This is a genomic window from Mycoplasmopsis felis ATCC 23391 (genome assembly GCF_000701865.1).
In the GTDB taxonomy this organism is placed as follows: Bacteria; Bacillota_I; Bacilli_A; order Mycoplasmatales; family Metamycoplasmataceae; genus Mycoplasmopsis; species Mycoplasmopsis felis.
On the sequence record NZ_JNKA01000003.1, the window covers coordinates 1 to 55726 of the forward strand.

The window sequence follows — 55726 nt, forward strand, 5'->3', positions numbered from 1 at the left end:
TTCAAATTTTATAATACATTCTGATCATGGTTTTCAATATACAAATCAAGTGTATATTGATAAAGTCAAAAAATCTAATGGCACAGTTTCACTTTCTAGAATTGGGAACTCATTAGATAATCGTGAAATTGAATATTGATTTGGTATCATAAAAACTGAATTATTAAATGATTTAGATTATTCAGAAATTACTTTTGATGAATTAAATCTTAAAATAAAGGAATATGTTGATTGATATAATAAAGAAAGAATTCAATCAAATTTAGAATGAAAAACACCACAGCAAACAGCTATGATGTTATAATTTACAAAAATGTTAATTTTTTGTGTCCATGTTTAGAGATCCGAATATTTTTTCTTACCTATTTATTAATAATGATTTATTAAAAATCTAAATCATATCCTATCTCAATTTTTAATTGTTTATTTTGAGAATCGAATAATTCATTTACATTTTTATTTACAATTTCTTGAATACTATCATTTGAATCATTTGTCATTGATAATTTTTTAAATAAATTATCATAAATTTCATCTTTTATTTCAAAGAATATATCAAATTTAAATGAAGAAAAGAATTCATCAATATTTTTTATTAATGCATAATTTAAGTTTGTATTTCATATATCTGAACTATTACCATTGAATTCAATATTATCATTTCCATAACCACTTAAAAGTGAAACAAATAATGTGTTTTTCTCATCATCATATTTAACTTTATTTACTGTCATTCTAGAAATAGAAAACAAGTTTCATTGTTTTTTTTCTAAAATTTCTTTACTGTTTTTAGTGTTTATTAATTGTAGATTAAATCACCTTAAAAGATTTTCGTTTAACTTAGAATCTAAAGTTATTTTAGCAAATCTTTGCACTGAATTAGAAATTTTATTTGATAAAAAAACTGTATTTTCTTTTGTTTGATCTGTATCTAAAAAATCATTTAATTTAAATTCATCTTTATTATTATCATTTTTTCTTGAATAAAAACTTAATGGTATTAATGAATTTTGATTATTGTTATTTAATGAAAAATTTACAAAATAATCATAGTCTATATCATTGTAAATTTTTTGTTCTTCATGATACTTTTCTTGTTCTATAAACTCTTTTAATTCAATTAATTTTTGTTTATCTTCAGAATCAGTTTCATTTTCAATTAACTTAGAAATAGTTGAATAATTATCTAATACTTCAAAACTTTGGTCTTTTGGACTTTGAATTTTTATATCTTTATATAAACCTTCAGAAAAAGATCATAAATTATTTGAGTTTTGAGTTAATAAGTAATTTTCATATAAGTTTTTAGCAAAATATGCATTTGTATCAGCTAGTTTTTTAGTAAAATCTACAATCTTTTTAAATAATTCTTCATCAGTTAGTACATTATCGTTTTCTTTTGCTTCTTTTACTAAGTTATCATATTCAGATACAATATTATGCTTTAAATCATTATAATTATTTAATAATGTTTTAATTTCTGAGTTATTAGTGTTTTCAAAAAACTTGATTTTTAATTCATTTGAATTAAAAATATTCATCATTACAAATAAATTGTGTTCAGCAGTATATAGTTTCCCATTATTGTTTATTTCTTGTATTTTTTGAGATTCAAGACCTGTTAATTGAACTAAGTCTGAAAATATTTGATTTGTAAATACATTTCTAAACCTATTTAACTTTTGAACATAATCAAATGCTTTATCTTTAGCTTCATTATTTACCTTTAGAATTTCACTTCTTATATCTTCTATATTCTTTTTCAAACTATCATAGTGTTGAACAGAAATGATGTTATTATATCTTTCTAAATCTGATTCTTTGATTTTTTCTAATTCTGCTTTATTTTCGGGTTCTTCAAATCGTTTTTTTGCTGCTTCATTGATATTTTTGATTACAATATCATTAAATTTAGCAAAAATAAAATCATTAAATTCAATACCTTCAATTTCTAATAATTCCCTTTGTTTTTCCATTGTTTTTGTTTCAGAACATGCTACACTAGAAACAATAATTGAAGAAAAACCAAATAAAGTTATTAATTTCTTAATATTTTTCATTTGTTAATTATACAATAATTTATTTTGGACTTAATTATGGTAATAACTTTAAATATTTATATTATAATTAAAATAATTTAAATAGGAGTATATATGATTACATTAACAGTTTTTTTAATAATAGCTAGTATTTTACTAATTTTTGTTTCATTTTTAATGTCTCCGGATTCTAATGGTTTTTCAGGAGCATTAGTTGGTTCAAATGATTTGGATTTATTTAAAGTTTCAAAAGAAAGAGGTTTTAAAAAATTCTTAAAATATGCAATGGTTGTTTTGGGTTTTATTCTTTTAATAATCGTTGTATTAATTAGAGTTTTTGTTAAATAATATGGAAAAAGAAAAAGTATTAAATTATATTAAATCAAGTAAATCTAAATCTTTTTTAGAAATAGCTAAATATTTTAAAATTTCACCTTCTAATAATAAATCATTAACTAGTTTATTATCAGTTTTACAAAAAGAATATAAAGTATTTAAAAATTCTAAAGATGAATATTATGCTCCTGAATTAATTGATACAATCACTGGAATTTTAAATGTAAATGCAAAAGGTCAATTTGGATTCGTTGATTATAACATTGATGAAGTAAATAAAACAAAAGATAGTGTATATATAAGAAATTTTAATTTTAATACTGCTATACATAATGATGTCGTTAAAGTTTATGTTTTTAAAAATCCACATGAAGCTGATAATGAATTAAAAACAGGAGTAGTTGTAGAAGTTTTAGAAAGAACAAATCAAAATATTATTGGTTTTATTAAACAAAAAAATTCTTCAACTTATTTTGTTCCTGTTGATCAAAAAATGAAAAATGTTTCTTGATTAATTGTTTCAAATACTCTAGATGTTAAATTAAATGATTTAGTGTCAGCAAAGATTTTAAAATATGAAAGCAAAACAGTTTTAATTGAAATAGAAAAAATCATTACAAATGAAGCAGATCCAATGGTTTTTGTAAAATCATATCTAGAACAAATTAAAGCACCTGATTCATTTCCTGATTCTTTAAATGAAGAAATTATTAATATTCCTAAAAATATTGATAAAGAAGATTTAACCAATAGAATTGATCTAACAGACACAATGATAGTTACAATTGATGGTGATGATACAAAAGATTTTGATGATGCTATATATGTTAAAAAGTTAGATAATGGAAATTACTTTTTAGGTGTTTATATAGCTGATGTTTCTTATTATGTCAAAGAAAATACACAAATAGATAAAGAAGCCTTAAAAAGAGGAACTAGTATTTATTTAGTAGATAGAGTTATTCCTATGCTTCCTTTTGAATTATCAAACGGAATTTGTTCATTAAATCCTAATGAAAAAAGATTTGTTTTAGCTTGTGAGATGGAAATAGATGCAAAAGGAAACAATTTATCAGTTAATATTTTTCAAGGAATTATTGAAAGCAAATTTAGGTTAACTTATAAACAAGTAGATAGTTATTATAAAACACAAACCATACAAAACTTAGAAATCCCACATGATTTAAGTAAAATGTTAGATGACGCAAAAGAACTAAGTTTAATATTACATAAGTATAAATTAGATGAAGGATATGTTGATTTTGAAATATCTGAACCAAAAATCAAATTAAATACAGATGGTAGTGTTAAAGAAATACAAATTAATGAACGCGGTTTTTCTGAAGTATTAATTGAAGATTTTATGGTTAGAACAAATGAAACGGTTGCTAAATATTTATATGATCAAAAATTACCAGTTTTATATAGAGTTCATGAAATACCAGATGCAGAAAAGTTATTAAATCTAAAAAATACTTTAGAAACAGTAGGTATAAATTCAGACGTATTGCCTAAAAAAATTACACCTAAATCTTTTGCTGAATTTGTTGATTATGTCAAAACTCAAAGAGATGATGATTTTATGAAATTAACATTTTTAAGAACAATGCAAAAGGCTATATATTCAGATAATAATATTGAACACTTTGGTTTGGCTTCTAAATTTTATTGTCATTTTACAAGTCCTATTAGAAGATACCCTGACTTAATTATTCATAGAATAATAAGAAACTTCTTAATTAATAAAAAAACAAATGAATTAACTGAATTTAAAAACAATTTACCTACATTTGGTGATTTAAACACAAAAGCTGAACAAAAAGCAGTTCAAATAGAAAGAAATGTAAATGACTTAAAGTTTGCAGAATATTTAAAATTTCAAGTAGGTAAAACATTTAAAACACAAATTGTAAGTATTTTAAATTTTGGTTTCTTTGTAGAATTTGAATTTATGGCTTCAGGTTTGGTTCATAAAACAACACTTATTGATGGAACTTATGAGGCTAATGAAACACTTACACAATTAATCTCAGAAAAAAGAGTTTTTAAAGTTGGTGATTTTGTAGAAGTTGTAGTTTTAGGAGTAGATTTAGTTCAAGGTAAAATTGATTGTTGTTTATCAGATTTATATCCAAAACTTATGCTCAAAAAAGAAACTGAAGCAAAAAAAGGTAATCAAAATGTTTCCAAAAAATTTAGAAAACAGAAAACTAGTTAAAAATTCCTTAGGTTTTGATAGTGATTTATTTATTTACCAAGATAAAGAAATGTTTAATTACTCAGTTGATACAATTTTGTTAGGTAATTTCATTTATTTAAATTCTAAGATAAAAAGTGCACTAGAAATAGGAACTAATAATGGTGCTTTATCAATATTTGTAGCCAAAAGAAATTCAAATTTAAAAATAGATGCAATAGAAATACAAAAAAAAGGATATGAGTTAGCATTATATAATGTTCAATTAAATAATTTAGCAAATCAAATTAATTTATTTAATGATGATTTTAATTTATATTGACAAAGTTTTATAAAAAATAATTCAAAAAAATATCAAACAATTTTTTGTAATCCACCATTTTATAAATATGATGCTCATAAAATTAAAAATAATGTATCAAAAGAAAAACTAATTGCAACTCATGAAATAGAATTAACATTAGAACAACTAATTTATGGTTGTTCTAAAATAATTGAACAAAAAGGATTTTTAAGTATTGTTATTCCTGTTGAACGATCAATTGATGCATTTGAGATTATGCGAAAATATAAATTTGAACCCAAAAGAATACAGTATGTTTTTACAAGAGCAAATTCTAAACCTAAATTTGTTTTAATAGAAGGAAGATATCAAACAGGTTGAGGTTCACACTTTTTACCAAATTTATACTTACATAATAATGATGATAAATTAAATCATGATTATTTACCTGAAATTAAGAAATTATACAAACCAATTAAAATAAAATAGGAGTTTTATGAAGAAATTTTACATAACTACACCAATTTATTATGCTAGTGGTAACCTTCATATTGGACATTTATATACTACAACAATTGCATGAGCTTTTAAAAACTATAAAAAGTTAATGGGTTATGATGTTAGATTTTTAACAGGAAGTGATGAACATGGACAAAAAATAGAGCAAAAAGCAAAAGAACACAATTTAGAACCACAAGTATTTGTAGATTCTGTTGTTGATAAATTTAAACAAATGTGATTGGATTTTGATATTGATTATGATTTCTTTTCAAGAACTTCTAATCCTAAACATAAAAAACTAGTTCAAGACATATTTTCATATTTCTTAAAACAAGGTTATATATATAAAGGTAACTATGAAGGTTGATATTCTATTCAAGATGAAGAATTTTTAACCGAAACTCAAGCAGTTAAAAAAGATGGTAAACTGTACCATCCATCTTCAAATCATGAATTAACAAAAGTTTCAGAGGAAAGTTATTTCTTTAAAATGAATGATTTTTCTGATTGGTTAAAGGATTATATAAAAAACAATCACAACTTTTTATTTCCTAAGAAAATAGAAAATGAAATGTTATTTAATTTTATCAATAAAGGTTTGGAAGAATTATCTATAACAAGAACAAATATTAATTGAGGAATTAAAATAAACGAAGATACAAAACATACATTATATGTTTGATTAGATGCATTATGTAATTACATTACAATGTTAGATTTTGATATTAATAATCCAACAAGTTCAGAATTATTTAATGATTTTTGAAATGATGAAAATACCGAAGTAGTTCACATTTTAGGTAAAGAAATTTCGAGATTTCATATGATTTATTGACCTATTTTTTTAAAAGCATTAAATATAAAACAACCAACAAGGATTCAATCTCATGGTTGAATAATAACCCCAGAAGGAAAAATGTCAAAATCTAAAGGTAATATTATAGATCCCTATAACTTATTATCTAAATATCATCCTGAAATGATTAAATATTTCTTTGTTTCACAATTTCCACTAGGTGATGATTTGGTATTTGATGAAAATAGATTCATAGACGTAATTAACTCAGATTTAGTTAATAATTTTGGTAATCTTGTATCACGTGTTTTAAAAATGATTTCACAAAACTTTAAAAAATCTTTAAAATATCAAAAAAGTACAGATACCAACAATCAGGAAATTGAACTAGAAATAAAAAAATCAATGCAACTTTTTACAAACTACTTTGATGATTTTAAAGTAGATTTAGCATTTAATGTAGCTATAGAACTCGGAAATAAACTTAATAAATATATTGACATAACTAAACCTTGAACATTAACAAATGAACTCGATAAATTAGAACAAATACTAGTGAGATTATTAAATGGTATTTATGCATTTGCATGTTATTTACAAATTTTATTACCTAATAAAATTAAAGAAGTAGCACAAACATTGAAAATAAATAATTTTACTTTTTCAAAAATACAAAATTTCAATAAATTTGATGATGTTCTTCCAGAAGGTCAATATTTATTTTTTAATAGAATTAAAAAATAGGAGTAAAAATGATATATTCAAAAACAACTAAATTTATTGTTCCTAATAACGAATTAAAGGAATTTTTAGAAATATTAAAGAAAATAGTGCATAAAATAAGAATCCAAGAAACTAATTTATCATTTGAATATGGTTTAGAAAAACAAAAAAATGTTTTATTAATTGAAAGATGATCTACAAAAGAAGATTTTCATAATTTTTACAAAAAACAAGATATTATTGATGATTTTAAATCATTAGAAAATAACTGTTTAAAATTTTCTATTTTATTTGAATTAGAAATAAAGAGATAATTATAATTTTTTATATAAAAAATACAATTATTCTCATTAATATGGAATAAATATGAAAATAAACACAAAAAAAGAAGATTTTAATAGAAAAAGGCAGAAAAAATTACTAAAAAAAACAATTTAAGTAAAATATAAACAGAAATTATATATATATTATAAGTAGTAATATTTATGATTTCTGTTTATATTATTTAATATATTTAATATATAAAAGGATGAAAATATGACTAAAAAATTAAAAAAATATTTATTATCATTTGCAGGAATTTCATTAACTACCGCACTAACAGTTGCTGCATCTTGTGGTTCTGATGCTGGTAGTGAAAAACCGGTAAATAATAGAGAATTAGTATTAGATTTAAAAGATCAAGTAGATTGAAAATTATCACGTTTAACTTCAGAGACAAATTATGAAGAATTAAAAACAAGACTTGCTTCAATTAATACAAATGTTCAAGAAGCAACAGATGATGAAGTATCAAAATCAAGAGAAGCCTTAGAGGAATTGAATTCTCAAGTAGAAGAAAAATTAATAGCACTTAAAGGCGAAAATTACATTAAAAGAGTTCAAAATTCAGACCAAACAGGTGGATTTTCACAAGTACAAAAAGATTCTATTAAATTAGGTGTTTCATGATCAAATAGTAATGCTCAACACCAAGCAATTAAATCAATAGTTTATGAATACAATCAATTGATTGATAGTATTTCAAAAATGACAAATGAAGAAGAAAAACAAGCAGCATATAAAAAACATAAAATTTCTCCTTCATCTAAACCAGTGGAAGTAATACAATTTGGTAATTCATATGGTGATGCTGCAAACAGAGTTCAAAAAAGTTTAAGTTCAAAAGATCAATCAGGATTTGTTAATTTAATTATAAATTACCCACCAGTTGCTGCTATGTTAGCTCAATCAGAAATGTTGCTAAGTTTTAATTCAAAAAATAAAAATATTGAAACAGACATTAATGAATTATTTGACAAAAACTTTACAGGTGTAAATAGTCAAATTGAAGGTGTAAAAAAACCTAGCACATTTACATTACCATTGTTCAAAAGTACTAATGTTTTAGGTATTAATGGAGCTGTTTTAGGTTATTTCTTAGAAACATTAAAAGATTTAAAAGTTGAATTTGATCCAGCAGATAGTGCATATTTTGAACAATTTATAAATGCATCTAAATCAGATAGAGAAGAAGTTAAAAAAATCTGAGGAGAAAAAGTTGCACAAGCAGAAGATGTTATAGCAGAATACAAAAAAACACCTTTAACAAAATCAATATTTGAGACATACACAGAAATAATTAAATTTGCTAATACAATGCAAAAATTATTTGTTAAATCTGCAGTTGATAACCCTGATATTCATGTATTTGGTATTGATGATATTGCTGGTGTTTATGAACAAGCACTTTATGCAGCTATCGGAGCAGATGCTGGTAAAATGATACAATCAGTAAGTACCAACAACGGTAAAATTAGTGTTGATTTTACAACATTAGGTAACCAAAATGCAGAAGCACGTACAAAAACACAAGAAATGTTTAATGCATTATCTGAAGCATTTAAAGTTGGATCAGTTTATGCATTTCCTTCGGGACAATATTCATCAAGTGAACAAACAAAACACAGGATGGCATTTTCAATTGGTTCAACAGCTGGTTATGCTCACAACTTCAAGAAAAGTCCAGATGTTTTAGTTCGTTCAACTATTAATTCACTTGATACTGTCTTAAATCAAGATGGTGTATTATTCTTTAGAGATAAATTAGCAGCAAAAGGTAATAAACCAGGAGATTCTGAAGCAGTTTTAGCAAGAATAGGTGGAAGAAATAATAAATTATATAAATCTGGAACACCAACAGACCCTGCTCTTCCAAACGCAATTAAAGACACATATTATTATATGTCTAAAGATGCAGCAACAGATGAAAAAATTCAAAACTTAAAAACAGACAAAAAATCAATTATTGTTAATTTTGTTTTAACTGACCAACCAAGAACAAAAGCTCTTAAAGTTGAATTAGATAAAATAACTGATGGTTCTGTTGAAAACTTTGTTGTAGCAAATCAAAAAGGTGATGATATTTTATTCATTGTTATAAAAAATACAAGTGAAACTGATATAACAAAATTTGATGACATTGATAATTTAAGAAAAACCAATGAAACAAAATTCAAGGAATTATTAGCAAAAGCAAAATTATCAGTATTTCAAGAAACAGATCATACAATTGTTAATGAAAATGAATTATTTGCCCAAATAACACCTTCTAAATGAACAAAATCAGATCCTAAAAAAGTTTTATTCCTACAAGGTCCTTCATTAATAGGTGTAAGATCAAATAGTGAAGATGAACTTGCAACAAAAGCCTTTGTTTACTGATTATTAAATTACAAAGAAGAATTGACATACAAACAATTTGATAGACAAGGAAACATAGAAGAAGGTAAATCTTTAGGAAAAGGGGATCCAATAAGTTTTATTCAACAAAAAATGTCTTATGTATCAGGGACAAAAACATTAACATCATTACCTGATAACACATTCGGAAATAATAAATATTTATCAGTTGTATTACAAGAACTAAAAGCTTTAGTTGCTGATAATGATTATGTTGCATTTGAAGAACCAGGTGGTGTAGGATCAGATGCATTTAGAAATCAAATTAAAACAGCATGAAACCAAAAACAAAAACAATACACAGAAAAAGCAAATGAAGTTTCATTTGATAGTTTTATAGCTTTAACACAACTAGGACAAAATAAATAATAAAACAAAAATATAATTTGCTTAGGCAAATTATGTTTTTAAGATATTGAGAATTTATGAAAAAAATCAAAAAATTTTTATATTGAACAAGTAGTTTCATAGTTTCTTCTTCTGTATTATCCTTAGCTATGTCTTGTGAGAATGAAGAAGATAAAAAATATGAAATAGAATCATCAACTACATCTCCATTAAGATTTGCATCTCATGGTGATACTGAACTGAAGTTAAAGCTTAGAGAAAATTACTCATTTGAAGATACTCAAGCAATAAGTAATGAAAACAATGAAATAAAAAGAATCATTAATGAAGTTAATAAAATAATCAATAAAGAAGTTTTATCAAAAAATAAATTAGTTTATAAAACAAATAATAAATTAATTCCTTATATTGACGAAGATAAATCTATTTATAAAAAAACATTTACAGTTAAAATATATGGCAGAGATGTTATTTTTAAATTAAATTCTATTTCTTCTGGTTTAGATTTAGGTGATTATGGAAAAGAAGGTAGTGAAGAAAGTTTATACGCAAGAACTTTAAATTCAGTTGATACTTCTGTTACTTTTATTTATGATGCTTATGTAAATGATAAAAAAGTATCTAATTTAGCAGGTTTATCTGGTAAAGTTAAGGGCCAAAGCGAACTTAACACACCAATAAGTAATTTTGATATTGATTTTGGACCAGAACACTTTGTTTCTACTAATTTAAATTTTCAAGAACCTGAACTAGAACAAAAATCATTTAAAGCTTCAATTAAAAGTGCATCTGATGGTGATACATTTGAAGTTATAGCAAATGAAACTAAAAGTATAGGTGGAAAAATATCTGTTCAAAAGGGTCAATCATATCGTATCAGATTAATGGGTATAGATACACCGGAAAAAGGTATTACTAAACCTCAAGGATACGTTAAAGCAGCTCCATTTGAATATGCCTTTGCTTTAAGATCTAGTGAATTTGCAGAAAAAGTAAAAGAACAATATGGAAGTGATATTCTTGTTGCTTTTGTAGATGGTAAAGATGCTTTTGGTAGAGTTACAGCAGAAATTATGTTTGGACCAGAATATAAATATAGTTATAATTCAGAAATTTTACGTGCTGGTTTAACATTACCTTTAGCAAATGACACCTGAGAAACTGAATTTATTTTAAAAAATAAAAGTTCATTTATTTATCGTCTTTATCCAGAAATGTATAAAGCAGCAAAATATGCACAAGAAAATCAAAAAGGATTTTATAAATATTTTGATACACCAGATGAATTAACAACTTTTATATGATTATTTAAACAAAATAATAGTTATGATCCATTTTATGATAATGTTCAAGGAAAATCAAAAATAAGTAAATATGTTAAAAATTAGAAAGGAAATCAATGGTATTAATTAAAAAATTATTAAATAAACTTAAATTAGCAAATACCAAGGTTTCAGAAGAAGACATACAATTATTAGAAAAGTATAGGTCTGAATTTGAATTAAAAGAAAACGAAGTTATTCCTGCTATCGAATTAAAAAATCTAAATATTGATTTTGGTGAAACTTTAGCAGTAGACAACGTTAGTTTTAAAATACCTGAAGGAAAATTAGTTACTTTACTAGGACCATCTGGTTCTGGTAAAACAACTACATTAAATGCTATTGCAGGTTTATTAACTGTTACATCAGGAAAAATCTTATTTAAAGGTAAAGATGTTACAGATTTTACTCCACAAAGAAGAAAAATTGGTTTTGTGTTCCAAAATTATGCTTTATATCCACATTTAAGTGTTTATGCAAATATTGCTTTCCCATTAAAAAATGATTTTGATTGACAACATAAAACAATGTTGAAAAAACAAGAAGCGAAAAACGAAATTAGAATTTTATATTTAAGAGCTCTTGGGGCTTCAGAAGAAGAAATATTAAAATTAAAAAATACTTATAAAGATTGAAATATTATTTCTTCAGAAATTCAACACAAATTTAATGAAACATATGCTAAATTAGTTGAAGATTTTGAAAAAGCTCACACTGCTTATAAATTAGCTTTAGTTCATGAAACATCTGAAATTTCATTATTAACTAAAAATGTTTTAAAAACAAATACTAAATTACAAAAAGACACTAAACAAAGAATAGCAGACATTAAAGAAAAATACAATAGTGATTTAGTTAATAATTTATTACCTCAAGAATTAATGAAATCAGAAATTTTAAGTTCTGTTGAAAGTAAATACACTAAATTTGATTCAAAACTTTCTCAAGAAGAAAAAGAAATTAGAATAAAAGAATTACAAGAATTTACTGCTAATTTAGTTAATTTAGATTTTAATAATTTAGAATTAAACGATCGAGTTCAAATAGTAAAACTAGAAGAAAAAGTTCTAAAATTACTAACTAGATACAGATATATAAATAAATTAAATGAAATTAAAGAAAAATATAATCAAGAAAAAGCAACTACAAAAACTGCATACTTAAATGCTAAAGCTGAATTATCAAAAACACTAAAAACAAATCAAGAATACTTACAATTAAAAAGAGATGCAAAAACTTTACCGTTTGTAGCACAAAAAAGATTTGAAGATGAAGTTAAGTTTATTTCTGGTAAATATAATTTAGAAGCAAAATTAAAAGAAGAAAGAAAAGGACTAATTCCATCTATTTTATCAGATGAAGATAAGTTAAAAGTAAAAGAATGATTAAAATATGATATTTCTTTAAGAAAAGCTATTCACAATGAAGTTATGGAAGTTGCAAAAAGAGTTGAAATTGTTCCAATCTTACAAAAGAAACCTACTCGTTTATCAGGTGGACAACAACAAAGAGTTTCTATAGCACGTGCTATTGTTAAAAAACCAGAAATTTTATTAATGGATGAACCACTTTCAAACCTAGATGCTAAACTCCGTATCTCAACTCGTCAATGAATTAGAGAAATTCAACAATCACTTGGTATAACAACAGTTTTTGTCACACATGACCAAGAAGAAGCTATGTCTATTTCAGATATTGTTGTATGTATGTCAACAGCAAAAGTACAACAATTAGGTTCACCAATTGAACTTTATAATAAACCTAAAAATGAATTTGTTGCTCGTTTCTTAGGTATGCCTGAAATGGGTCTATTCCCTTCAGAATATAAAAATGAAACATTATATGTAGCAAATCAAAAAATTAAAGGTGTATCACTACCAAATTACAGTGATGTTCAATTACATGTAGGTGTTAGATCTGAAGATTTTAAAATTAAAACAGCAACTGATTCATATATGTTCCAAGGAAAAGTTATAGTTCAAGAAAACTTTGGAAAAGAAAGCAAATTAGTTGTTAATGTAGAAAATGTAGGAAAAATTAATTTCTTATTAGATAATTCAAGAAATTATGTAGTTGGAGATTCGATTTATTTTGATTTACCAATTCACAAATTACATATTTTCAATGCAGCTAGTCAAGAAAGAATTGAATATGAAATTCAATAATTCAAAGTTTCATTTATTTATAGCAAATCATTTAGGTTTTCTATATAATTGATCACTTACAAAACAATCTAAAAAGAAAGCTGCATTATCTCATTCTATTTTGGATAGAAAAACACCAATGTATATTCCTTTATTATTACTATTACCTGGATTTTTATTAATATTAATGTTCACTATAGTTCCTATGGGACTTAACATTTATGAATCATTCCGTGATAAAGATACTAATGAATTTACATTTGTAAATTATAGAAATGTATTTACAGACGTTCGTTTTGCAGTGGGGGTAAGAAACTCTTTTATTTATGGTTTAGTGGTTTTACCATTCGTAATGATTTTTTCATTATTGATTTCCTCTGTTATTGCAAAATTAAATCGAAAAGTTACTAAAGGATTTTGACAAACAATCTTCTTTATGCCTTATGTAACTAATGCTGTTGCTATATCTTTAGCATTCATTCAATTTTTTGGAACCAATGGTCTTTTAAATAAGATCGTTGGTGGTCAAACAGCTTGATTGAATTCAACAGATATTTATTCATTTAATGCATTAATAGCAATGTTTATTAATGGTGTATGAAGTGGATTGGCATTTAACATTTTAATTTTTACAACAGCAATGCTTGGAGTTGATAAAAATTTATATAAATCTGCTTCTATTGATGGTTGTGGTGAAATTAAACAATTCTTTAAAATTACCCTACCATCAATCAAAGGTACTATCAACTTCTTAATAACTTTAGGAATAATTGGTGGTCTTAAAGTATTCCCCTTAGCATTATTTAATAACATTCCAGAGAATGCATTTGCATCTGGTGGTGGAACATTAATGCTATATGTTTATTTAGTTACAAATAATGGTAACTTCCAGTTAGCTGGAGCAGCTGCGATTGCTTTATTTATTATCGGTGTTACATTTTCATCAATAATCAGAGGCGGTTTCTTTATGGTACAATTAACATTAAATAACTTAGGAGAAAGAAATGTTTGAGTTAAAGTTAAAGCTTCACAAAATACTAATTAATAAAAAACTTTCTCGTAGTCAAGAAAAAGTTTCCTCTCAAGTTATCGATAGCAATCCATTTTCAGTATTTCTTTCAGCTGCATCAAAATTATTAGTTTTATGCTTCTTTGGAGTAGTTATTTTGTTCCCATTCTTCTTAATGATTTCTATATCATTTATGACAGATGATGAAGCACAAGGATTATCGAATAATTTCAGAATTTTATCTGATTTTGAAAGTGGTTCAACATATTATTCAGGTGAAGGTCTAGATGTTCGTCCATGAGCAGATGTTGTACAAAACACATATGCTAGAGCTTTAACTTCGGGATATTGAAAATCAGTAGGAATTACATCTTTAAATGTTATTGTTTCAGTTATTTTAAAAGTTTTATTAACATTTTTAATGGGTTATGCCTTTTCATTAAGAAGTTGAAAAGGGAAAGGTTTTGTTTGATTTGTAGCACTTTCTCTATTAGTCTTACCTGAAGTTGCTTTATTATCAGGACAATATACTGTAGTTATTAGAACAGGATTAAGATCTAATTTATTTACTATTGTTTTAGCTATTTCATTACCATTTGTTTCAAGTATTTTCAATACTGTTATGTATAAAAATGCATTTGAAGCAATACCTGGAAGAATCAAAGAAGTTTCATTAGTAGATGGAGCAGGAGGATTTAAATATTTATTTAAAGTAGCATTCCCGATGGTAGTTCCAACTACACTTACAATAGTAATTTTAACTGCTTTAGCTTCTTGAAATTCATATTTATGACCATCGTTAATTTTAGGAAGTAGATCTGAATATGAATTAATATCAACATGATTATTTAAAGCAGGATTAAATCCAGATGATCCAGATTCAAACCAAGCAGTATTTACTAACATTAAAATGGCAGCTGCAATGGCTGTTATAGCACCATTATTTATTTTCTACTTAGTATTTAGAAAAAGAATTATGGGTGCAATCAGTAGACAAGGTTCAACAATTAAGGGGTAAAAATGAAAGGTTACAAAAGAAAAATAATTATTTGAACCTTTGTAGGTTTATTAGCTTTAATTGCAATTATTGCACTATCATTTTTAATTAGTAGTCTAGAAGAAGTTATTAATATTTATGAAAAAGTTACATTAGATACAAAAATCATTGATTCATATCAATTCACAAAAGCATATTCAATAGGAGGTTTAGCATTTTCTTGTGTGGTATTTGTTATGTCATTTATCATTGCTTATGCAGGATTTAGGTCATGAAAATACTCTGAAATGTTTAGTTAAGATGAATAGAATTAAGAAACTTAAATCAATTTTATTATTAACAAGTATATCAACTATTACTTCACTTAGTGCTGTATCATGTTTTTATAATAATGATAGAACAGTTAAATATGCTCGTGAATTTATAAAAGAAAATGGTTTTAAAGTTAAGGATCGCGTAATTACTAATAATGCAAAACTACAAAACTTTGAAAATGAACTTTACAATAGTAAATACTTATCATATACATTCGAAAACGTTGGATTAAAATATGAAAAAGATTTCCAGATTAGCAATTCACACTTTTTAACTGCTATTGGAGATTTTGTAGAACCAGTTTCAGAAAATATTTTAATTAATGAAACAAAATTAAACAACTTTAAAGAAAATTTAAACCAAATTAAATCTTCGTATACAGGTAATAATCAAACTCATTTAGATTTATTTGAAAGTAATGAACAAATTTATCAAAAATTAATAAATGACATATCATCATTAAGAGATAAAGTTTTAGAATACAAAAACTATAATCTTTCAAATAACGAATCTAAAAAAACATTTAGCATAATAGCTAAATATAAATTTAAAGAAAGTGAAAGTTCAGATTTAAATAAAATTGAACGTGAAATTCAAAGATTGATCCCTTCTATTAACAATGTTTTGTATTACAATATTACAGATTATTCTCAAGTAATTACATTACAACAAATCACAGATATAGTTAAAAACTTTGTTAAAAATACACCACTTGCTATTTATTATCAAACATATCTAGATAATCTAAATAACCCAAATTCAGCTTTCGATCCATTTAGAAAAGTTATTGAATACAATAAAGCAGATAGCTCATTTAAAATAAGTTTAATTGATTGAACTATTTCAAATAATATTGATTCAACATTATTTAATATTTCATTAGATAATTTAAATAAAGAAAATGAAAAATTATCATATCCCCAAATCGATGGTATAAAAAGTCTTAAAACTCTTTGAACAACATTTAAAACAGTTTCTCCATCTTATGCTTTATTCCCAGAAAATTCTGATAAACATTTAGAAAGTATTAGAAATGGTATAAGAGATGGTTTTGGTCCAATTTATTTAGCATTAGGTATCAATGAATCTTCTCAACAAGAAACAGATGATTTTAAAATATTTAGCAAAAAATTAAATGATAAAGAAAAAGAAGAATTTTTAAGTAAACCATATGAATTCATAGAAAATAACTTAGATATATTATTTTATATCAGTGCATACAATGATAAAAAAGTTGAATTAGATAGATCAAAACAAGATCTTGAAAAAGAACAAAGTTCTACAAGAAGACTATCTTTAAGAAGAACTATTGACAGAAATGAAAAATTAATTGCTAAATTTGAAAGTGATTTATTAAAATTAACACAATCTATTAATACAGTTAAATCAAACCAAGAAAGTCAAGCAAATAAAAATAAGGCTCAAGAATTTATCGATAAATTTAAATCTGATTCATTAGTTGCAAATGATATTGAACGTATTAAGAAACTAATTAAGGATGGTTTAGACACCAAAAAAACTTCTCAATTTGCACTTTCTGATTTATTTGCTAAATTATTATTTTTAAATAAAGTTTACCAAGCACAATCAGTAAAAGGCTTACGTGTAAATGGTAATCAAGAAGAATTAACTTATTGAGTTGAATTTTTAGACGCAAAAACAAATACTAAAAAATTATTTGATGTATATGGAATATATAAAGCATCACAATCAAATTCTAATGTATCCATAGATGATTATATTTTTGATGGTTTATCTACTAAATTTAAAAAATTAGATTCATCGAATTCAATGTTTTAATTTTTTTTAAAAATAAAGAAGGTACGCTTTCTTTATTTTTAAAATAAGTAAATTAAATAGTAAAATTTAACTATGAAATATTTCATTAAAAAGAAATTTCGTTATTGAACTGGTATTTTGTTAATCTCTAGTTCTCCTTTAGTTTTAATTAGTTGTAATACTCATTACAATACTTTTCGAAATAATTTAAAGGCATTTGAAGAATTTACTAATCAAACAAAAACAGAGAATAATCCGAGGTATGAATATTTGGCTTCTTTATTAGAATACACTAATCAAACAATGCAAAAATCTTTTAATCAAACTAATGAAGAGTTTATAGATATTTCAGAACGTAGTTGATTAAAATTTGCTGCTAATATAGAAGTTAGATTAAACTTATATAAAGAATTAAAAAAGCAATTATCTGAATTAAAAGAAGAGGAAATCAACAATCCAAATTTAGGTATCAAATCAAATAAGTTTTTATCATTATATAAATATGTTTTTGGATTCAGTGAATTCAAATTCCTTAATTATGTTGAAAGTGATACTGAATTAACTTATTTATCAGATAGAGTTTTAATGCTTAAAGGTTTATTACTTAACAAATTTTTAGAAAAAAATGGTTTTAGTAAAACTACATATCATCAATTATGGGAAAAATATGAAAAGTTCATAGAAATTAATCAAAACAATAAAATATTTGAGGAATTTCAAAGAAATAATATAACTAATCTTTATAATTCATTTGAAAATCAAATCAAACAAGCAATAAATGAAACAATAAATATAGATTTAAAAAACAAATATCAAAAAGAATTTGAAGAGTTATTGTCATTTATAGATCGAGTATTTGATTTTTATGAATTGTTTTTTGAAAAAAGTAAAAACATATATATTGCAATAGAACAAAGTTTCTTTAAAACACATATTTTTGATCCTATTTTAAATGATAAAGAACATCAAGACTTTTTAAGATTATTTTCTTATATTCATTATAATTTACAATCACTATTATTTAATTTATATAGTTTTACTTCTACTTCTAAAATTATTTATTTGTCTAATGCATTAAGTAATTTAAAAAATAAAAATTTCTTTAATTTAAATAAAATAAAAGAACTAGAAAATCAAATAAACACTTCAGAAAATTTAACTAAAACAGAACAAGAAGATATTTATAATCAAATAATAGAAATACTTCATCAACCATTTAAGGAAGAAGAACTTTTTAAAGGTAAAATCAATAAAATAAACAACTTTGTAAAAGAAAAGGAGAAATAATGCTTATAGGAAATTCACAAGTAGCAATACAAGCAATTGAAAAATATGATAATATAGTTATTTTTCACCATATCCGCCCTGATGGAGATTGTTTAGGATCTCAACATGGTTTAGTGGAATTAATTAAAACTAATTATCCAAATAAAAAAGTATATGCAGTAGGTGATGCATCAGGTAGTTTTCCATTTATGAATTATGAATTTACCGATATTTCACAAATAGATTTTAATAATTCACTTGCTATTGTAGTTGATGCTTCAAGCGGGAACAGAATTGAGTGTGCATCATTATTATATGAAAAGAAAACAACTGCAAGATTAAGAATAGATCATCATCCAAATGATGCTGATATAGATTATGAATACAATTGAATAGATGAACATTATGTAGCAGCAGCAGAAATGATAGCTCAACTGGCTTTTGATGCCAAATGAAAAGTAACTCAAAAAGCATCAAGTCACATTTATTTAGGAATTAATACAGATTCAGCTAGATTTCTATTCCCTGATACTTCTGCTAGAACATATAAATTAGTTGCTTTCTTAATGGAAAATGGCTTCCATCCACAAAACATCTTAAGAAATTTAAGTGCTAGAAGTTTGCAAGATATTAAAATTTCTGGAAAAATATTATCTGAATTCAAGCAAGATAGAAGAGTTTTATATTATGAAATTAAAGATGAATTCTTAAAAGAATTTAACCTAAATTCATTCCAGGCAGCTCAATACGTTAATGAACTAGCAAATATAGATAATAATTCTTGTTGAGCTTTATTTATTCAACTAGAAGACGGGAACATTAGAGGAAGATTAAGATCAAACGGACCATTAGTTAATAAACTAGCTAAAAAATATAACGGTGGTGGACACGATAATGCAGCAGGAATTACACTAACAAATTGAGACCAAGTTAAAACTGTTGTATCAGAATTAAATGATTTAATTGCTGAATGAGAAGGACAATAATGAAAACAGGAAATTTACAAATAATCACTGAACAATTGCTAAAATATGACAGTATAGTTATTTTTCATCATATTCGCCCAGATGGAGATTGTTTAGGTTCACAATTCGGTTTAAAAGAATTAATTAAAACTAATTTTCCAAACAAGAAAGTATATGCTATCGGTGATGCTAAAAACTCATTTGATTTCTTAGATTTTACAATGGATAAAATTCCTAATGATGAAATTTTAAAAAAATCACTTGGAGTTGTAGTAGATGCAAATCATAAAGAAAGAATTGAATGTAGAGAAGTATTAGATAAAAATCTTTTTGCACAAGTCATTCGTATCGATCATCATCCAAATGATGATGATTTAGGAGAAAACACAATTAGGTGAGTTGATAGTTCATATTCAGCTGCAGATGAAATGATAACTGAAATAGCTGTAACTAACAATTGAAAAATCACACCAACTGCAGCAAATTACTTATATTTAGGTATTAACACTGATTCAGGAAGATTTTTATTTAGTAATGTAAGAAGTAGAACATTATATCTAGCATCTAAATTATATGAAGCAGGTTTACAAGCAGATTATATTCACACTAATTTATCAATGAGTACACTTGAAGATTTAAAATTCAATTCTTGATTATTATCAACATTAAAAACACGTGATGGTGTTGCTTACATTCAAAATAGTTTAAAAGACACACAAAGATTTGGAAAAAATTCTAATTCATCAATGAGAGTAAATGCAATAAGTAATATCGAAGGATTTCCAATATGAGTGCAATTTTTAGAAGAAGAATCAGGTAAAATAAGAGTAGAATTTAGATCTAATGGTCCTATTGTTCGAAATGTGGCAGTTAAATGAAATGGTGGAGGACATGAAAGAGCTTCTGGTGCTATAATCGATAGTTTTGACTTAGTTGAAAAAGTTATTGACGATTGTGTTTTAGAAGTTCAAAGATATTGAATGGAATTATTAAAAAAATAGAGCAATTTATAATAGTTGTTCTATTTTTTTAATTTCTTAATTAGAAACTAATAAATAATTTATGTAAATACTTAAATACCTTATAAAAAATAAAAGAGTATAATTTAATTAATTATGAGTTTATTCAAGTTGAAAGCAGATTATAGTCCAAGTGGTGACCAACCACAAGCAATTGAGTATTTAGTTAATGGTATAAAAAACGGAATAACAAATCAAACACTAGTTGGAGTAACGGGTTCTGGTAAAACTTTTGCAATGGCAAATGTTATTAAGGAATTTGATAAACCTGCAATAATTTTATCTCACAATAAAACTCTTGCTGCACAACTCTATAATGAACTAAAATCATTTTTCCCTGACAATGCTGTAGAATATTATGTTTCTTATTTTGATTATTTTAGACCAGAAGCATATAAAGTTTCAGAAGATTTATATATAGAAAAAGATTCAAAAGTTAATCAACAAATAGAAATTCAAAGATTAAGCACCATCAATTCATTATTAACCAGAAAAGATGTTATTGTTGTAGCTAGTGTATCTGCTATATATGGTGCTTTAAATCCAATGTTATATAAAGAATCATTTTTTAGATTTTATAAAAGTCAAGTAATAACTAAAAAAGATTTTATTTATGAATTAATTAAAATTCATTACCAAAGAAACGATGTATCTCCTGAACCAGGTCAATTTTTAGTTAAAGGTGATTTAATCTTTATTAGACCAGCAGATGATCAAGATAAAACAATCCGAATAAGTTTTTATGATAATGAAATAGAAGAGATAGCAGTAGTTGATTCATTGACTAAAAAAGTAATAACAAAAGAAACAAACTATATTTTAGTACCAGGACAAGCATATACAACAGATATTAATTTATATGATGAAGTCGTTCAAAAAATAGAAAAAGAATTAGCAGAAAGATTACAATATTTTAATTCTAATAATAAATTATTAGAAGCACAAAAATTAGAACCTCGTATTAAACAAGATATCTATGAATTAAAAGAATTTAAAATGTGCAAGGGTATTGAAAATTATTCAATGTATTTAGATCAAAGAGATTTTGGACAAAGACCATATACCTTATTAGACTATTTTCCTGAAAATTCTTTAATGATTATAGATGAATCGCACCAAACCTTACCACAAATTAAAGGTATGCCAGAAACTGATAAAACTCGTAAAATTAATTTAATAGATAATGGTTATAGATTACCATCAGCTGCAGAAAACAGACCATTAAATTATGACGAATTTAATAATTCATTTAATTTTCAAAAAATTTATGTTTCTGCTACTCCTTCATCAGAGGAATTAGAAAAATCAAATGGGAACATTGCTCATATGTATTTAAGACCAACTGGACTAGTAGACCCTGAAATCATAATCAAACCTACATATGGACAAATAGATGATATATATGATACCATTATAAGTCTAAGGGAAACGAATGAAAAAAGTATTATAATTACTCTTACTAAAGAATCTTCAGAGAAATTAAGTGAATATTTAATTACAAAAGGAATAAAAGCAATTTACTTACACTCAGACTTTAAAACTCTAGAAAGAAATGAAATAATTAGAAAATTAAGAACAAATCAAGCAGAAGTCTTAATCGGTATTAATTTATTAAGAGAAGGAATTGATATTCCAGAAGTATCCCGGATAATGATTTTAGATGCAGATGTTACTGGTTTTTTAAGAAGTTCAACAGCTTTAATTCAAATTGTAGGAAGGTGTGCTAGAAACGCAAATGGTAAAGCAATTTTATATGCAGATAAAATTACACCAGCAATTCAAGAATGTTTAGATGACAATAAAAAGAAACGAGAATTACAATTAGCTTACAATAAGAAAAACAATATTATTCCTAAAACAATTATCAAAGAGATTCCGGAATCTAGTTATGATGAAAAAATTCAAAATGCCATTGATGCATTAATTAAAAAGAAAACTATTAATAATTCAGTTTTAAAAGAAAAAGAAAAATTAATTGAAGAACTAACTAAACAAATGAATGAAGCAGCCAAAATGCGTGATTATGAATTGGCAATATCATTTAGAGATAAAATATTAGAATTAGAAAAGGTCAATAAAAATGTATAAATATATAGATATTATAAATGATGTGGATGTCATTCAAATCCGTTCAGTAGATGTAGTTTCTATTTATCAAAATTTCTTGAAAATTTTAATTATAGAATTACAAGAAATAAAAGATTCAGAATTATTTAATGAACTAACTTGAAATAATTTTAAACGTAATTCTGGTTTTTCACTTGTTTTAAATAGATTTATTTTTTATCTTTTTTATTATTTAAAAGATAAAAAATACACAGGAAAAGACAATAAAAAAGAACAAGCATTTTTAGAAATTATTGATTTATTTAAAAAAGATAATAACTTTGATTATATAAAGAATCAAAACAAAGAATTAATTATAAATAATGCAAAAGATATCTTTAAACTAGCAAATATTGATGGTTCAACTAAAGATATAATCACACTAGTTTCGGAATTTGATATTTTAAATAATGAATCTAAACAAAAACAATTAAATAGTTTATACTTTATATTTGAAGCATTTAATGGTTGTGATATACCAGATTAATATAAGGAGTTTTTATGAAAAAAATCAAAAATATTAAAAAAATATTTCTTTTAAAATCAGCAGTCATAGGTACATTACCATTAATACCAGTTATTGCAATATCGTGTGGAGATCCAAGTAATAATAACCTTTCATTAAAAGAAATTAAAATAAGTAATGTAAATACAAATTCAGTTGTTATTAATATAGAAATTAATAATTCACAAAATCTAAAGACACTATTTTTAGAATATTCAGATAGTTCAAACAATAAAAGAATTGCTCAAACAAGTCAATCAAATAATAAATTTAACTTTAATTTAACTAATTTATTAGCCAATACTAATTATAAAATAACCAAAATTTATTTTAATTTTGATAATAAAACTCAAGAACTTAATCTTGATGATTTTGCTAATAAATTAATGTTTAAAACATTAAATAATAAAGAAGATAAACCAGAAAATCCTACCCCACCAATTAATCCTATAGAACCTATTCAGCCTAAACCTTCGCCAAATCCTATTGAACCAAAAAATCAAGAATATAAATTAACTAATATAACTAATTCAAACCCAAGTTTTAATAATTTAAATTTATTATTTGAATTTGATCATTCAAATAATACTGATAATGTTTTAGAAATCACATATAATGGAACTACAAGAACATTTAATAATTTAGTATTTAATGGTAATAATTTAAATATAGTTTTAGATAACTTAACAGCTAATACTTCATACAACATTACATCAGTTAAGTTAAATGAACAATCACTTGATTTATCAAAAATAGTAAATAAAACATTTACTACCACATCTGAACCAACAACTGCTGCAGAAGATGATTTTGCTATATCAAATGTATCTATAACTAACATAACATCAAATTCTGCTGTTTTAAATGTTAATTTTTCTAAGAACCAATTAAAAAATAATAATCAAAAAACCTTTGAATTTAGTTTTTCAAATAATAAAATATTCACAACAAGCAATTACAATCCTGGAAGCAGTTCATTAAGTATTAATTTAACAAATTTAAATTCTAATACTTTATATACATTAAATTCAATTAAATTAAATAATAATGCATTAACAAACATCCCTTCATCTTCATTTACAACTAAAGAAATAATTAATAATCTTAATGCTACAAGTGTTAATATAAATGACATTACAACCAACTCTGCAACTGCAGTTATTTCATTAAACCAAAATATATCAAATAAAACTGTTAGATTAAATTATCGTAATAATTCACTAAGTTCATCACATTTTATTAATAAAACATTTAATAATACAAATAATTTAGATTTTAATTTAAATAGTTTACAATCAAGCAATAATTATGAACTTTTAAACTTAGATATTGATGGACAAATAATTTCTTTATCAAATTATTCTAATAGAAATTTTAGAACTAATCAAAATAATGATGCTAGACCTATAACTAATTCAACTATTAATTACTCATTAATGGGAGATTTTGCAACATATGATGCTCAAGTAAGTCAATTATATACAAATAATAATTTAGCAATATCAAGCATTTCTAAAGTTAGAAACAACAATAAGAGTTATTTAGTGTTCACAGCTTCACAAATACCTCAAGAAAAATATAAGGATATAACATTTACTTATAATAATAAAAATTATAGTTTTAAATATGATGGAAATTCAAAAGATTTTTACTTTTTAGTAGATGATTCAGAAAGTTCAAACATTTCTAATATTAAATATAACAATCAAAATGTTCAATTTAACGGAACTATAAGTAATATTACATTTAGAAGTATTACTACAACAAATGCTAATGTGAATAGTGCTAGAATTAATGATAATAATTTATCAGTTTCTACAGATAGTAATGTATTTAATAATACAGACAAAGTCTTAATAACAATTAAACCTGATATTAATACATATACATCAGATCTTACTATATCAGCAGATTCTATATCAGGTAATTCTTTAACAATTAATGATATTAAATCAAAATTAAATCACAGTTTTACTAAGTATTGAGTTACTTCAATATTTAATGTAAATACCGGACAAGAATATTATGCAAGTGAAAATTTAACCTCATTTGATTTAACTGTACCTACCTTAAGCGCATCAATTTCAAATATTCAATTTGTAGCAAAAGATATTAACACAAACACATTTGAAGGTTCAATTAATTTAAAAATACAAAATGACCAAATAGGACAATTGAAAGATAAATATATTAAATTAAGTTTTCTAGATAAATCACAAAGAGATATTGCTGTACCTGATAGTGAATATGAAAAGCAAACTTACGGAACTAGAGGTAATGCTTTTGATTATATGGAAAGAAATTTAAGACCAGAAAACAATAGATATTTATATTTAACTTTTAATGAACTAAAATCATTTGAATTTAAACATTTAACAGAGGGGATGAATTGAGTTTTACATAAAGTAGAAATAGTTAATAAGCATAATTTACAAACAGTTCTAGACATACCTCTTAATAATGTTTCTAAACATGGTTTAGAGACCTTAACAACTAAGTTGGAAGTTAATAATTTAACTTTAAATTCTGGATTCCCAAATAATTTCACAAACACTAATAATCAATCTAATACTTCTAATAATAATATTACTAAACAAGAATTAGATAATAGAATAGAAAATGATGATACTAATTTAACAATTGATTGAAATTATCATAACTATAAAGAGTTAAACAAACATTATTTAAGTTCAACTCAAAAATTATTTGATTTATATAATGATTATTCAACAATGGCCTTAAAAGAAGAAGTTAAAAAATTTACTTTTAATAATAAAAGTTATAACTGAGGTGTTGTTATAGAAAACTTTGATCAGAAATTTTATGAACATAATGACAAAAACACATATAAAATCAAAAAAAGTTTAGCAAACTTTAATAATTTAACTCCTGAAAAAGATGCCATTATTAATTTTAACTTTTTTGCCAATCCACAAAATACTAATATGGATTATTGATATTTAAATCAAAACGCATATGCAGTTAGTTTTTCATTAGATTATCTTAAAAGTCAACCTAATCAAACAATCGATAATTTAGAAATTAATTTTGTTAAATTATGAGATGAAATCTATAAAGGACATAATAGCAAAATAGAAAAAAATGATTTATCAATAAATGAATTAGATATTCAAGAATTAGAAAAATTGATGAACCAAAGAATTAAAGTAAAAGTTTCTATAGAAAATAATGAACTTGTATTTGAATTAAAAGCAAGAAACGGTGTAATCAATGATCAAATTTACTTACATAATCTTTCTCAAGAAATATCAACATATATTGAAAGAGCATATAATTATTTATCAATAATGTATGTAGAAAATCAAAATGAATCAAATAAATTAACATATGAAAATAAAAATATTGATACTAATAAACTAAAAATAGATGGTTTTTTATTTGATGCTAATTCAAATTTTGTTCCTAAAAATAAATATCCATTGCTTCAAAATGAAAAATTTAATATAGAAGTATCAACTTGAAGAACAAAAAGTAATCCATTATTTAACAATGAAATTTTTAAAAAAGTAATTGACAGGTCTATAGGTATTAACTATGGAACAGGCTGAATGATTTCGAAAGTAAAACCAAACGACCCAAATGATTATAAATATTACTTTGGAACAAATCGTCATGTTCCAACTTATGGACCTATGTCTTTATCAGCACCTAAAGATCATGATTCTCCAACTGATACTTCATTGTATTTTAGTTCTTTTGGTCAATGAAATGTTCATACAAGATTTAAATGAGAAGCTTCTCAAGGTAATAAAAGAATAGATGGAACTGAAGTTTTAGCTAACCCACTTCCAAGACATGGTTCAAATGCAAAATTAAGAAGCAGTGCAGATTTACAAATAGTAGAAATAGATATTAAAGAAGTGGTTGATTATTATAATACACATAAAAATGGAAACCCAACTGATGCAAAATTTAAATCTGCTGAGCATATAGCTAATTGATTGAATTTAAAAGATATTAAAGTATCTAATAAAGGAAAGTATATTAAAAAAGATCAATTCTTTACTGCTTATACTTCTAGCTTCCCAGGCTCAACAACAGGTACTTCTAAACGTAATATTCAAATGAGACATAATTATCTTTCTTCATTTGCTTGAGATGATTTTGGTCAATATGGTTATGGTAGATCAGATCAAATTTATTTTAGAGGATCATTTTTAGATACAGATATTGAAGCATATCATCAATTCCAAGGTGGTTCATCTGGAACAGGTTTATATGATGATGAAGGTAATTTCTTATCAATTCATGCAGGAAAAGTAGGTGATGGAGGAAACGGTTCATATTTATTAAACTCACAAAGAATGAATTTTATGGGTGATTTAAATGATTATAATGATAAATCATTTGCATATATGATACAAAGAAGACATCGTCTATGACCAAAACAATATGATATGTTAAATATTTTCAATGAATTTATTAAACCTTTTGAAAAATAAGAAAAGCTAGCAAACGCTAGCTATTTTGATTTAAGGAGCATTATGTCAAAATTTTCCAAAAAGAATAAATTATTATTCCTACTAGGGATATCACCTATATCAACTGTATCCTTGATATCTTGTGTTAATTCTATTAAAGAATTTTCATACGATAATATTGAAATGGTTTTTGAAAGTGAATACAAGTTGTCTTTTTTACTAAAAAATTTCCCAAATTTTCCAGATGATAAACTAAATGTTAATCAATTTGTATTAAATGAAAATAAAACCCCTGTTAGAATAAGAAAAAATGAATTAGGAATTATTTTAGAATATGAAAATTTATTTCCAGCAACAGAATATAAATTTACTAAATTTATTTTATCTAATTTTAGATTAAACTTAAATTCAGCAAAAAATAGTTTTCTTACAAAAGGCATTAGATTTTTAAATTTCAAAATTAATGAAGTTAATTCAGATAATGCTAAATTAACATTTAATTTTGCTGTAAATTCAGAGTTTACTAACAATACTTTCTCAGTTGACTTTGGTCGAGTAAGTTATCATAGATATGGAAATGGATCAGAGGATTTAGAAATAGATGAAACTACAAGAGAATATTTTGTAAGAACCTTTGATTTTAATAAAGAGAGCAATGAAGTTATTTTAAGTAATTTATTACCTGATACTTTATATACAATACATAATATAAGATATTCAAACATAGTTGAAGGAATTAATCAAAACGAAAATTCACGTTTTTTAACACCAAAAGCACAAGAAATCAAAAAAATTGATTTTTTAAACATAACACCAAATAATGCTACAGTAGTTTTAGAAGTAGACAAAATTAATGAAAATGAATCTTATACATTAGAAATTTCAAAAAATCAAGAAGCACCTTTTAAACAAAATTATTTTAGAATACAGAATAATAAGATATATTTTGACATTAGTAATTTAACCCCAGATACTATATATTACTTAAAAAATATTTATTATAATCATATACCTTTTAACTTAAATAAAATTAGTAAAACCATTAATTTTAGAACACTGAAACAACCTAACAATCAAATAGAAGAACCAAAAAACCCACCTATAAAGAATCCCGATTCTAATATTTCATCAAATGAAACCCCAGTTCAACCGGCAGAAATAAGAATTTTAAATCAAGATATTTTTTCAAACATTTCAAGTAATTCTGTTAATTTAAATTTAGAGTTTAATCAAAATGTAAGTAATAAGATAATTATAAATTATTCAGAATCTAATAATTTACATCAAATTAATTCAGGATATACAATTTCAAACAATAGATTATTTTATAGTTTAAATAATTTAAAACCAAATACAAACTATACAATAAATTCAATATCTATAAATAACCAAAATATAGATATTAATCATTTAAATAAATCTTTTACTACTTTAAATCAAATAACTAATAATGAAACAATTAATTATGATTTAATGGATAGTTTTAGTGATTATGAAAGTTTGGTCGCTAAATTTAAACCTCAAACACAATTAAATATTAGAAATATTAAAAAAATGGATATTGGAATAAAGAAGGGTTTATTATTTGAATTCAATAATTTATCTAATGATAAATATAAAGATTTTTCATTTAATTACAATAATAAAATATATAAAACTAAATATGACGGAAATTCCCAATATTTAATAGTACAAGTTGATGATAATGAAAGTAATGACATTAGTAACATTAATTACAATAATCAAATAGTAAATTTCAATTCCTCAATTGAATCATTAGCAAAAACTAGCTCTAATAATTCAGTTATAGTTAATTCTATTTTTTCAGTAGGTAATGATCTTTTAATAAGTGTATCTGGTAATTTAAATAATAATGATAAATATCTAATTACTTTTAAACCTGATATAAATGCATATCGTAGCGATATTACATTACAAGGTATAGTTCAAAACAATCAAATCAAAATCACTAATGGTTTAGAAAAGTTTGACTATAGTTTTAATAAATATTATCTAACTGATACATTTGATTTACAGGGACATAAATATTTACAAGTAAGTCAAAATATTTCATTGGATTTAAATATTAACAATTTAAATCCAACAATTACAAAAGTACAATTTGCAAAAAAACAAGGTGTATATAATACTTTTTTAGGTTCAATTAATGTCAATTTAAATGATAATGATTTAAAACAATTAAAAGAAAAATATTTTAAATTAACCTTTGTAGACACTTTTCAAGAAAGCATTCCAAAAGATACACCTGAACAACAAAGAGTATACAACAGGTCGACAGGCTATGATTGAGAACCAAGAAGCCAAAGAGTTGAAAATAATAAATATGTTTATCTAAATTTTGATGAATTAAAGATGTTTGAATTTAAAAATTTAACTCCTGGCATTCAATGGAAATTAAGAACAATAGAAATAGTGCATAAACATAATTTAAGACCAGTTACAACTTTTGATATTAACAATATTAATTTATTAGGAAATAAAATTTTATTTGAAGATATTAATATATCAAATATAGTCTTTCAAGATGCAATAGGATCTAGTTTTACTAACCATACAAACACAGGAAGTTCAATAACTACTGTTAGTGAAATGTTTAACAAACAAAAAGATGGAAATGACTATAAATTAATAAATAAAACAGGAAATTTAGATTTTAACTACACTAATTATGTAAATTTAAATAAATTTTATTTAAAAGAATTACAGAAAAAATATCACCTTTTCCAAGAAGGTGACTATGGTTATCCTAAAACAGCAAAAGAAGATACTATAAATTATAGTTTAGGTAATGTTAATTATAATTATGGAACTATAATAGAAAATTATGCACAGAAAGAATTTCAAGAATCACTTGATAAAACTACATATATTATTAAAAAGAAATTAAATAATTTTAAAAATTTAAATGCTGATAAAGAAGCTATTATAAACTTTAATTTCTTTGCTTCTTCTAATAATATTAATTTAAGTTATTGAACGAATAACCAAAATGCATATGGAATATCATTTTCATATAACAAATTAAACAATTCTCCTAATAAAACTATTGATAATATAAAAATTGATTTTATTCAAAATTGAGAAGAATTATATAAAGCATTGTTTTTAGGTTTTGAAAACAATAAACAAGCAAGACCTACACTAACAGATCAACAATTAGAAGATTTAATAAATCAAAGAATTAAAGCAAAAGTATCTATTATAAATGATGAGCTAGTAATTGAATTAAAAGCAAGAACAGGTGTAATTAACAAAGATATTTATATACATAATTTATCTCAAACTCCTTCAACATTTATAGAAAAAGCACAAAATTACACATCAATAATGTATATTGATGACAATGAAACAGATAAGTTTTTATATGTTAATGAAGTTCAACACAAAAATAATTATTTAAGATTAGATGGTTTTTTATTTGATCGCAAAAATGAATTCAAATCTATTAATCACGAAGAACAAATCAAATTTGATGCTATGGAATGAAGAACTACAACTCATTTAAATGATGATCAAATCTTAAATGAGGTAGTAAAAAAATCATTTGGAAGCAACTATGGTACAGTTTGATTAATAGGGAAAGTTAAACCTAGTGATCCAAATGATTATGAATTTTATGTAGGAACAAATCGTCATGTTCCTTTGGGTTACAGTGAAACTACTATCTCACCTAAGGATCATCTAGATAAAAATGATGTAAGCACATATTGATTACCAAGAAATTCAATTAATTTAAAAACACAATTTGAATGAGAAGCAACAAAATCTTTTAAACTAGATGGTACACCTGTTTATGGAACTAATTCAACTAAAAGAAGTGAAGCAGATTTACAAATATTTAAGATTAACATCAAAGAATTAGTTGATTATTATAATGCTAATATAAACAGTAATAATAAAAACGATAAGTTTTATATGGCTAAACATCTTAATGAGTGAATGACTTTAAAACCAAATAAAATTTCTAAAAAAGGTAGATACATAAAAGGACAAAGTTTTGTAACCTTATATGCATCATCTTTCCCAGGACCAAGAGTATCAGGAGCTAGAAATATACAAGCTAGATTTAATTACTTTGCAGGAATTATAAATGAAGGTTCTGACGTAGATAAAGGTGTAACTGATATTTATACAGTTATGAGAACTTTTAAAGATACCCGAAGTGGAGATGCTAATCAACTTGGATCTGGGTCATCAGGAACAGGTTTTTATGATGATGAAGGAAATATATATGGTATTCATATAGGTTTAGGTGGTTTGTTTTCTGGTGGATTTATTTTAAATTCTCAACGGATGAATTTTATGGGTGAACTTAATGATTATAACGAAAATTCCTTTGCATATAAATTGCAAAGAAATAACAGATTGTGACCAAGCAAATATGAATTACCTGATATTTTTACAGAATTTGAAAAACCCTTTGAAAAAGAATAATATAAAAAGTTAATTTTAAAGTTATTTTAAATAAAAAAATTCACTTTTTATATTTTATTATTTGAATTATTAAAAAAATGTGTAACATATACATGTTAATTATAAAAAAGGATTATATATAATATGATATTAAAAAAATATTTAAAAAACATCGGGATTATAACTAGTTTAGGAATAGGTATTTCTACAATTTCTGCTTCTTGTTCAGATTATGAAACTAAACAAACAAAAGAAAGACATGACAAAGAAAAACCTAAGAAATCTGAAGACAGAAAAGAAATTCAAAATAGAATTGGAGATATAGATTTCACTGAATATGGTGTTGCTAAATTTAGTGGTAATGTAAAAACAAGAACATTATTATTTCCAGCTCAAACAGGTTCAAATAACTTAGATCACGATGGTGTTTTCCATATTAGTTTACATTTATCTCCTGTAAAAGATGCAACTGGTGATTGATATGCTTTTGCAGCTGAAGTTATTTCTTCTAATAATAACACACTGGTGAAACCAGTAGTTATTAAAAAAAGTTTGACAACAGCAAAAGAAGGTGCAGAATTTCCGTTGAGATGAGAATTTACAGACGAAAACAAGTTAGAAGACGGTAAATCATATACATTTATTTTCTGAAAAACCGATGGAAGTGAAGTTATTGTTTTTTCAAAGAGTAATATAGAAAACAACAAAGATATCTTCCCTGCTAGATTACCTCGTTAAAAAATATAAAAATACACAAGTTCAAGAACTTGTGTATTTTTATTAATAGTGTTTTGGTTTGTTAGTAAAATTAATAGGATCAAATCATTCTGGGTAGTAATAAGATAGCATTCTCATTCTTTCATAAAATGATGTATTACCTAATGGTGTAGTACCATTTCCAAAATATGATTTGGCATGCTGGTCTATAACAAACATTTGGAAAGTTTCTTCAGTTTCTTTATTGTTATCAGGGTTATGTCCACTAACTATATAACCAAGTAAGTTACCTTCATTATCAAATAATGATGTACCCGAAGAACCACCACCTAAGTCAACAGTATTTGTACTATATGAAACTGAATTAGTACTAAATGAACCAGCACGATCACCGCTTTTTTTAGGTAAGTAAAATATATCTGTTAATGGTCTAATTGAACTACCTAAAAGATATTCACGATACCTTTTAGTCGATTGATGTGCAAAGTTAGTTATTCCAGAAGGGAAAGCAGGTGAATCTTTATTATCAGATAAAATAGCAGGAAATGTTGCAATATATGCATTTAAATTAACATAATCATCTAATACAAGTGTTTGATTTGTTGCTTTAATCATTGGAAGTTTAACTCAATTATGAATATATTTAATTATACTCTTTTCTGTATCAGTTAATGTTTGCCCATTTCATCTTCAACCATCTTCGTTATTAATAGCAAAATTTTTAAAAATAAATGAAAAGTCTGCTATAGCATAAACAAGATCAGCTGTTCTATTTTTTAAGTTTCCAGTTAAAGAATTACCTTGATTATCTTTGAATTCATTATTTTCAGGGAAGAAACGTTCATTATTAAAGTTATTTATAATTTCTATGTTTATATCAAAGAAACCAAACCGAAGGTTATTAGAATCAACTATTGGATAAGTATTATTTTGATTATATTGACTTTGATTAATAATCACTGGGACTTTTATGTCAGTGTGTGCTGCTTGTCTTGTAACCCATGGATTGTTTGGATCTCTTTTATAACTTAAAATATTATTATTATCAGCTACGTGTTCATTTGAGGTTATATAAAATCTAAAATCTGTGTCATCGTTTGGTTTAACTTTACCTAACATTAATCATGTTCCGTCTCTAGATTGGAAGGCGAAACTTCTTTGTCTTAAATCTGTGATAACTTTTGATTTATTTTCTTCAAATAATCTAATAGAAGTTTTAGATTCATCTTTTAATTTACTGAATTTACCAAATAAAGGTTCATATGAATTGTTTATATGAACTCCACTTCCTTCTCTATATGAAGCTTTTTCATTTGGCCCTGCAATTAAATTATCTCCAACTGCTTTTTCAGTAAAGTCTAATTCAACATTTGGTGTTTCTTTATAAAAAACATAAAAATCATGATTTCCTAAAAAAGCAGAATTTATCAATGATAAGTTATGGTCGGGTTTAAAATCAAATATTTTAGTGTTTTGCTCATCTTTTGCAATAATTTCTAATTTTAAATCATTATTATTTAATGAAACTTTAAATCTAAACATAGTGTTTAAAATCTTATGATATAAATTACTTGTTTCAAAATCATCATAACCATGAACAACATTAAATACAGAATTGTCTATAGTTCTTGTTTCTTTAATCTTTTTATATGAAACAGGAATCATTACATATGTTTTAGCACTTTGAGAAGTAGTTGCAGAATTACTTAAAACCTTATGTGTAGGATCTAATTCAAAAATAAAATTAAATAAAACATCTTTATCATTTAGATTTTCTAAATTATTAAATTTAGATAAATCTTTTGTGATAGAAGCATTAGTTTGTGTGTCATTTAAAACAGGTTTTTTGTTACTTAATAATTCTCTTCCCACAATACTTTTTAATTTAATTTCTTGATTATTTTCATCAATTAATTTAAAGTTTTTAACTGTGTGTTTATTAAAATCTCTAGCATTTCTGTAATATAATTCGTATTTATAATTAATTCATGAATACATATTCTGAATTGAATAAGGAATGCTATTTTTACTTTCAGAACTTAAAGAAATATTTCTTAAATCGGTAGTAGTTAAATTCTTTTTATTTGTTATTAAATCACTGTTTTGTATGTTTGATGTGCTAGTATCATTGTCTAACATTTCACTATATAAATCATAGTTAAAGTATTTAACAAAATTGTATTGTTCTGAATTGTTAGTTAAATTAACATTAACATATACATCAGTAGTATATGGATCTAAAACTTTAACACCTGTTAATTTATATTTAACTCTGTCTATAAAACCTTTTAATATAAATTTGTTTAATTTATTAAAAGGAACAATAATTTTAGGATTTTTAACATAATAAGAATTATATGTTTCTTGCTTATCTTCGGGAACTTCAGCTTCAAATGTAAATTCAAATCATTTATCTTTTAGATATTCAATATTTGAACTAGTTATATCAAATTTTGAAGTTCCATATAAAATTCTTTTTTCTTCATCACCAATAACTTTAAAATCATTTAAAACAACTTCATTGAATGGTAGTGGTTTTGTGAATTTATATTTACTATCTAAATCATAAATACTTTCTTTATTATCTAATAAAGAATGAGTGATTATGTAATTTTTGATATTTGTTTGCAATTGATTTGTGTCGAATGTTCCACTTTGTCCATTTTTATTTAATGTAATAATTTTTGATCATGGTTGAAGTGGATTGACAGATTTAACTAAAACTTTTAAGTCTTGTTCTTGTGTAACAGATTTATTGAAGTTAACTGTTACTGTATTATTAGATACATTTATTGAATTGATATCAATAAGCCTTGATACACTAGAAGAATTTTTATTAGGAATTTTAGGTTCTAACAAAGTATTGTCAATTACACGATATTTTTTATTATCTTCTTCATAATAAATACCTAATGATTTAGCATATTTATTTTTTTCTACTTCTGCTTTTATTTGATGAGTAGAATTTCTAGTATTAAATTTAGCATAATCAATTGTTCCGTCTACTTTTTGGTATTTTCAATAAAAAGTAGGAAATGAATTAGAATTATCTTTTGTAAATATTTGAGGATCTAATTTTCATTTTGTGCCTAATGTATTTGCATCTAATAATTCCCAGTTTTTAAAATGCTTAAAGGTAAAGTTATTTGATTTAGTTCCTGTAACTATAGTTTCAAAATAAGTATTAAATGCTTTGTTAAAGTTGGACACTTCTTGATTATTTGATAATAACTTAGTAATTTTAATTGCATCACCCGGAGTTGTTGTTATATTTGCATTAAATTTATTTTCAGTTTTATTTAATGAAACTGTCACGGCTGTTTTAGTGTTGTTGTCTGATGTTTTTTCATATTCAAGCGTATATGTGTTATTTTGTGGGTTAGGTATTTCTAATTCAACTGTTAATCCAGTATTTTCATTATTAAAACTACCATTTACAACTCTTGGAACTTTTGTATATTGATCTAATGAATCATTTGAATAAGTAATTTTTTTATTACTTGAATTTAAATAATTTTGATAATCTGTTGTTTGAGTTAATACATAATCTTTATTTTGGATGTTAGATGGTTCATCATAATATTTATTTTTACTACTTGAAACAGGATATGCTTGAGTTCTTTGGAATTCACTAGTAGGACTTGCCGATCTTCGTTCTTCAAGGTCATTATCAGTTGTTTTAAAAGTTTTATTTCCAACTAAAGGAACATTTTTATTATTGATTGATAAACCTGAAATATTATATGTTGTATTTCTAGTTAAACCAGAAACAAAAAATAAAACATATGGTTCATTATTATACGAACTAGTAGTATATGTTTGATCATTAATAACTAATGAAAATTTTTTATTATCTTCATCTCCTAATTGATGTTGTGAAAAATTAACCTTAACATATGTTTGTGTATTTTTTGTACCTGTTGTTTCAATAGATGAAACAACAAAGGAATCTTGAGGTTCTTGCTTTGTCATGAAAGTTTTTGTAATATTAGAACTTATAGTTAAATTCTTACCATTAATAATAATGTTTTTAATTTCATAAGTTGTATTAGGATTTAAATTAACAATATTAAAAGTTTTGGTATTACTACTTGTTAATGTTGAATTATTATATGAAATAGTATTATTATTTGATTTATTAACAAGTTCTAAAATTAAATTATCCGAATTTTCAAAACTTCTATTTAAAATAACATCTACATTAACTTTCTTATGAGTTATATTTTCAAAATTTAAGTTGCTAATATTATCTTCTAATGGAGTTGGCTGATCACTGTTGGTGTTATTTCTTGTAGTATTGAAACTTTTAATTTTTAAATTAGATAAATCAACTATTTCATTGTTAATTTTTAAAGAATTTATTGTATAAGTTGTATTTTCTTGTAAATTATTTAGCTGAATTTCAACTAACTTGTCTTGAGTATTAACTCTTGGATTTGTTATTATTGATTTCTCATTATTCTTATTATTAACAAAAATAAATTCAAAATTTGTTGGACTTATATTTTGAAACTTAGAAAAAACCATTTTAACTAATGAAGAATTATGAGTTATATTAGAAACTTGAAAATTATTTATAATATAATTACTTTCTTTTTTAGGTATTGGGGTAGGGGTAGGATTTGGTTGAATAGGATTGGTTGGATTATCATTTGGTGGCAAGATACTACCATTATTATTAGTTAAAGTTGCAAATGATTTATTACCAGAAATATTTGAAAAATCTATTTCATCGGTCCCATCATAAATTTTTTCAAGCACATATGTTGAATTTTCTTGTAAATTATTTAACCTAAACAGCATTGTTTTACTTTGGTTATCATAATTAGTATGACTTATTAAGTTTGATGAATCATTTAATTTAATGTTTAAATTTGGAACTTGTTCTGTTTTAACGAATAAGAAACCAAGTTCAATTTCTGCAGAATTATGTGTAACATTTGTGATTCTAATACTATTTATTTGATATTTTTTTTCTTCATTTGTATCTGTTATACACGAAGAAACAATGCTTGAAGCTAATACCCCAGAACTGCACATCATTAAAATGCTTAATATTTTCTTTTTGGTTTGTTGTTTTATTTTCATAGTTAATCCTTTTTGTATATTTTAATTATATAAAAATATAAGGCATTTTTTAAAAAAACAAAAAACACCAGATTTGGTGTTAATTCTATTTAATTAATTCAATTAATTTTTCTTTAATATCTTGAGCATATTGAATTGGTTTGATATCTGAAATTGGTTTTACTTTTGTTCCATCAATAGATAATGTTTTAATGGATTTAGCACCTAGGAAATTAAATGTTCCTTTTAATCATTCTTTATGATTACCTCATTGATATCAACCTTCTGGAGCTCCTTGAGAAGTTATTAAGATTACACTTAAATTAGTTAATAAACCAATTGCATCACCTTTTTTAGAATATTTATAAGAAAAAGTTTTATCCGCTACACAAATACTATCAATAAAGTTTTTTACAACAACAGGACTTGCAAAATTTACCATTGAACTAGATAAAATTAATAAATCAGTTTCTTTAAGTTTGTTGATTCAAAAATCTGCATCTATTTCATTTCAATAATTAGGAATATTATTTTTTGTTAAATAAGTTTCTGAATGAGTTGTGTTTAAGTCATATCTTTGTACTTCATATTCTTTTGAATTTAAAAGATATTCATCTAAAACATTTAATGTAGCATGAGTATATGAAATATTTGGGTCTTTAACTAAATTACCTTCTAAAATTAATACTTTTTTCATTCTTTCCTTTCTTTTGACTATATAAATTAATTATATTAAAGTAATATAATTATTATGCAAAAATTGTTCAATTTTTAAAGAATTAATTCCATTAATTTGTAAAATATATATTAATTTATAAAAAAAGAGTAAAATACAATTATAAATTACTTTATTTATAAATTAGGAGAAATAATGGCAAAATTTAAACGTATTTTTATGATAGTAACAGATGGTTTGGGAATAGGACCAGATAGAGATCAAAAACATTTTGGCGATGCAGGAGCAAATACTATTAGATCTGCATCGATGGCAGAAGAATTTAAAATAGATACATGAAAAAAATTAGGAATTGGTAATATTACTGATTTAAACGGAAATTATTATGTTTCTAAACCATTAGCGTATGTTGCTAAAGTTCAAGAAGTTTCAAATGCAAAAGATACATTAGCAGGACACTGAGAGATGATGGGAATTAAAACAATGGTTCCATTCCCTACTTTTTCAGAAAACGGATTTCCTCAAGAATTAATTGATGAATTATCAAAAGCGTTTGATGGAAGACCTATTGTAGGAAATAAATCATCATCAGGAACAGATATAATTAATGAATTAGCTAACGAAGAAAAAGAAAGAGGAGCAATTATTGTTTATACATCTTTAGATTCAGTATTGCAAATATGTGCTCACGAAGAGTGAACAGGTTTAGATAATTTATATAGATATGCTAAAGCAGCAAGAGAAATTTGTTCGTCAAAACCAGAATGAAATGTAGGAAGAATTATTGCTCGTCCATATATAGGAGATTTTGGTAATTTTACAAGAACTTTTAATCGTCATGATTATGCAAATAAACCACGTGAAATGATTTTAAATAAATTACAAGAACAAGGAATTGAAGTTATTTCAATAGGTAAAATAAATGATATTTTTGTAGGTCAAGGAATTTCAAGGCATATTCCAAGTGAAGGTGATGCTCATGGAATGGATTTAACTATTGAACTTGCTCAACAACAAAGTGAAAATCAATTAATTTTTACTAATTTAGTACAATTTGATTCACATTATGGACACCGTAGAAATGTTCACGGTTATGCACAAAATATTGCAGACTTAGATGTTAAATTAGCAAAATTAATTAATGCAATGAACCAAGATGATTTATTAATAATGACTTCAGATCATGGTAATGATCCTTTATATCCAGGATTTAATCATACTAGAGAATTACTACCTGCAACAATTTTTTCAAAATCATTTAAAAATCCAAAAGTATTACCAAACTTTAATGGTTTAGGAACTTTAGGAAACATAGTTGCAAGAAACTTTGGAGCAGAAGTAGTTTTAGAAACAGGTGATGATATCTTTGACAAATTAGTATAATTCAAAACTAGGTATACCTAGTTTTTTCTATTAAAAATAAATTTACATAATTTTGTTTTTTTATTATAATATACAAGCAATACATAAAGACAGTAACGGCTAAGCTTAATAATGTTACCAAGTGTATGACTTATTTTCTTGTATTGCAAATAATTTTGAAAGGAGGCTAAAATGTCAGAATCAAAATTCAAATTAGCTAAAAGAGAAGTTGTTCAAGAAATAACAGCAAAAATTAAAAATTCTCAAGCAATTGCTTTTGCTGAATATCGTGGTTTAACTGTTTCTGAATTAGAATTATTTAGAAATGAAGCAAGTAAATTAGGATTAGAAGTTAAAGTTTACAAAAACCGTTTATTTAAACTAGCAGCTCAAGCAACAGGTTTTGCTGATTTAGATGAATATTTAGTAGGACCGAACATATTTGTTTTTTCTAATCAAGATGGAATGTCTGCTGCTAAATTATTAGCATCATTTGCTAAAAAATATAAACTAATGGTTATTAAAGCTGGAACATTTGAAGGTAAAGTTATTGATGCACAAGGTGTAAAAGATGTTGCTACACTTCCTACATATGAAGAAGCACTTACAATACTTGCACGTTCAATGATGTCTCCACTACAACAACTTGGTTTATCTCTTAAAATGTATAGTGAAGGTAAATCAGAATAATTAACTATAAAAATAAAATAAGAAAGGAAGAATTAAATTATGTCAAAATTAACAAAAGAAACATTTATTGAATCATTAAAAGAAATGTCAATTAAAGAAGTTATGGAACTTGTAGAAGCAATGAAAGAAGCATTTGGAATTGACCCGATGGCTGCTATGGCAGTTGCTGCTGCTCCTGCAGAAGCCGGATCAGAGGAAAAAACAAGTTTCAAAGTTGTTTTAAAATCAGATGGAGGAAAGAAAATCCCAGTTATTAAAGCTGTTCAAGCTGTATTAGGACTTGACTTAATGGGAGCCAAAAAAATAGTTGATGCTTTACCTGCTACAATTAAAGAAAACGTTAAAGCAGAAGAAGCAGAACAAATTAAAGCTGATTTAGTAGCAGCTGGTGCTGAAGTTTCAGTTGAATAATTTCTAAATAGATGCTTTTTGCATCTATTTTTTTATAAATTTTATAAAATTATTATAAGAGGAAATTATGAAAAAAATTAAATTGATAAATATTTTACTTAGTTTAAGTATAAGTCCTATTGCTTTTGTTGTTTCATGTAAACAAACAAACTCAGAACAAACATCAAGTAATGATAATAGAACTAAGGTAATGAATCCAGAAAAAACTCCCGAAGCAGGACTTGAAATAGAAGTTAATCAAGCAAATGATTTAGATTTATTTGGTATTGAAAAAGGTAATAACATAATTGATTTAATTTCAAATGAATTATTAAATAATTCAATTAAAAACGAAAGTGTTTTTATATTTGATCGCGTAGGTAAAAAAGTTTTAATTCAACCTAAAGGAACAGTTCGTGTGGATTGAAAAAACTTAGGTAATAGAAAAGAATTAGATGTTTTTTCAGTAAATCCTTCAATAAGTTCATATCAACTAGCAAATGCTAAAAATCCTACATATACAAATGAAAGAAATCAACAAAGAATAAGTTCATTTATTGATTATGAAATTATGGGAGATTTTATTCAATTTGAATATAAAATTGCTTTATTTGATAAAGGTAATATATCACTTTCTAATTTAACATTTAAATCTAAATTTGATTTAAAAACTGGAACAAAACAAACAATTAAAGTTAAATACAAAGTTAAAAATCAAGAACAAGAAACAACAATTAAATCATCTTATACAACTCACATAAATCCTTCTTCTGTAAATGAATCAAATTATGTTTATGATGCAAATAACAACTACTATGCTAGTGCTAATGGTTTATATGGTCTAGATTTATGGAAAGAATTAAACAAAATTCAAAAATCTAAAAGACATTCAATTAAATCTTATAATGATTTACCTACTTTTTATAATAATTCTAGTGCTTTTAAAGATAATTATTATGAAAAAGATGGTTCTATTTTAGATATTTATTCAGAAAATCCTGAAGGAAACGACCCTTATATATATACAACTTATAAAGGAGGTGACGGAAGAAATGAAGGTTCTGGTACTAATAGAGAACATGTTATTCCACAATCTTGATTTAGTAAGGTTGAACCACTAAGAAATGATCCGACATTTGTATGACCTTCTGATATTAAAGTGAACTCAGTTAGAGCAAACTTTCCTCATGATGATGTAACAAATATTACATCTACATCGCAAAATGGTTCAAAAAGTGGGACTAATTCTTTAGGGGAAAAAGTCTTTGAAGTTATTGATGCATTTAAAGGAGATATAGCAAGAGCATATCTATATTTTGCATCAAGCTATTTTGATAAAAATATTAGTAATGGAAATTCTATTTTAACTGATGTATTTCCAAATATTAAAGAACATTACTTATTAACATATCTTAATTGAAATTCAAAAGATCCAGTTGATATGTTTGATATAAACAGGAATAATGAAACATTTAAAGAAACAACTATAAGAAATCCTTTTATTGATTATCCTAATTTAGCATCAAGTTTATTTGGTCAAAATCCAAAACCTTTTGAAAATAAAGGTGTTTTAATTAATATGCAATAAAGTTGAAAATAGCAATTTTATTGCATATTTTTTGATATTGTATCTGTTTAAAAACGTTATTTTCAAAATGATTGCAAATAGTATAAGTTTTTAATAAAAAAATGTATAATAAACATATTTCTATATATATATATATATATCGAGGTTATTATGAAAAAGAAATTTAAATTATTAAGTCTATTAAGCGTTTCAACTTTTTTTATTTTAATAAGTTGTAGTTATCCAGAACCAAAAGTTTCTGAACATAAAAAAATAGATGGTCAAGCAAAACAAGATACCAAACCATTGCTAAGTGATATAAAAGATTCAGATGAATTAATAACAACAGATAATTTACATATTTATGATTTAACCTTTAATTTAATTAAAGGTCAAAAAAGATACATTGATTTTGTAAAAGAACTACCAACATATTTTTCAGGTATATCTGGAAATACAAATGTTATTTATTTTAATGATTTTGAATGAGATGATGATTTGCAAGAAAATGATTTCATTTTTAATGATTTAGTTTTAACTGGAGTTTCTAAATCAAATAGAGACATAAAAGTTAATATATTTATTAAAACGCATATAAAAGAACCAAATACCTTAGAATTAAAATCAGGTAGAACTAATAATAATAGTAATTTATCAGATTATTTTGATTTAGATAAAATAGCATACCAAGAAAAATTATGAGGTTTATTTGATTCTGATATAAGAACCAATAATAGATGAGATACATGAGCATTTATGAGTGTTCCTTTAAACGATACTGATGAAAAAAAGAGACAACTTGTATTCAAGTTCACAGAAGAAAAAGAAATTTCACTAATTAAATTATGATTTTGAACTGGTTCACCATCAGGACACAATTTACCCAATTCTTTCACAGTAGAATATTCAAATGATGGTGTTGATTATATACCTGTGAAAAATCAAGATAAAGTTTCACCAAGTGACTTTTCTCCTAATCAAAATTTAGGCCAGTCAGAAAGTAATGTTTCTGAAGCAAAAGAAATTAATTTTTCTCCTGTTAAAACAAGATTTTTAAAATTAAAATGAGATCCAAGTAAAAGAAGAGATAATAATCGAGAAGTCTGAAATTTAATCGGATTAACTGAACTAGAGTTTTGAGGTCCAGATGGACAAGTTCGTGAATTATTCTTAAGTAATGATAATGCATTATTAGAATTTAATTATGATGGTAAAGACTATACAAATTCATTTAACGAAAAAAATGAATTGACAATAATTGACAATGATTTATCTGTTAATTCTATAGAAAAAATCATAACAAAAAGTTCAAGGGGTGCTTTATCAAATAAATTGAAATTAATGTCTCAAACAACACAAAAAAACAAAGTTATTTCACAAGTTTATAAATTATTTATTACTTCTCAAAAAGGACAAACACAAACATATACAATTACCATAAAGTTAGGAAGATAAAATGAAAAACAAAAAGAAAATTATCATAGGTAGTTCCGTAGCAGGAGGATCTATCTTAGGTGCAATTATTATAGGTTCAAGTGTAGGTAGTTATGTATCAAATAAAAATTATTATAATGACAAAACAAACCAAAATAAGCAAAATGAAACATTAAAAGAACTTTTATCTGATTTGCATAAAAATCCACAATATACACAGGTAATTGATGCTGTTTTATTAGAATTCGAATCTAAACCATATAAAAACGCATTAGAAAAAGGGAATAACTTAGATGAAATTTATAAAGTATTTTCTGAATTGAAAAAAACAGATGATACAGATTTTGAAAAATTAAACGATTTCTTTCCTTCTTCAATAAGTAAATCTAATACAATAGATGTTATTACAAAAATTTATAATAAAGGACAAGGGAATAATTCTATCATTCAAGCACTTTTGGAACCAGAAGTTAGTCAAGAATTAACAGAAGTTAAAAATGAAATTACAAAAATAAGTAATGAAAACAAATTAATTAATCAAAAAACAGAGAACTTAATTCAATTATTTAATTTACATAACTTTACTGTTAATGATTTATATATAAATATTAAAAATAATTTCAAGCAGTTTTTAGAAATTGAATTAAATACTAACTTAACAGAAGAATTAATTCAAGAATATGAAAATAATTTAAACAAAGCAAATAATATTTTAAAAACATTAAATATAGATAATGAAAATAATGTTTCTGTTGTTATTGATAATATAGTAAATAATTTATCAATTCAAGAAGAAAATAAACAAACATTAAAAGAGAATTTATTTTTAGTTTTATCTTCGTTTTATAAATTAAATGAAACAATTCGAGATAAACAAATAAAAGTATTGAACAATGAATTAAAATCAAAATTAAATGAATTTAATGTTATATTAATTCAAAATGAACAAATTAATTCATTTGTGTTAGTTCCTTATATAAAACAGTTACAACAAAAAATTGAAACTTATAAATCAATAGATGAAAATAAATATAATGAACTAATTAATCAATTACAAAATATTAATAATTTTGATTCATTTAATGAATTACAAAATCAAGTTGATGCATTATTAAATAATTTTAGAAACCAAAAAGAAGATTTAAAAAATGTTTTAGCTAATACAAAGATTTCAGTAGAATTCAAAAACAATAAATTAAAAGAAATAACTGAATTAAAAACTTTATCAAGGGTTAGTGAATATCAAAATGAATTAAACTTAATCAACCAAAAAACTAATCAGATTGTAAACAAAATAAAAGATATAAAAAATCTAATTAATAATAAATCAATTAGTGGCCAATCAGAGTATGATTTTTATGAACTGCTAAGTTCAAATCTAAATGTATATAATAATTTAAATGATGAATTAAAAACAATAGATTCTAATATTTTAGATACTTTTTATAATTCTTTAAATTCATTAAATATTTCTACTTCAAATAATCAATCATTACAAGAAATATTTGTTCAAAAAACAACTGAATACTTTAATACAATTAAAACTCAATTGAAAAATAATTATAATACAACAGGTATAACAGAAGGAAATGAGGGGTTTTTATCTGTTGGTTCTATTAACTATAATAACGCTAAAATTTTATTAAAAGAATTAGATAACAATAGTTTTGATTTTGAAATATCAAAATTAGCATTAGATGATTCTAAAAAAAGTTTAATAATAACATATCAAATAACAAGTAAATTTAATCCTAATTTAAAAACAGAATTACAAACTACAATAGATTATGGAACTGATAACAATCAAGTTGTTGAAAAATTTAACTCACTAAATGAATATAATAATGCTGATTCATTAATTGATATTAATTATTTTGAATTATCCAAACTTACTTATCAAGAATTTCAAAATAAGTTTGATTTGAATAAAACAAATCAAACTTATAAAACATTAGGTATTTTTGCTAATGTAATAAATAAAGAAAATGGTGAAATTGAATATGAAACAGAAAAAAGTAATTTATTCTTTAAAAAATCTAAGTATATAAAAAGTTATTTTACATATCAATTAAAAGAAATACCAACATTTGAAAATAATAAATTAAACTTTAAAATTGATATTTATTTTAATGACCAAGTTTTAAAAACACTTAACCTATCTTCACAAAATAATGTAAACTTCCAAACAAGTACAGAACAATCATTAGATGATGCAATAGACAAACAAAAAATTATCGAAATTTTAAATGAAGGAAGAACAGGTCTTTATCAAAATTGATCAGTAAAAAGAGGAATTAAAAAAACTCATACTGACTACTATGTAAAAGATGCAATTAAAGCATTAAATGATATTTATATAATGCCTAAGCACGGAAGATATGAAATTAAACCATATGAAGTAGTGGAAGCAAGGAATATTGAATCTTCACAATGAGGTGGATTAGCTAAAGTTTTCTTCTGATATCAAGAAGATGGTCAATGAGCAGAATTGCCAAGTGATAGAAATAAATATACATATAATATTGATCACTTTAAACATGTTAGATATGATGATTATGTAGAACCAAAAAATGGTGTTAAATTAACAGAAGCAGATTTTGTTGGGTTCCAGAGAATTGATGATAATTTAATAAATCAAGTTAATACTTTAAATTCAGCTGATTTTACTTTTAGAAAAGCTGCAGGTAAAGCAGAAAATAATAGTAATACAACTGCTTATAGAGTTTTCAATCCATCTGCAGTATTAGAATAAAATGCAGAATTGAAAATTAATTATATTTTTAGGTTGCTTAAAAATAATCAAAAACAAAATAATAACACTCCACATGTAGCTGACAAAAATTATGATAATGATTGATATGTTCCATTAAATGTTGGTCATTTATTAAATAATGTAGATAATCCAAGTGATATACAATGATCTAGTGCAAATAATGATACTATTGAAAATAGACTATTTTATTATTTTTATGATGTTAAATTAAAAGGTAAAAGAGGAATTTCTTATAAACTTGGTTTTATTGATAAAAAAGATTCGAATAAAAGGTATACAAATCCAAATAAAATATTTTACGCATATAACTTAGTTAATGATTATGAACAAGTTTTATATCCAAATATTATTTTGAATAATATTAAACTTAGTGATTTAAAAATAAATACTGAATTATTAAAAAATAAAAAAGCATCATATTTCAAAAATAATCTAAATGAACTAAATGAAATAATTGCTTTAAAACAAGAAGATGAATTTATAAGTTATAAAAATTATGAAATACCAAAAAATAGATTTTCAATTATAGATATTACTAAAGGTAATGAAAATTATGCATTTGTTAGATTTGGTTTCAAAGATAATAATGATAACATAGTTAAAGGACATAATTGATATAGAATTTCTGGTTTTGATTCAGATGAATCTATATTAGAATTTAGGAATCTAGACCATGGAACAGATTTATTAAAAACTACTTATTTATCAACTAATGAAGTATTTAGAAGTAGAATATTAGAACCTTATTGAAAAGATTTATTATGAAATAAGTATTCTGATTACCAAGCATCATGAACACTAAAAAAAGAATACCTAGAACATACATTTCTAAAACCAAATACAAGAAATAGAACAATTGATTTTTCATTTTTTATTACTCCACTAATATTTGATAATAATAAGGATAATAGACAAAAACAAGAACGTTATGCTATTAAATATAAATTAGATTTTGAAAAACTGTTTGTAGAAAAATTAATTAGTTGAGAATCTAATTTTGAATTTACAGATAATAACCAAAAAATAACCATTCCATACCGTTTTATTTTTAAATGAGATGATATTAAAGGATTAACAATTGAATTTCTTTCATTAGATTCTACTTATAAATTATTAATAGATATATCAACACAGCAACAAAGAAAAGAAAACAAAACTTTTGATAATGATCGTGCAATCATTGTATCACCTGCATCAGCTAAAATGATTATTAACTATGTTAATGAAGCAGAAGATGAAGGAACATTTGGTCTAAATTATGAAACTAATTTATATGATTATAATAAAGTAGATTTTGGACAACCACAAGAACCAATGATTTTATATAATGATGGTAAAATATTAGGTGATTATTCATTTTATAATCCAAACCAAAACGTTCCTTGAAAACATAATCAAGGTTATAAACCAGATTGTCAATGAATTAGAACAGAATGGGGAGTTGATGATAATTGAACATTAATTAAAAATGTTAAAAAGCGTGCTATTAGATATACAACAGGTTCATTAGGTTCAGGTTCTTTAATAGGTAAAGTAAGTGATGATCCAACAGATTATAGATTTTACATCCTAACAAATCATCATGTTGAAAGTAGGATTAATAATTTATCTCACTTTAATGGAAATAATTTAGTTAAAGACTTAGGTGGTGGTGTGGGAATGAGATTACCATTAAATATTTATAAAAACGAAATACATGAAGGTAATCCATATACAAATTATGGTGGTGCAGATGAACACCATGTTACTGCAACATGAATCCCTGGTGCTAAAGCAATTTGAACAGGAATTACAGGTACTGATTTTAAAACAAGAACAGGTGAAACAGGTTCAAAAATTGATGCAACAATAACTGTTGTAGATTTAAAAGAATCTCTAAAACAAGCTAATTTAAGAGCTAAAGGAGATATGATACGCTTTATTGATGATATTTATAATTCAGAAAACGTAAAATTTGATATTAGTTATTCTGCATCTCAAATATGAGTACCAGCTTTAAAAGATATTGCACATACTGGATTCCCTGGTTGAGGTGGATTGACTGGTTATGTAAATCACCGTCCAGAAGTAGGAGTTAGCGAAACAGTAATTAGGCAATTTCCAAATTATTCACCAATGAAGTTTGGTGGAGGTAATTCAGGTACTTCTTTCTTTATAGGAGATGATTCATTGATTTCTTTATGACATTCAGGAGCAAATGGAGCTTGAAGTACTGGAACTCATATGGAAACAGAAAGAATTAGTTATATGGGCGTAAATCATAATAATGAAAATCCATTAGAATTAAAAAATTCTGGTTCTTTTGGTAATGTATTATTCAAAGCAAGTCTAAAAAACCCAGGTGAGTTTAGTATGCCATGGTTTTACAAACCAATTTTAAATAATAAATAATATATATATATAAGGACACAATATGACAGAAAATAAGAATAAAAAGAAAAAAGGTTTTGCTGTAGTTATTGGTTCTGCATTAGTATTAGCAGGATCATCAGCTATTGCAGGAACAATATTAGCAATTAATTCACAAGAATCAAATCAAAGACAAAAATCATATGATGATAAAAAGAATGAATTAAGAGAATTAATTTCAAAAATAACAGACACAGAAACAAGAAATAAATTAACAGAAAAATTAAACACAATTTCACAAGATTATAACCCTGAATCATTAAAAGATATTTTAGAATTAATAGAAGAAGCGAAAAACAATCATAAAAAAGAAATTCAAGAGACCGAAAAACAAGGTCAAATGTTTTTAATTTCAGATATTAACGAAATAAAATACAACGATAAAAAAGATCAAAAAATTATAGAAGCATACCAAAAAAAATATGCTGCTATTAAACAAAAATTTCTAGATTCAATTAATCAAAGTGATATCACACCAGATCAATTAGAAACAGCTAAAAATACTTATTTAAATGATTTAAACAATTTAAAAGAAGAAGTAAAAACAACTAATGATTCTCTGGTTTTATTAACAAAAGTAACTGATAAAGAAAAGGAAACAGAATTATTATTACAAATTCAAACTTCAGCAAGTTTAGATTTACCTAAAATTCAAGAAACTAAAGCAAATATTGAAAACCAAATTAAAACTGAAAAAGATGAATTTGTTACAAATCTTTCTACATCTAGTTCAATATTATCAGAAGTTAAACGTGATATATTAAATTCTTATGATCAAAAAATAAATGATTTAAAAAATCAAATTAATCAGTTAAATACAGAAGAAAATATTAATAATTTAACTTTACAAAACAGAGAAAAATCTCAAAAAGTTTTAGAAGAAACTCAAAAATTAAAGCAAATAGCTGACATTATTTTCCATCTAAAAGACAGAAATCCAGATGATAAAAAAGTTATTGTAGATGCTTTGAATAAAGTTGATTTTAGTAATAATTCATCAAACTCAGATGATACAACTTCAACAGATGATTCATCAAATAATACACCAACAACAATTAATGATGTTTTAGCATTAGCACAAAAACTAAATAACAAGCAAACTGTTAAACAAAATGATAAAATTTCTGCTGTTAATAAAAAGTTATTAGATGCAGTTATTAATGACAAAAAACAAGAAGAATTTAAACAAAGATTAGAACAAGCAACCAATATTACTGATTCATATAATTTAGACAATAAAGCAAACCTATTAACATCATTAATCAATAATGATTCAATTGATAATGATACTAAATCTCAATTAACACCTTTATTAGATCAATTAACTCAAGCAAGAGAATTAATTCAAAACAATCCAACTCAAGCAAGTCAAAAATTAACAGAAATTGAAAATCAAATTAATGCAACTATCTTAGGACAAAATCCTGATGAAACCAAAAATAATAAATTATTAAATCTTCAAAAAAATGCTTTGACTGAATTGATTAATAATACTAATTTAACACCAGAACAAAAAACAGATTTAATCAATAAGATTACAGCAGCAAATGATTTAACGTCATTAAATAATTTAAAAGAACAAGATGTTAAAAAAGCATTAGATAATCAATATCTACAAGATAATGCTCCAAGAATTTCAGAGATTTTAAACAATCTTAATAATGATTTAGAAACTGAAATTACTAAACAATCAGGGATACCTGGATTAGTTTATGTTAAAAAACAAAATTTAATTGATTCAATAAATGATTCTAATTTACCTCAAAGTCAAAAAGATGTTTTATTAAATAAAATTCAAAGCGCAGCTAATAACGATCCGAGTGCAGAATTAACTCAATTAAGAACATTAGATGATGAAGTAGAAGCGTTTGTAAGATTACAAAACTTAAAAGATAAAGCTACTGATTTATTAAATAAATTAACTGATTCTCCAGAAAAAACAAACTTATTAAATAGTTTAAATAATCTAGATATTACTGATTTAGCATCAGCAGAACAAGTAATAAATCAAGCTGAAACACAATTAAATACTATTACAACCAATGTTAATCAACAATTACAAACAAACTAGAGAAACAACCCAAAATGCAATAGATAAACTATCGGGAAATAGTGATTTAGTAAGGGAATTAAGCAATCAATTATCTAATTCAACAACACAAGATCAATTTACTGTACTAAAAATAAGAGCAGAACAAGTTCTTAATGATGAAATATCAGCAACACAAAGGGTTATTGATCAAATTAATGATTTAGACCCTAAAAAAGCAGAATTACAAAAACAATTAGATGATGCTAAAAATTCTCCGGATTCTACATATGAAACATTTGCTAATATACATAATCAAGCAAATGCAAATTTAGCAAGACAAAACGAATTAACCTCTGCAAATTCTATTTTAACTTCAGCAAGTAATCTTACAGAAGAAGAAAGAACAGAATTACAAAATCAATTAAATTCAGCAAATGATTCAGATAGCGTTGCATTAATAAAAGATCAAATAGTTCTTAAAAAAGAATATAGTGATACTAAAGCACAAGCTACATCAAGTGTAAGTCAAATTACTAACCCAACTAAAAAAGCAGAATTTGAACAAATGCTTTCTAATGCATCAACAAAAGAAGCAGCAGATAAGATTCGTTCAGATGCAAGTGCATATGCAGATGCTGAAGAAATTAATAATGATTTACACAATAGATTAAATTCATTGTTAGAAAATATAACAGATCAAAGTAAAAAACAAGAAATAGCAACTCAATTAACTAATGCATTAAATGATGATAGTAACAATCCAAATACTGATCAATCTGCTGTTTTAACTAAATTACATGAAGTTGAAACAAAAATTAATGAACAATTAAATAGAGAAACAGAATTATCTGCTATTAAAACTCAAAAAGAACAATCTATAGAAACAGAATTAACTGAAATAACTGATCCTACTAAAAAAGCAGAATTCCAAACTAAATTAGATGAAATTAAAAACACAACAGATTTATCTCAAGCTGTTTCTAAAGCAAATGAATTACAAAATATGATTCAAACTCAAAAAGAATTTGAATCATCAAAACAATTAGCAACCTCAGAATTATCACGTTTAAGAGTTGCAAATTCATCTCAAAGAACTGAATTAGAAAATAGATTAAACGCAGCAACAACAAAAGAGCAATTAGACAATCTAAGAACTGAAATTTTAGCTGAAAAAGTTAAAGAAGATAAGTTAATTGAAGATGAACGTAAAAAAGTAAGAGAAGCAATTTCTTTATTATCAGATTCAAATCCATTAAAACAACAATTAACAGAAAGATTGCAAACAGCTTTACCTATTGACAATCCTGATTCACAAGACGATGTAGCAGATGTAGAACAAGCAAAAAGCATTGCTCAAGAAGCAACACAAGTTTTTGAAACATTAAAAACAAATTTTGAAACTGAATTAGCAAAATTAACAGGACTAGAAGATAGTGAAGCAATAGAAGGATATAATTTATCAACATTTAATGCTAATAAATCTCAAGCAAATCTTGATGAAGATAAATTAGCAGTTTTATCTGAAAAAGTTCAACAAACACTACAAAAATTCAGAGATCAAGCATTAGCAGAAGCAGTTAAATTATCAGATGATAACCCTAAAAAAGCAGAATTATTAAATGCTATTAATAATCCTGCCAAAACATTAGCAGAATTAAAAACATTAAAAACAGATAGCATTAGTGCAAAACAATTAGAAGATGCTAAAAACCAAGCATTACAAGAAATCCAAAAAATTAAATCTCAAACAAGAAGAGAAGAATTAATCGATGAATTAAATGCTGCAGATACTGTTGAAAAAGCAAATGAAGTAAAACAAAAAGCAACATATGAAATACAAGCAGAACAAGAAAGACATAGATTAGTTTATACATCTGCTTTAGAATTAATCAACAACATTGAAGATCAACAAATTAAAATGGATTTATTAAAACAAATCAATGGAGTTGATGAACAAGGTAATGCTAATACCACAGGACCAGATAGTTCTTTAAGTACACAAGATTTAGAAGATATTAAAGCAGTAGCACAATCTCAAAGAACACAAGAAGAAAATAATTTAGAAAAATCAAAAGAATCTGCAAGAGAAGAATTATTAAAAATTACAGATACTAATATTACAGATGGAAAAGGTGATTTTGCAAGAAGAATTGATAATGCAAGAACTCAAGCAGAAGTTCAAACAATTATTTCAGAAATTAATGCTCAATTAGAAAATGCCAAAAATAAAGCATTAGAATTAAGAGATAAATTAGAACCAAACAACCCTGCACGTTTAGATATTGAAGCATTAATAAATCAATTTGGACAAGATAACACCCCAAGTCAAGCTGAATGAGATGCATTAAAAACGAAAGCAGAACAAGAAATACAAAGATTAAGAAATCATGCTATAAGTGTTGTTAATAGATTATCAAACGGAGTTACTAAATCTGAATTATTACAAAACTTAAATGACCAAGTTAATACAGATACAGAAGCAAAAATAGCAAACTACCAACAACAAGCTCAACAAATTATTGACGCTAAAATAGCAGAAGTTCAAGCAGTTGTTAATAAAACAATCGGTTCAACTGAAAACACAACCTTTGTTGAAAGATTAAACAATCAAAATATCACAATCGATGAATTAGAAACATTAAAAAATGAAGCACAAACTGTTTTTGATAATAAGTTAAATGAAATTAAAGCAAACATTGATACTTTACTAGCTTTTGCTAAACCAGAAGATGATAGTGCAGTTAATGAACTTAAAGAAAGATTATTAAATGCATCTAATATTCAAGAAATTAATGAAATTCAAAACCAAGTTTTAGCAAAAACTCAAGAATTAGTAAATAAAGAATTAACAATATTATTAGGTGTAGAAGGTGATCCATCTAAAAACCATCCTCAATTACAATCATTAATAGATAAAGTTAATTCAGATACAACAGTTTCTGTAACAGATAAAATTAATGTAGTTTCTGAAACAACTGCTTTATTATCTCAAGCAAGAACTCAAGCACAAAATTCAATTAATAAATTAAATGGTGATACAGAAGTTCAAGCACAAAGCCTTCCACTACCTCCAGAAGCTCATCAAACATATGCACAATTACTAGCAGCTCAAGAAAAAGCAGAAGAGTTATTTGAAAACGAGAAACAAAAAGTATTAACTCAAATTAATGCACTAAGAACAGAAAATCAAGGTACTTTAAGTGAAGAATTACAAAATGCTACAGATTTAAATGCTGTTAAATCTGCAAAAAATAAAACAGAAATAGCACAAGCGAAACAAGATACAAATGATATTATTGCTCTAATTCAAACTCCAGACAAACAAAATGCAGTTCGAGAAGCATTAACAAATGCTGGTGATGATTTAACAGCTATTTTAAACGCTAAAAATACAGCTATTGAAAAATTAAGAGAAGAAGGCGAAGAAGTTAGAGCAGATGTAGCAAGTATTCAAAATGAACTAAGACCTTATTTAGCAAATCTAAATCTAGAACAAAGTTTATTAGATAACTTAGCTAATGCAACTACACCAGAACAATTAACTCAAGCAAAACAAGGTATTATTAATTCTATTAATCAAATTGCTTTAAATACTATATCTCCATTACCAGATGCTGATCAAAATAAAACTAATGTAACAAATATGCCTAATACTAACATAACTGAAGTATTAGCAAAATACAATGAAAGTTTAAAACAATTAGCTAAATATAATGCTCAAACTGAAATTAATAAATTACCAGAAAATGCAAGAGAATCATTAAATAATGAATTAACAAATGCAAATACAACTGAAACTTATAATCAAATTCAAGCAAAAGCAACTGAATTAGTTAATTTACATAATTTAGCAAACCAAGAATTAGCTTCGCTTCCTTCACAAGGAAACAAAACTGCATTACAAGAAGAATTAAACAATGCTACTACAAAAGAAAAAACCCAAGAAGTAATAGATAAAATAGCAGAATTATTAACAAAAATTAATGAAGCTCAAACAGAATTAGATAAAGTTTCAGATAGAAACAAAGAGAATTTACAAGAAGAATTAAACAATGCTACTACCAAAGAAAAAGTAGCAGAAGTTCTTACTAAAATACAACAAGCCCAAAGGCAAGATGTACTAGATGCAGAATATGCTCAAGCACAAACTGAAGCTCAAAATGCTATTAATAATCTTCCAGAGGGATCACGAAGAACTTTACAAAGTAAATTAAACAACACCAACCCAACTCCTACTAAAGAACAAGTAGAACAAATTAAAAATGATGCAATTGAATTAAAAACAGTTCAAGACCAAACTCGTGATACTATTAATGCAACTAGTTTATCTCCAAATAATAAAGAAAAATTATTAGCTGATTT

The 55726-nt window shown here is 24.7% G+C and carries 33 protein-coding genes; 30 read left to right on the forward strand and 3 right to left on the reverse strand.

All coding sequences use genetic code 4. The annotated features are described in order from the left end of the window. The coding region (locus T405_RS03925; RefSeq protein WP_036430004.1) for an IS3 family transposase at window positions 1–304 on the forward strand (304 nt) is incomplete at its 5' end. A 79-nt stretch (window positions 305–383) separates the two neighbouring features. Here T405_RS03925 and T405_RS00465 read toward each other — a convergent pair. Continuing rightward, complete coding sequence (locus T405_RS00465; RefSeq protein ID WP_036430006.1) at window positions 384–2060, reverse strand: hypothetical protein; 1677 nt, start codon at window positions 2058–2060, stop codon at window positions 384–386. Window positions 2061–2153: 93 nt separating this feature from the next. Between T405_RS00465 and secG the strand changes: the two genes are divergently transcribed. The 20 genes from secG (at window position 2154) to T405_RS00565 (ending at window position 32985) form a co-directional block, all read left to right on the forward strand. Then, window positions 2154–2387 carry a preprotein translocase subunit SecG gene (gene secG, locus T405_RS00470; RefSeq protein ID WP_036430008.1) on the forward strand — a complete coding sequence of 78 codons (234 nt, stop codon included), beginning with the start codon at window positions 2154–2156 and terminating at the stop codon, window positions 2385–2387. Between the two features lies 1 nt (window position 2388). Continuing rightward, window positions 2389–4593, forward strand: coding sequence for a ribonuclease R (gene rnr / locus T405_RS00475; RefSeq protein ID WP_036430063.1), 2205 nt, complete (start codon window positions 2389–2391; stop codon window positions 4591–4593). Then, window positions 4556–5344 carry a tRNA1(Val) (adenine(37)-N6)-methyltransferase gene (locus tag T405_RS00480; protein WP_036430010.1) on the forward strand — a complete coding sequence of 263 codons (789 nt, stop codon included), beginning with the start codon at window positions 4556–4558 and terminating at the stop codon, window positions 5342–5344. Before rnr ends, T405_RS00480 begins: the two co-directional genes overlap by 38 nt. Window positions 5345–5351: 7 nt before the next feature. Continuing rightward, on the forward strand, window positions 5352–6896 hold the full coding sequence (gene metG / locus T405_RS00485; protein ID WP_036430012.1) for a methionine--tRNA ligase: 1545 nt from the start codon (window positions 5352–5354) through the stop codon (window positions 6894–6896). A gap of 8 nt (window positions 6897–6904) precedes the next feature. Continuing rightward, on the forward strand, window positions 6905–7189 hold the full coding sequence (locus T405_RS00490) for an antibiotic biosynthesis monooxygenase (RefSeq protein WP_036430014.1): 285 nt from the start codon (window positions 6905–6907) through the stop codon (window positions 7187–7189). A gap of 223 nt (window positions 7190–7412) precedes the next feature. Next, a complete protein-coding gene (locus T405_RS00495; RefSeq protein ID WP_036430016.1) occupies window positions 7413–9965 on the forward strand; it encodes a P68 family surface lipoprotein in 2553 nt (850 codons plus the stop codon). Window positions 9966–10021: 56 nt separating this feature from the next. Next, the gene (locus tag T405_RS03670) at window positions 10022–11332 is read left to right on the forward strand and encodes a thermonuclease family protein (protein ID WP_051619507.1); all 1311 of its coding nucleotides are present in this window, start codon (window positions 10022–10024) and stop codon (window positions 11330–11332) included. A gap of 11 nt (window positions 11333–11343) precedes the next feature. Further along, entirely contained in the window at window positions 11344–13431 is a 2088-nt protein-coding gene (locus tag T405_RS00505; protein WP_036430018.1) for an ATP-binding cassette domain-containing protein, read from the forward strand. Continuing rightward, window positions 13418–14455, forward strand: a complete 1038-nt coding sequence (locus T405_RS00510) for a carbohydrate ABC transporter permease (RefSeq protein WP_036430020.1) — start codon at window positions 13418–13420, stop codon at window positions 14453–14455. Before T405_RS00505 ends, T405_RS00510 begins: the two co-directional genes overlap by 14 nt. After that, complete coding sequence (locus T405_RS00515) at window positions 14415–15437, forward strand: carbohydrate ABC transporter permease (protein WP_036430022.1); 1023 nt, start codon at window positions 14415–14417, stop codon at window positions 15435–15437. Before T405_RS00510 ends, T405_RS00515 begins: the two co-directional genes overlap by 41 nt. Before the next feature lie 2 nt (window positions 15438–15439). Beyond that, window positions 15440–15715 (forward strand): hypothetical protein, encoded by a 276-nt coding sequence (locus tag T405_RS00520; protein ID WP_036430024.1) that lies wholly within the window; start codon window positions 15440–15442, stop codon window positions 15713–15715. 1 nt (window position 15716) lies between these two features. Next, window positions 15717–17531, forward strand: coding sequence for a hypothetical protein (locus T405_RS00525; protein ID WP_036430026.1), 1815 nt, complete (start codon window positions 15717–15719; stop codon window positions 17529–17531). Between the two features lie 72 nt (window positions 17532–17603). Next, the gene (locus tag T405_RS00530; RefSeq protein WP_036430028.1) at window positions 17604–18797 is read left to right on the forward strand and encodes a hypothetical protein; all 1194 of its coding nucleotides are present in this window, start codon (window positions 17604–17606) and stop codon (window positions 18795–18797) included. Then, window positions 18797–19762: a bifunctional oligoribonuclease/PAP phosphatase NrnA gene (locus tag T405_RS00535; RefSeq protein ID WP_036430030.1), complete on the forward strand. Its 966-nt coding sequence runs from the start codon at window positions 18797–18799 to the stop codon at window positions 19760–19762. Before T405_RS00530 ends, T405_RS00535 begins: the two co-directional genes overlap by 1 nt. Then, window positions 19762–20742, forward strand: a complete 981-nt coding sequence (locus T405_RS00540; RefSeq protein WP_036430032.1) for a bifunctional oligoribonuclease/PAP phosphatase NrnA — start codon at window positions 19762–19764, stop codon at window positions 20740–20742. Before T405_RS00535 ends, T405_RS00540 begins: the two co-directional genes overlap by 1 nt. Before the next feature lie 114 nt (window positions 20743–20856). Then, window positions 20857–22848 carry an excinuclease ABC subunit UvrB gene (uvrB, locus tag T405_RS00545; RefSeq protein ID WP_036430034.1) on the forward strand — a complete coding sequence of 664 codons (1992 nt, stop codon included), beginning with the start codon at window positions 20857–20859 and terminating at the stop codon, window positions 22846–22848. Further along, a complete protein-coding gene (locus T405_RS00550) occupies window positions 22841–23353 on the forward strand; it encodes a hypothetical protein (protein WP_036430036.1) in 513 nt (170 codons plus the stop codon). Before uvrB ends, T405_RS00550 begins: the two co-directional genes overlap by 8 nt. 14 nt (window positions 23354–23367) lie before the next feature. Beyond that, window positions 23368–27834 carry an autotransporter outer membrane beta-barrel domain-containing protein gene (locus T405_RS00555; RefSeq protein ID WP_036430038.1) on the forward strand — a complete coding sequence of 1489 codons (4467 nt, stop codon included), beginning with the start codon at window positions 23368–23370 and terminating at the stop codon, window positions 27832–27834. Window positions 27835–27876: 42 nt separating this feature from the next. After that, window positions 27877–32268, forward strand: coding sequence for a fibronectin type III domain-containing protein (locus T405_RS00560; RefSeq protein ID WP_036430040.1), 4392 nt, complete (start codon window positions 27877–27879; stop codon window positions 32266–32268). 123 nt (window positions 32269–32391) lie between these two features. Then, entirely contained in the window at window positions 32392–32985 is a 594-nt protein-coding gene (locus T405_RS00565; protein ID WP_156951215.1) for a hypothetical protein, read from the forward strand. 42 nt (window positions 32986–33027) lie between these two features. Here the strand turns inward: T405_RS00565 and T405_RS00570 are convergent, their stop codons facing one another. Then, window positions 33028–38052: a DUF1410 domain-containing protein gene (locus T405_RS00570; RefSeq protein ID WP_036430041.1), complete on the reverse strand. Its 5025-nt coding sequence runs from the start codon at window positions 38050–38052 to the stop codon at window positions 33028–33030. 85 nt (window positions 38053–38137) lie between these two features. Continuing rightward, entirely contained in the window at window positions 38138–38728 is a 591-nt protein-coding gene (locus T405_RS00575) for an FMN-dependent NADH-azoreductase (RefSeq protein WP_036430044.1), read from the reverse strand. 174 nt (window positions 38729–38902) lie between these two features. Here T405_RS00575 and T405_RS00580 point away from each other — a divergent pair, with 174 nt between their 5' ends. The 9 genes from T405_RS00580 to T405_RS00620 form a co-directional block, all read left to right on the forward strand. Next, window positions 38903–40090 (forward strand): phosphopentomutase, encoded by a 1188-nt coding sequence (locus tag T405_RS00580; RefSeq protein ID WP_036430046.1) that lies wholly within the window; start codon window positions 38903–38905, stop codon window positions 40088–40090. A gap of 171 nt (window positions 40091–40261) precedes the next feature. Then, window positions 40262–40759 (forward strand): 50S ribosomal protein L10, encoded by a 498-nt coding sequence (rplJ, locus tag T405_RS00585; protein WP_036430048.1) that lies wholly within the window; start codon window positions 40262–40264, stop codon window positions 40757–40759. Window positions 40760–40798: 39 nt separating this feature from the next. Then, entirely contained in the window at window positions 40799–41170 is a 372-nt protein-coding gene (gene rplL, locus T405_RS00590; protein WP_036430050.1) for a 50S ribosomal protein L7/L12, read from the forward strand. A 67-nt stretch (window positions 41171–41237) separates the two neighbouring features. Further along, the gene (locus tag T405_RS03675; RefSeq protein WP_051619508.1) at window positions 41238–42737 is read left to right on the forward strand and encodes an endonuclease; all 1500 of its coding nucleotides are present in this window, start codon (window positions 41238–41240) and stop codon (window positions 42735–42737) included. 150 nt (window positions 42738–42887) lie between these two features. Then, window positions 42888–44171, forward strand: a complete 1284-nt coding sequence (locus T405_RS00600; protein ID WP_036430052.1) for a discoidin/SUN/FTP domain-containing protein — start codon at window positions 42888–42890, stop codon at window positions 44169–44171. A gap of 1 nt (window position 44172) precedes the next feature. Continuing rightward, window positions 44173–46902 (forward strand): V-type ATP synthase subunit I domain-containing protein, encoded by a 2730-nt coding sequence (locus T405_RS00605; RefSeq protein ID WP_036430055.1) that lies wholly within the window; start codon window positions 44173–44175, stop codon window positions 46900–46902. 9 nt (window positions 46903–46911) lie between these two features. Then, window positions 46912–49314 (forward strand): MGA_1079 family surface serine endopeptidase, encoded by a 2403-nt coding sequence (locus tag T405_RS00610; protein WP_156951216.1) that lies wholly within the window; start codon window positions 46912–46914, stop codon window positions 49312–49314. 22 nt (window positions 49315–49336) lie between these two features. Next, window positions 49337–51403 (forward strand): hypothetical protein, encoded by a 2067-nt coding sequence (locus T405_RS00615; protein ID WP_036430060.1) that lies wholly within the window; start codon window positions 49337–49339, stop codon window positions 51401–51403. After that, window positions 51375–55726 (forward strand): coiled-coil domain-containing protein (locus tag T405_RS00620; protein WP_036430062.1); only part of this gene is annotated, 4352 nt, incomplete at its 3' end. The genes T405_RS00615 and T405_RS00620, both read left to right, overlap by 29 nt.